Genomic DNA, 57,671 nt, shown 5'->3' with positions numbered 1-57,671 from the left:
GCTCACGGGATCTTGCTTTTCTGTCTTGACGCGCATAACCGTAATAAGGAATAACAATGTTAATCGTTTTTGCAGAAGCGCGTTTTAACGCATCTACCATAATCAGCAGTTCCATAATATGCTCGTTAACGGGGTCACTTGTAGACTGGATGATGTAACAATCACATCCGCGAATACTTTCTTCGATATTAATTTGGACTTCCCCGTCACTAAATCTTGTGACAGAACATTTCCCTAATTGAACTCCAACTATATCTGCGATTTCTTTTGCAAGCTCTGGATTCGAATTCAAAGAAAAAATCTTTAAATTCTTATCTCCGTATTGATTAGACATGGATAAACCTCCGAATTTAGGATTATTTTTTATGAATATTTTTCACATAATCGTCTTTATTTACTTGTCTCGCTCTGGCAATAGCAAGTGCTTTTCCAGGTACATCTTCCGTAACAGTTGAACCTGCCGCCACATAAGCGCCTTCTCCGACTGTGACAGGGGCAACCAAGTTGGAATTGCAGCCGATAAACGCGCCATCTTCAATTTTTGTCAAATACTTATTCTTTCCATCATAATTGACAGTAATTGAACCGCAGCCCAGGTTTACATCAGTGCCTACCTCAGCATCGCCGACATAGCTTAGATGAGATGCCTTGCTTCGGTCTCCGAATTGAGTCTTTTTAATTTCTACAAAATTCCCGATCTTCACTTCATTCCCGATGACAGAATCAGGTCTGATGTGAGCAAAAGGTCCTATGTTTACATCATTCCCCACTTTACTGTGATTGACTACCGATTGTTTAATAACCGTACGGCTGCCAATGGCACTATTCATAATCTCCGTATGAGGGCCAATAATCGTATCTTCTCCGATTTGCACCTCACCTTTAATCACAGTTCCAGGGTAAATCACAGTATCGCTTCCGATAACAGCGTCAGGAGAAATATACGTATTCATCGGGTCAATCAACGTCACGCCATTTTGCATATGCCGTTTATTAATACGCTCTTTCATAAATTGTTCTGCCTGAGAAAGAGCAACTCTATCATTAACTCCGAGCGTTTCTTGGAAATTACCAGTCTGGTAAGCGGCAACAGTTTCGCCTTCATTTTTAAGAATCTCTATGACATCCGGCAAATAATACTCGCCTTGGGCATTATCATTAGACACCTGATCAATAGCCCGAAATAGCGCTTCATTGTCAAAACAATACGTACCGGTATTGATCTCAGTTACAAGACGTTCTTCTTCAGAGGCGTCCTTATGCTCAACGATTTTTTGAACCGCTCCGTTTTCGCTGCGAATAATGCGGCCGTATCCGGTTGGATCTTCTGCAACCGCAGTTAAAATCGTAGCTTTCGCTTCTCTTTGTGTATGTTCTTTCAGCATCTGTTCCATCGTCTCTGCTGTCAAAAGCGGTGTATCCCCGCAAATGACAATCGTGACGCCTTTTTCGTCAGCAAGAAATGGCTGTGCCTGTTTTACAGCATGAGCAGTGCCAAGCTGTTCTGCTTGAAGCGCGTACTCGCTTTTATCACCAAGCTGCTTTTTCACTTCTTCCGCACCATGTCCGACAATCGTGACAAGCTTCGATAAAGATAATTTTAAGGCTTCGTCCACGACGTGCTCTACCATAGGCTTACCGCAAACTGGATGAAGGACTTTATAAAGCTTCGATTTCATTCTCGTTCCTTGTCCAGCCGCTAAAACAACTGCAAACCGCTTATCCATTTATTGGCCTCCAATATCCCTTTTATCCATAGAAAAATATATCCTAAATATCTTCTGATTTCAAGGAGACTTCATGAAGTGCAAGAATTTTCTATTGAGTGCAGCTAAGTTTGAAAAATCAGAATTAAAAAAGGACCGCTGGCAAAAGGCTTATGTCAGCCCTTTCAGCAGTCCTTGCTTTTTGGTTATTTTTTAAGAAGCTCCAGCTTCTTCGAATTCTAATGCTTCAGTGTCACCCAGACGATGATACTCATTTAACACGGCATCTTGAATCTTTCCTCGCGTGCTTGAATTAATAGGATGAGCAATATCGCGGAACTCTCCATCAGGGGTGCGTTTACTCGGCATCGCAACGAAAAGACCATTGTTTCCATCAATCACACGAATATCATGTACAACAAATTCGTGATCCAGCGTGATGGATGCAATCGCTCTCATGCGACCATCGGTATTCACGCGGCGTAATCTTACGTCAGTAACTTCCACAGTAGTTCACCACCTTTTCCCTATATAAAAGCATTAGTGTATCAATTCCACGATTTTTTCTGAAATCCTGCTCGTTTTTAAAATATTTTTTGAAAAAATAGGATATAGTTACACAATTAGGTCATAAAGCTTTCATTTCGGGCATAAGGTAAATAAAAAAGTGATCCCGGGCTCTCCCAGAATCACTTTTCTTATTATTTCACCAGTGCAATAACTTCGATCTCGACTAACGCATCCTTCGGGAGTCTCGCTACTTCAACACAAGACCTCGCCGGTTTGTGAGTGTCAAAGTATTGTCCGTACACTTCGTTTACTTCCGCAAACTGTTCCATATCCGCGATAAATACAGTTGCTTTTACAACTGTTTCAAAAGAAGCACCCGCTTCTTCCAGAACCGCCTTTAAATTGCTGAATACTTGATGAGTCTGCTCCTTAATATCGCCGTTCACCATTTCGCCTGAAGGAGTCAAAGGGATTTGACCTGAGCTGTAAAACATATTGTTGACGATAATCCCTTGTGAATAAGGCCCGATTGCCGCTGGGGCATGTTTTGTGTGGACTGCTTTTGTCATGATTCTGTCTCTCCATTCTTTAAAAGATTGTCTTTAAAAAAACGCAGAAAATTGCCATTCTGAATTTCAATGGACTTCTCTTTCATGTTGATGGTTGAAAGAGTAAGAAGTGACATATATTCGTCAACAAGACGTTCATCTACTCCTTCGGCTTCTACTAAGACGCCGATTCCCGCCACATTTGCGTTAAACTCATCCAACAGGTTAATCATACCATTAATTGTGCCGCCTGCTTTCATAAAGTCATCAATAATGAGTACGTTTGAACCCGTTTTCATGCTTCTTTTCGCAAGTGACATTGTTTGAATGCGGTTTGAGGAGCCTGAAACGTAATTAATGCTGACTGTGGAGCCCTCTGTTACCTTATTGTCTTTACGAACGATCACAACAGGCACATTCAAATAGCTTGCAGCTGCATATGCAAGAGGGATGCCTTTCGTGGCAACGGTCATGACAACATCAATTTCGCGCTCTGCAAACACGGAAGCAAACAGCTTCCCTACCTTGGAGAGTACAGATGGCTTTCCTAAGATATCCGTTAAATATACATAACCGCCCGGAAGGATACGCTCAGGATTTGCCAGCGACTGTCCAAGTGTCTGCACAAACTCTTCAGCTTCAGCCTGCTTCATTTTCGGAATATATTTAACGCCTCCGGCAGCTCCGGGAACAGTAAGCAAAGTACCAATCCCCTGCTGTTCAAAGGTTTGTTTAATAATTGTTAAATCTTCACTGATCGATGATTTTGCAGATTCATACCGCTCAGAGAAAAAGGTTAGCGGTATTAACTCGTGCGGATGGGTTAACAAATAATTTGTTAAGTCCACCAATCTGCCGCTGCGACGAAACTTCATGAACTTACCCCCAAAATCCGAATATTTTAAGATCAATATAACTTAACATACGGATTTAATCAAGAGCGTTCTGTTCGCCGATCATTCTCACCGCATAAACTTGATCGCAGAAGCCTCTTAACCCGTTATAAATTCTCTGCACCTTCGACTCATACTGAACCAGTCCAAACACTGTCGGGCCGCTCCCGCTCATTAACACGGCATCTGCACCAAAGCGTTTCATCTGGTTTTTGATCATTGCAACTTCAGGATGCATATCGAGCGTAACAGATTCAAGCACATTGCCTAAACGGCTGCACATCTTCTGAAAACTCTTTTCTTCTATCGCCTCGATCATTCCTTGTACATCGGGATGCTCTATACCATCCAGTTTCAGCGCTCTGTACACTTCAGCAGTTGAAACACCGATTGTCGGCTTCGCTAAAATGACCCAGCAGTGCGGAGGCGTGCTGATATGTTTAATTTTCTCGCCGCGCCCTGTTGCTAATGCAGTTCCGCCATAGACACAAAATGAAACGTCAGAGCCAATTTCCGCTCCAAGCTCAGCAAGCGTTTCCGCGGACAGATTTAAATTCCACAGTCTGTTCAGCCCTCTGAGCGTCGCCGCCGCATCACTGCTTCCGCCGGCAAGACCGGCAGCCACCGGAATTACCTTCGTAATCATGATGGAAACTCCCTTTTTCACGTTGTATCTGTCCTTGATCAGCTTGGCAGCCTGATAAGCTAAGTTTCTTTGGTCATCAGGCACAAATCGGTTGTGGGAGGAAACCCTCACTTCATCCTCTGCAAGCTCCGTCAATTCGATTCGATCAGCTAAATCAATTGTCGTCATGATCATTTCGACTTCATGATAGCCATCCGGGCGTTTTCGGGTGACGTCAAGTGACAGATTGATCTTAGCTGGCGCTTTTTCTAAAATACGCATAGCTTTCACCTACTTCTCCATCTAAACATAAGTATGAACATTGTATCACATTTGAAGTACAGGATGAACATATCCATATTCAGCCCATTATGTATTTATATCCAAAATAAAAAAACCAGGGAACAGCACGTCCCCCGGGTCACATCCTTATCGGTTATTCTGATTCTGAGCCATTTGCTGTTCGGCGATTTCAATGGCACGCTTCACCATGTTACCGGCATCGCGGGCCCGAATTTCACCCCAGCCGCCATTTTTTACTGTGTCATAAAAACCAAGGTCTTTAGCCAGCTCATATTTAAACTCATCTGACATAACTCCACGACGTCTGCCCAAACGAAACAACCCCTTTTTTAGAAGTGATAGCCATTCGTGCACGTCACGATAATATGTGACTGTTTTATCTTTTGTTAAATCAGATGGAACTTTCGTTAAAATTATTGGAAACCAAAAAAGGGCAAAACAAAAAGCAGTAAACAAAAGGTTCACTGCCCGTTAAAATGCCACTGAGCTTGCGGCGTCATCATTAAATGTCAGCTCAACAGTCTCAGTCAAAATATCAGCATAACTGTATGAAACTCTTTCAAACGAGTTCTCGTCTTGATCTAGTTGTATCACAAAAACAGAAGGGTACGTCTCAGCTAAAATGCCCGAACGCTCAATCGTTTTTCGGCGGCCACCGTTTGCTTTTAACGTCAGCCTTTTACCTAAATTCCCATCAAGCGATCTTTTAATATCGGACAACGTCTTCGCCATTGCATCCACCTCACTACATTTATTGTACAACACGAGCCCATTTTTGTCAAATAAAATTTAAATTATATCAACGTTAATAAGACGTTGTCAATAAAATTATTTTGACAAAATTCTATGATTCCTCAATTATGTTCCGCAAGTTTCGGTAAATTATGTATCATTATGTAAAATAAAAAACCCGCATAGCTCTCCTATGCAGGTTTTCAACTGTTAATTGGACTTATAAGGCATACCAATTCTCAGAACTCCTCTTGTTTCAATACCTCCAAGCCCTTTCTCTCTTGTCAGCGTATTACGGAGCACTTCCCATACATTAATCCGTTCCATAAACGGCGTAAAGCTGATCTTCGCGACGATATATACCGGATCAAGCGCATGAATATTGACTCTTGACGGTGAACTTGCAAAATTCGCACCCGCTCTGATGAGTGATTCAAAATGGGATTGGCAGGCCCCCGCAAAAATAACAAGCTGATCTAAGTGAGGGATCTTTTTTCGGGCTGTTTGAACAGTTTCAACAAAGTGCTTAGAATGTCTGTACGCATTCAAATCATCAATTCCGCCCTTTTGCTTCGAATACGCATCATGCCCTGTGATCACCAGGATATCAGGTCGATATTTGTCGAGCAATTCTTCAATAGAAGCAGACATTTTCTTTTCATGGCAATGGATGCCATAGACCGGCACTCCAATTTTTTTATAGACATTCAGGCATTTTTTCAGATATGCTTCGTCACCATCCAGATGAAGCACTTTGCCCGGCATATGGAAATAATGCTCCTGATGCTGATATTGGCTTGTCGCATAGTACTCCTGCTTTTCTCTGAGCAGCTTATAATCTTGGCGGAGTAATTCGAGCGACTCATTCATTCTGCTCTCATCTTTCTTTTTCCGCATCATCTGCTCATCCTTTTTCACTGCCACCAGATCAGAAAAATCCGAATCAGCAATCAGCCTGACTTCATCTCCATGCAAAATGGCAATTGAATTTCCTTTGCTTGTTTGCTCTATTCTTATAATTCGAAACAAAACATCCATCTGATAGGATTTTCTGGCTACCATATCCCCTATTTGAAATTGCACGTTCCTCACTCCACACATAGACTAAGCCTCATCATGAAAGAAAGAGCCTTGAGAAAGCGCCTTTTTTCGCTGAGTCCAAGTTTTTTCTTATCATTGAATGAAAGGTCCTTCTCTAGCCTATGTAGCGGCAGTCCATGTGGTGCGCAAAACAAAAAGCCCTTTTAGAAAAGGGCTTTATACAATCCGTTAGACAGCGCTGCGAACTCCTCAATAGACAGGGATTCACCTCGGCGCTTACCGTCAATATTTGTTTCTTCGAGCACTTGCTCAATCGTTGATTTTTGCGCTTTTCCTTCAGGCAGATTGTTAACTAAGTTATTGAGCAGCGTTTTACGGCGCTGTGCAAAGCTTGCCTTGATGAGCTGAAAGAAAAAGGATTCGTTTTCCACGTCCACTGCCGGGCCGTCTCGGAGAATCAGACGGATGACTGCGGAATCGACATTAGGCTGAGGAACAAATACGGTTTTCGGAACGATCATCACCGTTTTGGCTTCTGTATAAAACTGCACCGCGATTGAAAGCGAGCCGTATTCCTTAGATGAAGGATCAGCCGCCATGCGCTCAGCCACTTCTTTTTGCAGCATGACCACAATCCCTTTCAGCGGAAGGTGTTCTTCAAGCAGTTTCATGATAATCGGTGTTGTTACGTAATAAGGAAGGTTGGCAACTACCATGATCTCATCACAATCTTGAAATTGTTCTTCAATGACCGATTTGACATCAGCCTTTAACACGTCATGATGAATGACAGTGACATTGTCGTAAGGTGACAGCGTATCCTTCAGAATCGGCAATAATCGCTGGTCAATCTCAAATGCCACGACCTTTTTCGCCCGCTTGGCAAGCTGTTCGGTTAAAGCCCCGATTCCCGGGCCGATTTCAATGACACCTGTTTTCTCAGTCACTTCCGCGTGATCAACAATTCTGTTTAAAATGTTCGTATCAATTAAGAAATTCTGTCCTAAGCTCTTTTTAAAAGAAAAACCGTATTTCTTCAGTATCTCTTTCGTTCTAATCGGTGTCGCAATATCTTTATTCATTCTGTTCCTCCCGCATAACGGTATCGAGCGCACTCATAAAATCACTTTTTTTAATTTGAAACATTTGCAGCCGTTTTTGAAGCTGTTTGCCATTTGTATAGCCGATTTTCAACAGATCACCCAGTCGTTCCCGGCGGCGTTTGGCCGCAGGCCCGCCTATTAGTCCGGCATGAATCAAATCCTCAGCTGAAATGTCACTCGGCTGCGCTTCCATCTCCTCATGCACATTTTCTAAACATGCCCTAATGCTTTCAACCGATGCATGCTCTACACCAATTCCCCGCTTGTTTTTAGGTTTGGCAAGATGTTTTGGCAAAAATGCATGCTTACAGCCGGGTACAGCCTCTGAGATGGTTTTGCGAATCTTCTCTCCCGGAAAGTCCGGATCCGTTAAAATAATGACGCCTCTGGTCTTCTGGGCCAAACGGATTTGGTCAATCACATGATCATCGATGGCTGAACCATTTGTTTCAATTGTGTCTGCATCAACAGCCAATTTGATGCGGGCCGTATCGTCACGCCCCTCGACCACAATGATCTCTTTAATTTTCATTATTTCCTCCAAGACAAAATAAAAACTTTTGTATATTCATGAAACTTTTTCTTATATCGAGCGTCTAATAAGCAGAAAATGCACTTTGTCTATTATAACGAAAAAAACAGAGGGCGCAAAACCCTCTGAATACATAAGTATATATTAATTTAAGATTTTAATTTTGACTGTTTTATTTCCCCATCGGTACGCCGATGATTTCTCTGGGAAAAAGACGTCTATCTTGTTCCCTTTAATCGCTGAACCGGTATCTGCAGCAATGGCATATCCATAGCCTTCCACGTGGACTTTGGAGCCTAGCGGAATGACATTTGGATCCACAGCGATGACTTTGGCATTCGGATTATTTTTTAAATTGACGCCTGTCGCTGTATGTCCTGAACAACCGCTGCAGCTTGCCGTATAAGCCGTAGATGATACAGTCATGACTTTGCCTGTTGATTCATTGCTGCGGGACACAACTGTTTTTGAATCACCTGAAGCACTGACCGTTTCAACTTTTGGACTGCTTTGCTTTGTGCCGACAGCAATCACTTTATCTTTGCTTTGTTCAGCTGTTTCTTCTTTTACAAGCTCTCTGGACACTTCTTTACCGTTTTCTTTAACAACTTCGAAATGTTTTTTTAGCTTGCCTTCTTTTCCTTTTTGGACGACCTTTTCTTTCCCTTTTTCAAGAGAAGCGTCTTCTTGCTTTTTCACATCGAACGCAATCTTCTCTTCAACTACATCGGTGACCTTTTCGATACGAGTAATTGTAATATCAGCCTTTCCTTTCGTCAGCTTTGCATCTAACGCAGGCTTGATTTTATCTTCGTCTTTTATGTTCATCTTTTGCTGTTTTAAAAAGTCAGCGACCGTAGTCGAAGTCGTCCAAATCTTCTTTTGTTTCCCTGCATCATTCACAGTAACCTGAAATGCGGGCTCTATGTTAATCTTCATGTCTTTCGAAATATCTGTATCTATTGCGGGATCAATTTGATCTTGTTCTTTCACATCAACATCTTGTTCGTCCAGTAATGCACCGACCGTTTTTGCTGTTGACCATAACGTCTTTTCTTCCCCGTTTATTGTAAGCTTTACAGGTTTTGCAGCCTCATACACAACGTCCATGTCTGCTGTTATCTTTGTCTGTTTAGCAGGTGTGATCTTGTCTTCGTCTCTTGTCTTTATATCAAGCGTCTCCAAAAGATCACCGACTGTATTTGCATGTGTGCGTATATGTTTCTTTTTGCCATTGATAGAAACTGAGACTGATTGTTTCGTCAGCTCATGAGCCGCGTACGCAGTCCCGCTTCCTGCCAAAAGCAAACAAGCAGCAACCAGAATGACTTTGCTTTTGCTAAGCTTTACGGAAAACAGCTTTTTCATTTTTTGTGTGATGAAAAACGCCTCCTTCTCCTCGGAGAGATTATATAGAGTATCTAAAAGGCTGTCAACCCTCCCTTCTCTTTCTCCCAAAAGCTCAGTGTCCTCTTCATTATCCTGAAATACACTGAGAAACGGAAGAAAGACTTGTCGACAAACCTATCCTATGAGGAGAAGAAAGCATGTAGAACTTTTATAGAAAAACGCTGTAAGGGACAAGCTCTTACAAAACCCGCTAGCGTTTTTTGTCAGTTTATACGGAAAAGTCTTTTCGCATTTTCAGTCGTGATGGAAGCAATCTCTTCAAAGGTCATTTCTTTTAATTCGGCGATTTGTTCTGCCACATATTTCACATAGCTTGGCTCATTTCTTTTCCCGCGGAAAGGGTGCGGTGTGAGAAACGGGCAGTCCGTTTCAATCAGCAGCCGGTCATTGGGAATTTCCTTCACTACTTCCTTCGGTTTCTTCGCATTTTTAAATGTCACCGGTCCCCCAAATGATAAATAAAAATTCATTTTCATGCATTCTCTTGCCACTTCCGCACTTCCTGTAAAGCAGTGCATGATTCCGCCCACAGCTTCTGCGCCTTCCTCTTTCAAAATGGTCACGACATCCTCCGTTGCATCACGGTTATGAATGATAATAGGCAAATTGACCTCTTTCGCTAAGGCGATTTGTTTTCTAAACACCTCTTTTTGAATATCTTTAGGTGATTTATCCCAATGATAATCCAGTCCCATTTCCCCTATCGCTACCACTTTCTCATGAGCAGAAAGCTCTTTAATCCACGCTAAGTCTTCCTCTGTCATGTCAATAGCGTCAACAGGGTGCCAGCCAATGGCTGCATAAATAAAATCATATTCCTCAATCATTTCCATCGCACGGGTAATCGTCGGACGGTCAAAACCAACTACGACAATTCGTTCAACTTTTTCAGCTTTTGCCCGTTCAATAACCTCTTCAAGATCAGTATCATATTGTTCTGCATTTAAATGCGCATGTGTGTCAAACAACATAAGTGAAAAACTCCTTTCTTGTCGAAACACAAAAGGTGTTCGACGAATTGTTACACGTGAAACACCTTTTGTTTTATCATTATTTAATTCTTGTGCCTTTTGGTAACGACTGATCGATAGACACGACCTTTAAAACGCCGTCTGCTTCTCCTGCAAGGATCATACCTTGAGAAAGCTCTCCTCTGAGTTTAACCGGTTTTAGATTTGTTACACAAACGAGTTTTTTTCCAACAAGCTCTTCAGGCGTATAATGCTTCGCAATGCCGGATACCACTTGGCGCTTTTCAAAACCAAGATCAAGCTGCAGCTTCAATAAACGGTCTGCTTTTTTCACTGGTTCTGCCTCAATGACCTCAGCTACGCGAAGCTCTACATCCATGAATTGATCAATTGTAATTTCAGGTAAACGATCGACCTCTTGAGGCTCTTCTTCTTTTGTTTCTTCTTTCGCTGGTGCTGAACCTTGCATTTTCCCTTTGATGTAAGCAATTTCTTCTTCTGCCTCTAAACGAGGGAACAATGGCTCGCCTTTTTGTACTTTTGTATCTTTCAGCTGGCCGAAAGCTGTAATGCTGTCCCAAGCTTTTAAAGATTCATCAGTAATGCCCAGCTGCTCGAACATTTTTTCAGGTGTTTTTGTTAAGAATGGCTGAAGCAGTACCGCTGAAATACGCAATGATTCAGCGAGATGATACATAACTGATCGCAATTCTTCTTCTTTTGCCGGATCTTTCGCAAGCACCCATGGAGCTGTCTCATCAATGTATTTGTTTGTGCGGCTGATGAGCTGCCATAAAGTCGAAAGTGCTACCGAGAACTCCATATTTTCCATTGCTTTCTCATAAGCTTTCACTGTTTCTTCAGCAACAGAAGTTAGCGTATGGTCAAATTCCGTAACAGCACCTTTGTAAGAACCGATTTGTCCGTCAAAATACTTATTAATCATCGCAACAGTACGATTCAATAGATTTCCTAAATCATTTGCTAAATCATAGTTAATCCGCTCAACAAATCCTTCCGGCGTGAATACTCCGTCAGATCCGAACGGCACTTCGCGAAGCAGGTAATAGCGAAGCTCGTCTAAACCATAGCGCTCAATTAATGTAACCGGATCTACAACGTTTCCTTTTGATTTCGACATTTTTCCGTCTTTCATCAAAAGCCAGCCATGCGCGAATACTTGCTTTGGCAGCGGAAGATCCAGCGCCATCAGCATAATTGGCCAGTAAATAGTATGGAATCGTACAATCTCCTTACCGACTAAATGAACATCGGCAGGCCAATATTTTTGATAAAGCTCATCATTTTCTGTATCATAACCGAGTGCCGTTAAATAGTTAAATAGTGCGTCAATCCAAACATATACAACATGCTTTGGATTTTCCGGCACCTTCACGCCCCAATCAAAAGTGGTACGTGATACTGCCAAATCCTCAAGTCCAGGTTTGATAAAGTTATTAATCATTTCGTTTTTGCGTGATTCTGGCTGAATGAATGTCGGGTTTTCTTCATAGTATTTCAGAAGACGATCCGCGTATTTCCCCATGCGGAAGAAATAAGATTCCTCTTTGATCAATTCAACTGGGTGACCGCTGTCAGGGCTTTTTCCGCCGATGACCTCTCCCTTTTCATTCCGCTCAATATCAACGAGCTGAGTTTCCGTGTAGAACGTTTCATCAGGGATGCTGTACCAGCCTTCATACTCATCAAGATAGATGTCCCCGTTATCAAGAAGCTTTTGAAACACTTTTTCAATGACAACTTTATGCCGTTTTTCTGTCGTGCGGATAAAGTCGTCGTTTGAGATTTCAAGCTGCTTCCACAGTTTTTGAATATCTGCCGCTGCGCGATCCACATACTCCTGAGGTGTAATGTTTTCCTGTTCAGCTTTTTGCTGGATCTTTTGTCCATGCTCGTCCGTTCCCGTTAAATAGCGAACATCGAACCCTTTTAATCTTTTGTAACGTGCCATTGCATCTCCCGCGACTGTCGTATATGCATGGCCGATATGTAATTTTCCGCTCGGATAATAAATCGGTGTTGTAATGTAAAATGTATTGTTTTCTTGCGGCATCTTGAAACCTCCTAATCAGAATGTCAAAAAGCTCCCGCCCAAAGGACGAGAGCGGCGATAAGTGCAAATCATATATGAATATTATTTATATTTATCCTTTATCTATGATACCATCTTAGCCTTTAAGATCAAGAATATATACATACGCCCTGAAAAAGAATAATTAAAATTAAAAATCTTTAATGAAAATAAAAAAAGTCTGTTCATGTCGAATTTTGTCGTATATAATCAAATGAAATAAAAAACTTTGGTTCGAAAGTCTTGATTTAAAAGGATTTTTAGCAGGATAATAGCTTTATTAAATATTTATAAAATGCTGTTATTTCGGTAGTTTCTAAGACATTACTGACTATAAGAACTAATTCTTACAATCAATAGTAAACAAAATGATTGACGATTATTGGAAACCTTGTTATGCTATGAAGGTAAGGATTTTGTCGAATAATGACGAAGAAAAATATAATTTAAACAAATAAGTATCTCTTGGGAGGAGAATGTTTATGAAATCTACTGGTATTGTACGTAAAGTTGATGAATTAGGACGTGTAGTTATTCCTATCGAACTGCGTCGTACTCTTGGAATCGCAGAAAAAGATGCTCTTGAAATCTATGTTGATGATGAAAAAATCATCCTTAAAAAATATAAACCAAACATGACTTGCCAAGTAACTGGTGAAGTTTCTGATGATAACCTTAAACTTGCAGGCGGTAAATTGGTTCTTAGTAAAGAAGGCGCTGAGCAAATCATCAGCGAAATCCAAAACCAGCTTCAAAACCTTAAATAATCATTTCTTGTACAAAAAACGTTCTTGTTATGACACAAGAACGTTTTTTTATTGCTTAATATGGTAAGCATCGTACACTTCACGCTTTGGTACATTGCGATCGACTGCTGCTTTTTTAATGGCTTCTTTAGAAGTAGCGCCTTTCGAGATGTAATGCTCGACATGTTCTTTCGCAGTGAGGGTTTCCCACCATTGTTCTTCCTCATCTACCTCTTCATTATTACTTCCTTCTACAACAAGACAAAACTCGCCGCGTATCTGATCCTCGTTTGCCCATCCAATGACCTCGGATATCGTTCCTCGGATAAACTCTTCATATTTCTTAGTGAGTTCACGCGTTACAGCAATTTCCCGATCTCCTAATATCTCTGCCATCGCTGACAAGGTTTCCTTCAATCTGTGAGGCGCTTCATAAAAAATGATCGTTTCCCGCCGTTTTTTAAGGGCTTCAAGCTCCTTCTTCTTTTCTTTTTTCTGTCTGTTGAGAAAACCGTAAAAGAAAAAAGGCTGCGGTACAATACCTGATGCAATAAGAGCTGTTAATGCAGCATTTGCTCCCGGCAACGGAACAACATAACCGCCTATATCCGTAAAATCTTTTACAATTTCGGCTCCGGGATCAGAAATCGTCGGCATACCGGCATCACTGACAAGAGCAATGTTTTTTCCCGATTTTAGCCATTCAATAATTTTGTACCCACTGCTTTCTTTATTGTGTTCGTGATAGCTGACGAGCGGTGTTTCAATTTCATATACATGACAAAGCTTTTTCGTTTGCCTCGTATCTTCCGCAGCAATCGCATCCACTGATTTCAGCGTGTCGATCGCCCGGAATGTCATATCCTCTAGATTTCCGATTGGGGTTGGGACCAAGTAAAGAATCCCCATGTCCGACTTTCCATTAAAGCTCATTTGGCGCCTTAACATATACAGCCTCCTTGGTGTTCCGCTTTTCTTCTATATAAAGCTCTTTTTTCTTTCGAGTTAGTTTTTTGAAATAATATTCCGCCTGCATAGCTTCCCGCTTTGTTGAAAAGCTCTCGGCAAAAATTAATTCAACCGGACGTCTTACTTTTGTGTACTTTGCGCCCTTTCCATCATTGTGCGTTTTCACTCGTTTATGCAGATCGTTGGTATATCCGGCATACCAGCTATTGTCCTTACATTTCACGACGTAGAAGAAATGGTTATTTGTCTCCATATAAAATGGTCCTGATTTCTTTTGTATATTCATTTTGTTCATCATAAACGAATAAGGGAGGAAGAATTTTCAAATCTGGGCGCCCACCTTTGATACCTTCAACCAGAATGGTATTGGCTTCTTTCCCTTGCTTCGGATAGACAAATTGTACACGTTTCGGCTCGATTTGATAAGCCTTCATCAGTTCAAAAATCTCCAGAAGCCTTCCCGGCCGGTGAACAAGAGCTGCTTTTCCCCCTTGCTTGAGCAGCTTGCTGCTGACTGAAATGACATCCTCCAGTGTGCAGTGGATTTCATGTCTTGCAATTCGGAGATGCTCATTCATGTTTTGTTCAGTTTGTTTCGGCGTTTTAAAATACGGCGGATTGCAGGTGACAACATCATATCGATTATGTCCAAGTTTCTCCGGCATGTTTTTCAGATCATCATGTATGATCTGAATCTGATCCTGCAGCTTATTATACTCCACGCTGCGAACAGCCATATCATGCAGCCTTTCTTGAATTTCGACTCCCAGAATGTCTGCTTTTGATCTTGTACTGAGCAGCAGCGGCACAATACCATTGCCGGTGCATAAATCAACGATTTTCCCTTTTTGAATCGGAACGTACGCAAATTTGGACAGAAGCACAGCGTCCAACGAAAAAGCAAACACTGTTGGGCTTTGTATGATTTTCATGTCCTCTGCCAGCAAATAATCTAATCTTTCATCATCATGTAATGAAACCATCTTCTTATCCTTTCAGTACCTTTGAAAAAGGCTCCCGTCTTATGCGGAAGCCTTTTCCCTATTTTTTATTTAAGAATGACAGACAGAAAAGACAATCCTCTTTTCGAACACTTCCATAGTGGACATTGCAGATATGAAATCCTTCTTGATACAGACGTGCCAGATTATCATATCCTTCCCCTATATCAGTTTGCTCTGTCTTCTGTGTTTTTGATTCTTTTTTATCAGCTTTGAACTTTTCAATCTGTTGCGTCGTATCGTCCAGCCGTTTGCGCAAATGCTTGTTTTCAAGCTGTAAATGATGATTTTCCTCAATCATCTCACCGATATGCTGCTTCAAATCCCCCAGCTGCCGGTACAGTGAGCCAATTTGTTCTTCTAAGTTAATGACTGTATCAAATAACTCTTTTTTATCCAAGGTTCCACACCTCGTTAATCTGTGGTTTGTGCGGATACGACGCCCTCTTCCAAGAGCTCTTCCCAAGTATATTCTATCACTTTTTCACGGTTTATCAGTTCCACCTGAAGCACCCGTTCCAGAATATTTAGTCCGACTACCTTCGCGAGACCGTTTGCTGTCGTAATCATTTCTCCTATATCCGGAAGCTGTTCTTTTGCCGTCTCATACTCATCGTTCTCATATTTTAGACAGCACATCAATCGTCCGCAAAGGCCCGAAATCTTCGTAGGATTTAAAGACAAGTTCTGATCCTTGGCCATTTTAATGGAAACGGGTTCAAAATCTCCAAGGAACGTTGAACAGCAAAGCATTCTTCCGCAAGGACCGATTCCTCCGAGCATTTTTGCCTCATCCCTTACTCCGATTTGGCGCAGCTCAATTCTTGTCTTAAAGATAGAAGCCAAATCCTTTACAAGCTCTCTAAAGTCGACTCGGCCGTCAGCAGTGAAGTAAAAAATGACTTTATTGCGATCAAACGTGAATTCAACATCGACCAGCTTCATATCCAAGCCATGCTCAATCACTTTCTTTTGGCAGATATCAAATGCTGATAGTGCTTCCTGTTTATTTTCTTCTACAATGAGAAGATCGCGCTCGTCAGCCACACGTATCACTTTTCGAAGGGGAAGCACCACATCATGCTCATCCACCTGTTTATTTGCAATTACGACCTGGCCGTACTCAACACCTCTGACAGTTTCTACAATTACGCAGCTGTCATGTTCTATATGAAATCCATTCGGATCAAAATAATATATTTTACCCGCTTTCTTAAAGCGGACACCAATTACATTGTACAAGCTTATCCCTCCTGCAACATTAACACCAAGTGCTCCATTAATCCTTGTACATTCACATTGGAATGAAGCCGTTTCTTTGCTTCTAAAACAGCAAGTATCTGATTCGTAACGCTTTGTTGTGTTGATTGTAGCGCATGCTGTTTTATTGATTGGAATAAGTCTTGATAAATCAATTTATCTTCATTTCCTATTTGGATGGACAACACATCACGATATATCAATAAGAGCATATCAAGACCCATTTCTTGATGGGTTTTTTCTTTGAAAAAGGGCATCCATTGATCTTGAATAAAGAAAAAAGCATGTCCTTTCCGCTGGTGTAGGACTTCATACAATTTTATCACTTTCGCTCTAGACTCTGCAAACTCATCATTTCGACTTAATTCGACTGCTTCTGCTACATTATTAGTCATGTTGGCCAGAAGCCTTGCCATATGAGGCGAGACGTCCTGTTCGATCAGTCTGTCTTCAATTGCTTTCGGCTGCAAAGGCTGAAAAGGAAGGGTTTGGCATCTTGAAATGATGGTATCCAATAACCTTTGGGGCTGCTCAGTGATGAGGACCGCCATTGTGTCTTTGTTCGGTTCTTCTAAAAATTTCAGCAGGCTGTTCGCCGCATTTGCTGTCATTTGATCTGCGTGCGAAATAATATACAGCTTTTTATGCGATTCAAGTCCTGTCTTAGAAAACTCTTCTTGGAGCGCTTGAATTTGCGCCTTTTTGATTGATAAGCCATCAGGCTGAACAAGATGGAGATCAGGATGGTTCCCTGACTCTATCCGTTTACAGTTTCGGCAGCTCTCACAAGGCTCCGCGCCATCCTCCAGACAAAAGAAGCTTTTTGCAAGAAGCAGCGCGGCATCAAGCTTGCCTGTTCCTTTTTTCCCCTCAAACAAATAAGCGTGTGATAGTCTGTCCTTCTCAATACTATTATATAAAAGCTTCATCACTCTGGGCTGAAGCTCGTTCATTTCCTTCCAGGATATTGCCATTGTATCACTCTCTATGTGTAAAGGTTAATTAATAAACCTTTTATTTCGCCAATACGCTCCAGCAAATCAATTGCCGGTTTTTCCTGATCCATCATCTCTTCCGTAAGCTGTATCAATTTGTCATCTATTTCTTTCACAAGTCCCAGCGTTCTGCTGTTCCCATAAAGGTCAAAGCTTTTCGATGTTTCATGTGAAAGGCCGCTGTCCACAGCTTCTTTGACAAAACGTTTCACAAGTCCTTTAAATCTCGCTAAGTCTTTAAAATTCCGAGATTTCGTTAGCCTTTTTCCGAATGCTTCTATATCAGATAACAGCCTGGTAAGCTGATCAAGCTTCATTTTGCTGCTTTGGTTTTCCATTGATGTTTTAAACGATGCTGTGATCTCAGATGTTTTCACAGAGGGAATCTGCTTATTATCTATAAATGTACGTATATCTTTATTAATTTTCACAGTTTCAGATCCTTAAAATTGATGAAATTCATCGACTGGAAGGACAAATACTGTCGCTCCGCCAACTTCAACTTCGACTGGATAAGGGACATAAGAATCAGCATTTCCGCCCATTGGAGATACAGGGGCAATCATCTGATCACGTTTCTGCCCGTTTTCTTTAATGAGACTCAACGCTTTATTGACGCGTATATCCTCGACACCGATCATAAACGTTGTATTGCCTGATTTAAGAAATCCTCCTGTCGTCGCAAGCTTTGTAACTCTGAAGTTGTGATCCGTTAAGGTTTTCAAAAGTCTGTTGCTGTCCTGATCTTGTACAACTGCCACTATCAATTTCATCTGTGAAGGCCTCCTTTAGATTGGAAACAACGTGATCTCGTTTACATTATTATATCAACTATTGGGAAACAGGTCACAATTGAATTTTTTTCAACGCTTCATCGATCACCTTTAGAACATCCTGAACGACGAGGTCTTTGGATTGCCCGGCATCAACTGAATGAAATCTTTCCGGAAATCGCTTCATCAGCTCTTGATAACCTTCTTGTACTTTTGTATGAAAGTCCAGTTTTTCTAAATCGAGCCTGTTTTTCTCCCGTGAGCCGTTTGCGTAAATACGCTTCAGTCCTTCTTCCGGATCAATTGAAAAATAAACCGTTACATGGGGCATCATATCTCCAATGGCAAATTCATTAATGGACAGAACCTCATCAATTCCAAGTCCTCTTGCATATCCTTGATACGCAAGAGAACTGTCTATGAATCTGTCGCAAAGAACGATAAACCCCTGTTCTAAAGCAGGTTTTACTTTTTCAACTAAATGCTGGCGTCTTGCAGCCGCATATAAGAGAGCTTCTGTTTTTGGGTCCATTAATGTATTGTTCTCATTCAGAATAACCTCTCGAATTTGTTCTGCAATATCTATTCCGCCTGGCTCTCGAGTTGCCATAACCTGAAGGCCTTCCGCTGTCAGTATGTTTTTGATCTCCTGCAGAACAGTCGTTTTTCCTGCACCTTCAGGACCTTCGAATGTAATAAATAAACCGCTCATGATTTCTCCTCTTCTATATAAACAAGTAGTTGTTTCTCTTTGATTTTCATATTCCCTTGAACATGCGTTTTCATGCTGATCAAGCGGCTGAGTTTTTGCACACTTTCTTTTGTTATTCTTTCTCCCGCCATAATCATCGGGATACCCGGAGGATAAGGGATGATATCTTCTGCATTCAGCCGGCCAGCTGCTTCCTCAAAGCTCACATATTCTTTCTTAAACGAATGTAAGACCTTTTTTGGATAAGGCAAGACAGTAACAGGCTGCACACTCCATTCTGCAGAAACAAACGCCTGATCCGGAGGCGTTTTCTCAATCTCTTCATCGATGCTTCTAATGGTTTCAGCATTTATTCTCCGTTTTCCTCCCAATGGGAGAACGAGCAGTACTTGATTTTCATCAGCAAGCTCAGTGAATATGTTGGCACGCTCTAATATGCTTTGCAGCGTATAGCCAGAATGCCCGCGTTTTGAACGAATTGTGAGCTTCAGCGGGTCCGTGATGATCAGTGGATTAGCAGGGTTAACAGCTTCTGCATTTGTAAGTGAATCAAACGTTTGTTTAAGTGTTTGTATCCGCTGCAGAATGTCAGAAAGCTTTTGTTCTTCTATAATATGCTGTACATAAGCGCGGGCAATATCTAACGAAGCCATTATCGGATAAGACGGGCTGCTGCTTTGTAATCGGTTTAAATACTCTGCCACCCGATCCCTGTTAATCCTGCAGCTGCTGTTAAGATGCAAATAAGAACCCATCGTCATGGCAGGCAACGTTTTGTGGGCCGACTGAACAACAATATCTGCCCCCATTTTTAAAGCTGAGACCGGAAAAGGCTCACCTAAAATAAAATGTGCGCCATGCGCTTCATCGACCAAAACAGGAATCCCGTAATGATGGGCTTCAGTAATGATCTCAGTCAAATCAGCACTATGTCCGTAATATGTCGGATTGGTAAGTACCAAGCCTTTCGCATCTGGATATGCTTCCAGGGCCTCTTTAATTGTTCCAAGCGGAACATGCGTAGGCACATGCATCGCTGAATCAACGTCAGGTGCAAGATAAACCGGCTCAGCACCGGACAAATCAACAGCATGAAATACAGATTTATGACAGTTTCTTTGAACCAGAATTGTATCACCAGGTTCACAAACAGATAAAATCATCGCTAAGTTTCCGACAGTCGTACCATTTACCAGAAAAAAACTTTCCGCCGATCCATATAATTGACTGGCAAGCTCCTGAGCTTCCTTAATCACCCCAGAAGGATGATGGAGATCATCCAGTCCTGCCAGTTCAGTTACATCAATGGTGAGAAGCGGATCGAATATTGACTTAGCGTCATCAAAAAAGACATCTCCATTGTGATGTCCCGGAACATGAAATGAATGAGAATTTCTTCTCGCATGTTGAATTAATGCTTTATATAAAGGTGTGTTCATGAAAACAATCCTTTGAATGTGTCTTCTTACACCTTATTATATCGTGCCTCTGACAGAACTTAAAGCCAGACTTACTGGTAACTATCTTTCCTTTATTGTAAGCAGCTTTTGCTTTAGGTCGCCTTCCATCATCATCAGCTCTTCTTCTGCCTGACGGCGTTTGATTCGTCCTTCTTCTTGTATAGTCAGTGTTTCTTCAAGCGTGCTTATTAAGCTTTCCTGCACCTTTTTTAAGGTATCTATATCAACAAGGCCTCGTTCATTTGCTCGTACAGTTTCAATTGTATTGGTTTTTAAAAGCTCCACATTTTTCAGCAAAAGCTCATTGGTTGTATCAGATACTTTCTGCTGTGCATCCACTGCATTGCGCTGCCTTAAAAGCGTCAGTGCAATGGCAACTTGATTTTTCCATAACGGAATCGCTGTCACAATGGATGACTGAATCTTTTCAGCTAACGCTTGGTTTGTATTTTGAATCAGCCTGATTTGCGGTGCACTTTGGATTGTAATTTGCCTGCTCAGCAGCAAATCATGCACCCTTTTATCTAACCGGTCAGCAAATTGAATTAAATCATTCACCTCTTGAACGGCCATTTGGTTATGATCACTCGATTCAGCCTGTTGCTTCAGTTCAGGAATCGTTTTTGTTTTTAATTCCTCCAGCTTCAGTTCTCCTGCAGCAATATAAACATTCAGCGCGGCAAAATATTCTTTATTTTTTTCATATAACTGCTCTAACAGCTTGTTGTCACTGATTAAAGCATTTTTAGAGTGCTCCAGCTTCAAGCTGATTTTGTCTATCTGCACACTGGTCTTTTGGTATTTAGACAGCACCTCTTGAAGAGAACTTGATACTCTTCCAAACATGCGTGCCAAAAAACCCTTTTTCTTAGATTGGAGATCATCAGGATTTACTTGCTCCAGCTTTTTCATCAGCTCTCCAAGTATTTCGCCAATCTCCCCGACATCCTTCTTTTGAACATGATTAATCATATCATGAGAAAAGTTCAGCAGTTTAGATTGAGCTTGTGAACCGTATAAGACAATACTTTGCATATTTTTATGATCAATCTGTCCAGCAAGCTGAATTGCTTTTTCCTTGTTTTCCTCAGGAAGAACATCAACAAGCCGTACTTGCTCTTTCTCTGCTTTTACAGCCTCCGAACCTGGTATCTCTATGTTACCACCAAAAGGATCTGCCAATAATTCATCTATATGAAGGTCGCTTTGGTCTCGGTTCATCGCTCTTACCCTCTTCCCTTATTTCTTTAATGAATGTTTTGCTGCGTCTAATTCAAACTGCAACTCGTCAATTTCATCACCCATTACTTGAGTTAAATCTTCCTCTAAACGCTTGGTCAATTCAGTAAGAGTGATGCGTGTCTCACTTAACGACATCGACAGTTCTTTGCTTTTTTTTGGGTGAGATGATAGAAAAGCATACTTCTCTGTCAATTCAACAACCGAATCGAGAGTTTGATAAAAAAATCGTTCTGCCTGATAAAATCGCTTTGGCTCTTTTTTGGTGAGGAGATAAATCCTTCTCACAATCCTTAGCATTTCTGCATTTTGCTTAAACATTTGAATGCTTTTAGCCTGAAACAAGGCTTTCCTAAGACGGATCATTTTCTGCCTTGCTTCCTCTAAGTTTTTCTTAATGTAAGCATACTCTCTTCCTGTCAATTCATGCTTTTTAAGAAATAACCGTCTTGCATTCCAGATGCCAGCTATATATACGGCTGCTCCAGAAGCAAGCCCATAAACAATAGATAAAAAAAGCGACTGGTTTAAACCAAAAAAGCTCAATATTCCAATGAAAACAAAAGTCGCACTGCTAGTTAAACTCCACATCAAAAAGTGAAAAAATCTCTGCATGAGATAATCGACTCCTGTGTCTATACTCAGTTTTAATATTATTATCTACTACGTTCAATCCTTAAACAAGTTTCATCTTCTTTTTATTATTAAGAGTACAAAAAAAGACCTTTTCAGGTCTATGAGTATAATGGCGGTGTATGAATGCTCTTTAGTTTTTTTACGTAAAACGCATAGTCAGGATCAGAAGTTGATGTAGAAATTACTTTTCTCTCACAATCTAAGCATATGAATTTCGTATAAAGATGAATGCCTCTATTCTTCTCTTGATCACAAATCACACATGTATGATTAAGTTTACCTGTTTCGTCCATCTTCTCCACCTCCGTACAGTTAGCCTCCCCTTAAAACGGATATTGTATACACTATTTAGACCTTTTTGAAACTTTAAATCAGTATATGGGCTATATAAGCCCTCGGTGTTTGTATTTGTTTGATTTTCTCGATCTTGAGTAAACAAAAAACCCAGCTCAATGAGCTGGGTTTAAGCTTGCTTGGCGGCGTCCTACTCTCACAGGGGGAAACCCCCGACTACCATCGGCGCTGAAGAGCTTAACTTCCGTGTTCGGTATGGGAACGGGTGTGACCTCTTCGCTATCGCCACCAAACAAATTGAGAGTGTTCTCTCAAAACTAGATAACAGGTGTGACATCATTCAAAATGTGGTTAAGTCCTCGATCGATTAGTATCTGTCAGCTCCATGTGTCGCCACACTTCCACCTCAGACCTATCAACCTGATCATCTTTCAGGGATCTTACTTCCTTGCGGAATGGGAAATCTCATCTTGAGGGGGGCTTCATGCTTAGATGCTTTCAGCACTTATCCCGTCCGCACATAGCTACCCAGCGATGCCCTTGGCAGAACAACTGGTACACCAGCGGTGCGTCCATCCCGGTCCTCTCGTACTAAGGACAGCTCCTCTCAAATTTCCTGCGCCCGCGACGGATAGGGACCGAACTGTCTCACGACGTTCTGAACCCAGCTCGCGTACCGCTTTAATGGGCGAACAGCCCAACCCTTGGGACCGACTACAGCCCCAGGATGCGATGAGCCGACATCGAGGTGCCAAACCTCCCCGTCGATGTGGACTCTTGGGGGAGATAAGCCTGTTATCCCCGGGGTAGCTTTTATCCGTTGAGCGATGGCCCTTCCATGCGGAACCACCGGATCACTAAGCCCGACTTTCGTCCCTGCTCGACTTGTAGGTCTCGCAGTCAAGCTCCCTTGTGCCTTTACACTCTGCGAATGATTTCCAACCATTCTGAGGGAACCTTTGGGCGCCTCCGTTACCTTTTAGGAGGCGACCGCCCCAGTCAAACTGCCCACCTGACACTGTCTCCCCGCCCGATAAGGGCGGCGGGTTAGAAGGTCAATACAGCCAGGGTAGTATCCCACCGATGCCTCCACCGAAGCTGGCGCTCCGGTTTCCAAGGCTCCTACCTATCCTGTACAAGCTGTACCAACATTCAATATCAGGCTGCAGTAAAGCTCCACGGGGTCTTTCCGTCCTGTCGCGGGTAACCTGCATCTTCACAGGTACTATAATTTCACCGAGTCTCTCGTTGAGACAGTGCCCAGATCGTTGCGCCTTTCGTGCGGGTCGGAACTTACCCGACAAGGAATTTCGCTACCTTAGGACCGTTATAGTTACGGCCGCCGTTTACTGGGGCTTCAATTCGCACCTTCGCTTACGCTAAGCGCTCCTCTTAACCTTCCAGCACCGGGCAGGCGTCAGCCCCTATACTTCGCCTTACGGCTTCGCAGAGACCTGTGTTTTTGCTAAACAGTCGCCTGGGCCTATTCACTGCGGCTCTCTCGGGCTTGCACCCTAACAGAGCACCCCTTCTCCCGAAGTTACGGGGTCATTTTGCCGAGTTCCTTAACGAGAGTTCTCTCGATCACCTTAGGATTCTCTCCTCGCCTACCTGTGTCGGTTTGCGGTACGGGCACCTCTCACCTCGCTAGAGGCTTTTCTTGGCAGTGTGGAATCAGGAACTTCGCTACTATATTTCGCTCGCCATCACAGCTCAGCCTTATGGGAAACGGATTTGCCTATTTCCCAGCCTAACTGCTTGGACGCGGATATCCAATACCGCGCTTACCCTATCCTCCTGCGTCCCCCCATTGCTCAAATGGTGAGGAGGTGGTACAGGAATATCAACCTGTTGTCCATCGCCTACGCCTTTCGGCCTCGGCTTAGGTCCCGACTAACCCTGAGCGGACGAGCCTTCCTCAGGAAACCTTAGGCATTCGGTGGAGGGGATTCTCACCCCTCTTTCGCTACTCATACCGGCATTCTCACTTCTAAGCGCTCCACCAGTCCTTCCGGTCTGGCTTCACAGCCCTTAGAACGCTCTCCTACCACTGTTCGAAGAACAGTCCGCAGCTTCGGTGATACGTTTAGCCCCGGTACATTTTCGGCGCAGAGTCACTCGACCAGTGAGCTATTACGCACTCTTTAAATGGTGGCTGCTTCTAAGCCAACATCCTGGTTGTCTAAGCAACTCCACATCCTTTTCCACTTAACGTATACTTTGGGACCTTAGCTGGCGGTCTGGGCTGTTTCCCTTTCGACTACGGATCTTATCACTCGCAGTCTGACTCCCAAGGATAAGTCATTGGCATTCGGAGTTTGACTGAATTCGGTAACCCGGTAGGGGCCCCTAGTCCAATCAGTGCTCTACCTCCAAGACTCTTACCTTGAGGCTAGCCCTAAAGCTATTTCGGAGAGAACCAGCTATCTCCAGGTTCGATTGGCATTTCACCCCTACCCACACCTCATCCCCGCACTTTTCAACGTGCGTGGGTTCGGGCCTCCATTCAGTGTTACCTGAACTTCACCCTGGACATGGGTAGATCACCTGGTTTCGGGTCTACGACCACGTACTCATGCGCCCTATTCAGACTCGCTTTCGCTGCGGCTCCGCATCTTCTGCTTAACCTTGCACGGGATCGTAACTCGCCGGTTCATTCTACAAAAGGCACGCCATCACCCGTTAACGGGCTCTGACTACTTGTAGGCACACGGTTTCAGGATCTCTTTCACTCCCCTTCCGGGGTGCTTTTCACCTTTCCCTCACGGTACTGGTTCACTATCGGTCACTAGGGAGTATTTAGCCTTGGGAGATGGTCCTCCCGGATTCCGACGGAATTTCACGTGTTCCGCCGTACTCAGGATCCACTCAGGAGAGAACGAAGTTTTGACTACAGGGCTGTTACCTCCTATGGCGGGCCTTTCCAGACCTCTTCATCTACCTCGTTCTTTTGTAACTCCGTATAGAGTGTCCTACAACCCCAAGAGGCAAGCCTCTTGGTTTGGGCTAATCCCGTTTCGCTCGCCGCTACTCAGGGAATCGCATTTGCTTTCTCTTCCTCCGGGTACTTAGATGTTTCAGTTCCCCGGGTCTGCCTTCTCATATCCTATGAATTCAGATATGGATACCACTCCATTACGAGTGGTGGGTTTCCCCATTCGGAAATCTCCGGATCAAAGCTTGCTTACAGCTCCCCGAAGCATATCGGTGTTCGTCCCGTCCTTCATCGGCTCCTAGTGCCAAGGCATCCACCGTGCGCCCTTTCTAACTTAACCGTTAAAAAGAATCACTATGTGATATCTTGTATTACTAATTGAATGTGATGTCTACTGTTATCTAGTTTTCAAAGAACACGTTGGTGGAGCCTAGCGGGATCGAACCGCTGACCTCCTGCGTGCAAAGCAGGCGCTCTCCCAGCTGAGCTAAGGCCCCGTTATATAAGATGGTGGGCCTGAGTGGACTCGAACCACCGACCTCACGCTTATCAGGCGTGCGCTCTAACCAGCTGAGCTACAGGCCCATCTTAACTTATTCAAGGAACAAAGTTCCTTCAAAACTAAACAAGACAGGGAACGTTCTGTTTATAAGACCCAAGGTCTTATATTCCGTATAATATCCTTAGAAAGGAGGTGATCCAGCCGCACCTTCCGATACGGCTACCTTGTTACGACTTCACCCCAATCATCTGTCCCACCTTCGGCGGCTGGCTCCTAAAAGGTTACCTCACCGACTTCGGGTGTTACAAACTCTCGTGGTGTGACGGGCGGTGTGTACAAGGCCCGGGAACGTATTCACCGCGGCATGCTGATCCGCGATTACTAGCGATTCCAGCTTCACGCAGTCGAGTTGCAGACTGCGATCCGAACTGAGAACAGATTTGTGGGATTGGCTTAACCTCGCGGTTTCGCTGCCCTTTGTTCTGTCCATTGTAGCACGTGTGTAGCCCAGGTCATAAGGGGCATGATGATTTGACGTCATCCCCACCTTCCTCCGGTTTGTCACCGGCAGTCACCTTAGAGTGCCCAACTGAATGCTGGCAACTAAGATCAAGGGTTGCGCTCGTTGCGGGACTTAACCCAACATCTCACGACACGAGCTGACGACAACCATGCACCACCTGTCACTCTGCCCCCGAAGGGGACGTCCTATCTCTAGGATTGTCAGAGGATGTCAAGACCTGGTAAGGTTCTTCGCGTTGCTTCGAATTAAACCACATGCTCCACCGCTTGTGCGGGCCCCCGTCAATTCCTTTGAGTTTCAGTCTTGCGACCGTACTCCCCAGGCGGAGTGCTTAATGCGTTAGCTGCAGCACTAAGGGGCGGAAACCCCCTAACACTTAGCACTCATCGTTTACGGCGTGGACTACCAGGGTATCTAATCCTGTTCGCTCCCCACGCTTTCGCTCCTCAGCGTCAGTTACAGACCAGAGAGTCGCCTTCGCCACTGGTGTTCCTCCACATCTCTACGCATTTCACCGCTACACGTGGAATTCCACTCTCCTCTTCTGCACTCAAGTTCCCCAGTTTCCAATGACCCTCCCCGGTTGAGCCGGGGGCTTTCACATCAGACTTAAGAAACCGCCTGCGAGCCCTTTACGCCCAATAATTCCGGACAACGCTTGCCACCTACGTATTACCGCGGCTGCTGGCACGTAGTTAGCCGTGGCTTTCTGGTTAGGTACCGTCAAGGTACCGCCCTATTCGAACGGTACTTGTTCTTCCCTAACAACAGAGCTTTACGATCCGAAAACCTTCATCACTCACGCGGCGTTGCTCCGTCAGACTTTCGTCCATTGCGGAAGATTCCCTACTGCTGCCTCCCGTAGGAGTCTGGGCCGTGTCTCAGTCCCAGTGTGGCCGATCACCCTCTCAGGTCGGCTACGCATCGTTGCCTTGGTGAGCCATTACCTCACCAACTAGCTAATGCGCCGCGGGTCCATCTGTAAGTGGTAGCCGAAGCCACCTTTTATGTTTGAACCATGCGGTTCAAACAACCATCCGGTATTAGCCCCGGTTTCCCGGAGTTATCCCAGTCTTACAGGCAGGTTACCCACGTGTTACTCACCCGTCCGCCGCTAACATCAGGGAGCAAGCTCCCATCTGTCCGCTCGACTTGCATGTATTAGGCACGCCGCCAGCGTTCGTCCTGAGCCAGGATCAAACTCTCCGATAAAGTAGTTTGACTGACTACGCACATCGCTGTGCGATTTTTAAAAACTGAATTAACAGGTACGTTTTGTCTTGTTTAGTTTTCAAAGAACTTTGTTTACCGCTCGTTTAAGCAACTTTATTATCATAACATTTACCGTCGCTACTGTCAACAACTTTTTAACATTTTCTTTTCGAAAAAGCTGTTCGTCATCAGCGACGTATACTAGAATAACACCTTCGGTTGTCTAAGTCAATACATAATATCAATTAAATGATAAATTGCTTAATAACGACTAACGCAGCTATTCCGGGTATCCCTAAAATTCCGCTGATAGCTGTTGTAACCAGATTAATCGGCACATGAATGCCAAGACTGCCGCCAAACATATTTACACAAACCAGCAGCAAAGCACCTGCCACAAATTTAACAGCTGTGATGCCAATCCACTTTAAAGGCTTCGCAGCTGAACCTGATAAAAAAAGAAGAATAACCAGTCCTAAAATAATCCCAATAATAAAAATAGGCTCCATGAATCTTCTCATCTCCTTCGCTTGTTCTAGTACAAGCTTATGAGAAGATCCAGGAGTTTAGACCACTTACTTCCACCGGCTGATTTTTAAATTTCGCTGCTTCGCTTCCCTTAAGTAAAAAAAATACTTCGCTTCAGCTACTTTCAGTTCGTATAACACTTCAGCAGACGGTTCTAAGCTTTTTTCGACCAGCTTTTTTTGCCTGTTCCACTCTTCCTTTTGCTTAAAAAGCTGCTCGGTTAGTTTTTCATCAAACTCTCTTCTTAATGTTTTCTTGCGAAGAAAACCCATGGATCGCTTTTTCCTCCTTACAATTCACGTCTTCCTTCAAGTGCTTTAGAAAGAGTGACCTCGTCAGCATATTCCAAGTCACCGCCGACGGGCAGTCCGTGGGCAATACGGGAGAGCTTAATACCAGACGGCTTGAGGAGCCTTGATATATACATCGCCGTTGCTTCCCCTTCTATATTAGGGTTTGTCGCGAGGATCACTTCTGTCACTTGATCATCCTGTAATCGTTTTAACAATTCTGGTATTTTAATATCCTCCGGTCCAATGCCGTCCATTGGAGAAATAGCGCCGTGAAGAACGTGATACTGTCCGTTGTATTCCTTCATTTTCTCCATAGCGATAACATCCTTAGGGTCTTGCACAACACAGATAACAGACTTATCCCTGCGCGTATCTTCACATATATAGCAAGGGTCCTGATCTGTAATATGCCCGCAAACTGAACAATATGTCAGATTGCGTTTCGCATTTACTAATGCTTTCGCAAAATCTAATACTACATCTTCTTTCATACCTAGAACAAAAAAAGCCAGACGAACCGCTGTTTTCGGTCCGATCCCTGGCAATTTCATAAAGCTGTCAATCAGCTTTGATATTGGTTCAGGATATTGCATGTTCTTTTATCCCCCTAGAATAAACCTGGCATGTTCATTCCCTTTGTAAATTGACCCATTGTTTCGTTTGTGATTTCGTCAACTTTTTTCAAAGCTTCATTCGTTGCAGCAAGCACTAAATCTTGAAGCATATCAATATCTTCAGGATCAACGACTTCTTCTTTGATGATAACATCCAGGATTTCTTTTTGGCCGTTTGCTTTTACTGTTACCATACCGCCGCCTGCAGTTCCTTCAACAACCTTTTCTGCAAGCTCTTCTTGAGCCTTCGCCATGTCCTTTTGCATTTTTTGCATTTGTTTCATCATTTTTTGCATATTACCCATTCCGCCACGCATAGCATTCACTCTCTTTCATTTTGTTAGTCTTTTATTTCAATTAAATCCGCTCCAACAAGCTTTTTCGCTTCGGCAATAAGCGGGTCTTCTTCAGCCGGTTCATTTGATCCTTCATTTTCCTGCTGATGATCTTCTAAAAATTCTTCTCTTATTTTACCCCATTGTGCTTCTGGAACGCCAATCAAATCCATTCTTTTTCCGAGCATCGATTCTAAAATCTGCTCAAGATTAGTCCGGACTCCGTTGTTATCCTCAGCGACCATTTTACAATGAATTTCATATTTGAATTTCAGAACAAATGCCGCCGATCCGGCAGCCACAGGTTCACTGTCATTCAGCAAAGCGGCATGTGATACTTTGTTTTGCTGTTTGAGATGAGCAAGAAGCTTGCCCCAACTGTTTCTGAGCAGATCAAGATCCGGTCTTGTGGCTTCCTTCAAAATCTCATGAATTCTGCCTACTGGCGCTTTGTAATTGGATTTCCCGCCCTTTGGCACACGCGGCGCTTCTTTTTTCGGGCTTTCCGCAGCTGCTTTTATGCCCGTTGTCTTGAGCCGCTCTACTTCCTGTTCGAGCTGCTGGATTTTTTTCATCAGCATATCCACTTCCGGGAGATCAGCAGCAGATTGATGTGAGGTTTGGCAAATCTTCACAACGGCCACTTCGAAAAAGATACGCGGATGATTTGTCCATTTCATTTCCTGATGGCTCTTGTTCAGAATATCAATCATTTCATATAGGGCCTGAGCCGGAATTTGTTCACTTAGTTCCCGGAACGTTTCATCGACTTTTACTTTCTCAAGAACTCCCTCTAAGCCAGGGGCTGTTTTGTACAGCAGCATGTCCCTGAAATAGAAAATCATATCTTCTATCAGCTTAGCTGGATCTTTTCCTTGCTGAAGCAATTCATTTAATGTTTCCAGTGCGTCAGAAACGTTTTTATCATGCAGGGATTGTGCAAGCTTCCCGATATATAATTGAGAAACAGCACCCGTAATTAAAAGCGCATCTTCGACTTTCAGGATATCGCCGCTGAATGATATGGCCTGATCAAGAAGGCTTAGGGCATCCCTCATCCCTCCGTCTGCAGCACTCGCGATGATATCCAGCGATCCTTCCTCCACTTGCAGCTGTTCAGCATCAACAATTTTATTCATGCGGCCTACAATCGCCTGGGAGGTAATTCGTTTAAAGTCAAAACGCTGACATCTAGAGATAATGGTTAAAGGAATTTTGTGTGGTTCAGTTGTTGCTAATATGAAAATACAATGCTCAGGCGGCTCTTCTAATGTTTTTAGTAATGCATTAAAAGCGCCGATAGAAAGCATATGCACCTCATCTATGATATATACCTTATATGTGACGGCCGATGGGGCAAACTTCACTTTATCGCGAATGTCACGAATCTCATCAACACCGTTATTAGAAGCGGCGTCAATTTCTATGACATCGGATATTGACCCGTTTGTTATCCCTTTACAGGCCGCACATTCGTTGCATGGCTCATCAACAGGAGCATGTTCACAGTTGACAGCCTTAGCAAATATTTTGGCTGCACTGGTTTTTCCGGTTCCTCTAGGCCCGGAAAACAGATAAGCGTGAGAAAACTTTTTTTGCAAAAGGGCATTTTGCAGCGTTTTTGTAATGTGTTCTTGTCCGACCACATCTTCAAAGCGCTGAGGCCTGAATACTCGATATAAAGCTTGGTAACTCACGGGTTTGCCCTCCTCCGTTATTCATCATTCCCATTATACATGAACCTTGTTTCGATTCCAAAAGCTCTTTTTACATAACAAAAAACTCACCTAATATTAGGTGAGTCTGAAAATTTGATGATTGATTTACCGTGCACCTTCTGTCGATTCGCTACCCTAAGCGTTACTTAAGCAGTTAGCTCGGCCCAGGCAACCCTGCGGCACATGAGAGGTTTCACTTAATGCTGCTTCCTTCCGGACCTGACATGGTTCATGAATTCCCATTGCGCAGGACCCAAACGTCAACACCACTTACTTAAGGCAGGCCTTAAAGTAAACGAACCTCGAGAAGGGATTCGGCCCTGCTAGAGCGGATTGCAGGTACAGGGCACCGCTACCTCCCCGCTTAGCACGGCAAAATAAATATCAAATTTTATGTTGCATCTATTACGATGCACACTTAAGTATATCTGTTTCCCCTAAAAATTGCAACCGTACTATTCAGACAAGTTTTTCCTGGCAGCTTTCTTCTTTTTTCTTAGTTCTCTGAAAAACGCACTGAGCATTCCGCCGCATTCTTCCTCAAGTACACCGCTCACCACTTCAGCCTGATGATTAAAGCGTTCCTCCTGGAGAAGGTTCATTAGCGTGCCTGAACAGCCGCCTTTCGGATCAAATGCGCCAAAAACCACTTTTTCCACTCGAGAAAGTACGACTGCACCAGCACACATTGGACAAGGCTCAAGCGTCACATAAAGAGTCGCACCTTCCAGCCGCCATGTTCCCAGTGCCTTACACGCTTCATCCATTACAAGCATTTCTGCATGGGCAATAGATCGCTGTTCAGTCTCTCTTAAATTATGTGCACGCGCTATAATTTCATCATTAACGACAAGCACCGCACCTATTGGCACTTCACCTTTCTCTTCAGCCTTTTTCGCTTCTTTAATTGCTTCTTTCATATAAAGTTCATCTTGTGTCATAAGGATAAGCTCTCTTTTCAAAGTTTTTTCATTGCCTAAAAAGGCTACATATTAACTATAACTGAAACGGAAAGGAGACTGTCGATTGTCCAAAGCAGATACAGCCCTTCTCATTGTAGACATGATCAATAATTTTGAATTCGATATGGGAGAAACCCTCGCTAAAAAAACAGAAAAAATCGTTCCTCATATTTTATCATTAAAGGAGCACGCGAGACAAAATGAATGGCCGATTATTTACATCAATGATCATTATGGACTTTGGCAAGCTGACATTAAAAACATTCAGCAAGAATGCACAAATGAAAGAAGCAAGGATATCATCACAAAGATAGCTCCGGAAGATGCTGATTATTTTTTAATCAAACCAAAACATTCCGCTTTCTACGAAACTGCACTTCACACCCTTCTTACTGAGTTGCAGGTGAGACATATTATCTTAACAGGTATAGCCGGCAATATATGTGTGCTGTTTACCGCTAATGACGCTTATATGAGGGAATACAGCATCACGATTCCTAAGGACTGTATCGCGTCAAACAGTGACGAAGATAACGAATTCGCCTTAACTATGATGGAGAATGTTCTTTTCGCAGAAATTACGACGGAAGAACAAATTACAGAAAAATAAACATGATCAGCGCTTTTCTTTCATACATTGATAGCGATATGAAAGGAGGCGTTTTTCATTCAAATTTATGTGGTAAAACAAGGCGACACTCTTTCTGCTATCGCTTCACAATACAGAACAACCGCAAATGACATCACTGAAACGAATGAAATACCGAATCCCGACAGCCTTGTTGTCGGACAAACCATTGTCATTCCAATAGCCGGCCAGTTCTATGATGTGAAGCGAGGTGATACCCTGACATCTATCGCCCGGCAGTTCAATACAACGGCAGCCGAGCTCGCAAGGGTTAACCGCATCCAGTTAAATACCGTGCTTCAGATTGGTTTCCGTTTATACATCCCACCAGCTCCTAAACGAGACATCGAATCAAATGCTTATTTGGAGCCCCGAGGAAATCAAGTCAGCGAAAATCTCCAGCAGGCGGCCAGAGAAGCGTCGCCCTACTTAACGTACCTTGGCGCATTCAGCTTCCAGGCACAGCGGAACGGAACCTTAGTCGCACCGCCTTTAACGAATTTAAGGAGCATTACAGAAAGTCAAAATACAACATTGATGATGATTATAACGAACCTAGAAAACCAGGCATTTAGCGATGAACTTGGCCGGATCCTTTTGAACGACGAAACTGTAAAAAGACGGCTTCTAAATGAAATAGTCGAGAATGCCAGAAGATATGGCTTCCGTGACATTCATTTCGACTTTGAATATTTGCGGCCCCAGGATAGAGAGGCCTATAATCAATTCCTCCGCGAAGCAAGGGATCTTTTCCATCGAGAGGGCTTAGAAATTTCTACGGCTCTTGCTCCTAAAACAAGTGCAACACAGCAGGGCAGATGGTATGAAGCTCATGATTACAGGGCACATGGCGAAATTGTCGACTTTGTTGTTCTCATGACATATGAATGGGGCTATAGCGGCGGGCCGGCTCAAGCGGTTTCTCCAATTGGCCCTGTCCGTGATGTCATAGAATATGCTTTGACTGAAATGCCTGCGAATAAAATCGTCATGGGCCAGAATTTATATGGGTATGACTGGACGCTGCCATATACAGCGGGGGGAACTCCGGCAAGAGCAGTAAGCCCTCAGCAAGCCATTGTCATAGCTGATCAGAACAATGCTTCCATTCAGTATGACCAAACCGCTCAAGCTCCTTTCTTCCGCTATACTGATGCAGAAAACAGAAGGCACGAGGTATGGTTCGAGGATGCCCGCTCGATTCAAGCAAAATTCAATCTGATTAAAGAGCTGAATTTAAGAGGCATCAGCTATTGGAAGCTGGGTCTTTCCTTTCCACAAAACTGGCTGCTGCTGTCTGATCAATTTAATGTTGTCAAAAAGACGTTTCGATAATTTGGAAACGTCTTTTTTTCATGGGGGCACCCAAGGGTTGTGATACAATATGAAGGTCGGTAACTGACGCACGTTTTTCAGATATAAGGAGGATTCCGATGAATACAGCCCCTTTTATTGCAATAGAAGGTCCTATCGGGGCAGGAAAAACAACTCTCGCAACGATGCTCTCACAAGAATTCGGATTCCCTATGATCAATGAGATTGTAGAGGATAACCCGTACCTTGATAAGTTTTATGACAATATAGAGGAATGGAGCTTCCAGCTCGAGATGTTTTTTCTTTGTCACAGATACAAACAGCTTGAAGACACCAGTGATCACTTTTTAAAAAAGGGACAGCCTGTAATAGCTGATTATCATATTTATAAAAATGTGATTTTTGCGGAACGCACCTTGTCTCCACATCAGCTGGAAAAATACAAAAAGATATATCACCTGCTAACGGATGATCTGCCAAAGCCGAATTTCATCATTTACATAAAGGCCAGTCTGCCTACATTGCTACACCGCATTGAAAAACGCGGGCGCCCCTTTGAGAAAAAAATTGAATCTAGCTATTTGGAGCAGCTGATTTCAGATTATGAAGTCGCCATCAAGCAGCTGCAGGAAGCAGACCCTGAACTTACAGTGTTAACCGTAGATGGTGATTCAAAGGATTTCGTTTTGAATAAGAGCGACTTTGAACGCATTGCCGCCCATGTAAAGGAGCTTATCGTATGAAGGAACATCATATCCCTAAGAATTCAATTATTACAGTAGCAGGAACAGTAGGTGTCGGAAAATCGACTTTAACGAAAACTTTAGCTAAACGGCTTGGATTTAAAACATCTTTGGAGGAAGTCGATCATAATCCATACTTGGAAAAGTTCTATCATGATTTTGAACGTTGGAGCTTTCACCTTCAAATTTACTTCTTAGCTGAACGCTTCAAAGAACAGAAAACAATTTTTGAAGCCGGCGGAGGTTTTGTACAGGATCGTTCGATTTATGAAGATACAGGAATTTTCGCAAAAATGCATGCTGATAAAGGGACAATGTCAAAGGTTGATTATAAGACTTACACAAGCCTTTTCGAAGCAATGGTAATGACACCGTATTTCCCACACCCAGATGTGTTGATCTATTTAGAAGGAGATCTGGAGAACATTTTAAACCGGATTGAACAACGCGGCCGTGAGATGGAGCTTCAGACAAGCCGGTCTTATTGGGAAGAAATGCATACACGCTACGAGAACTGGATAAGCGGTTTTAATGCCTGCCCTGTTTTAAAACTTCGCATTGAAGATTATGATCTTCTGAACGACGAAAACTCGATTGAAAATATTGTAGATCAAATTGCTTCAGTTATTCATGATAATCAAAAAAAGTGAATCTCAGTCGAGATTCACTTTTTCTTTAAAATAAAAAATCCGCCGCACCGAATGCAACGGACAAAACAATCTCCAATATATGCTTGTGTTTCATTAGAATTAAAATCAATATGGCGGAGGAAGAGGGATTCGAACCCCCGCGGGCTTTGACACCCCTGTCGGTTTTCAAGACCGATCCCTTCAGCCGGACTTGGGTATTCCTCCGTATCGACAAGACTTACTATATCACGTATGTTCTCGTGTGGTCAAGCATTTTTAAAAACTTTTTTTGTTTTTATGAAAATGCCGTGTTTACATAAGCAAAAAGGCGCACCTTGTCAGGCACGCCTTTCCATAATTTACGGTTTCATTACTTCTCTATTCCCCATATAAGGACGAAGCACTTTCGGAATCACAACGCTTCCGTCTTCCTGCTGATAATTTTCTAAGATAGCGGCAACTGTTCTTCCAACCGCCAGTCCTGAACCGTTCAGTGTGTGTACATGCTCAGGCTTGCCTTTCGCTTCACGTCTGAAACGAATATTCGCACGTCTCGCCTGGAACGCTTCGAAGTTGCTGCAAGAAGAGATTTCTCGATATGTGTCTTGGCTTGGGATCCAAACTTCGATATCGTATTTTTTCGCAGCCGTAAAGCCTAAGTCACCCGTACACATGCTCATGACACGGTATGGAAGCTCAAGCAGCTGAAGAACCCGTTCTGCTTGGTTTGTAAGCTTCTCTAATTCTTCATAAGAATCTTCAGGCTTCACAAACTTTACAAGCTCAACTTTATTAAATTGGTGCTGACGAATTAATCCGCGTGTGTCACGTCCTGCTGAACCAGCTTCAGAACGGAAGCAAGCACTGAATGCCGCATAGTTGATCGGCAGGCTGTCACCTGAAAGGATTTCATCGCGATGCATGTTTGTAATCGGCACTTCCGCCGTTGGAATTAAGAAATAATCTTCTTCTCTGATTTTAAATGCATCCTCTTCAAATTTAGGAAGCTGTCCTGTTCCCGTCATGCTTGCGCGGTTTACCATATATGGCGGGATCACTTCAGTGTAGTTATACTCATCCACATGCAGATCAAGCATAAAGTTATAAAGCGCACGCTCCAGACGAGCACCTAAGCCTTTATAGAACACGAAACGGCTTCCTGTTACTTTGGCAGCACGTTCAAAATCCAGAATACCCAGCTCATCCGCAATATCCCAGTGCGGCTTCGGTTCATAAGCAAATGAAGGCTTTTCACCCCATTTACGCACTTCTACGTTGTCGTCTTCTGTTTCACCGACAGGTACAGACTCATGCGGAATATTCGGGATTGAGAGAAGGATTGTATCAAGCTCAGCTTCCACTGTTCGCAATTCTTCATCAAGCTTTTTAATTTCCTCGCCGACTTCACGCATTTCTTTAATAATGTGATCCGCGTCTTTTTTCTCACGCTTCAGCACAGCGACCTGCTGAGAAACTTCATTTCGTTTTCCTTTTAACTCTTCAACCTTGCCGATGAGCTCTCTTCGTCTATCATCCAGCGCCTCAAACTTATCAAAATCAGTTAAGTCTTCGCCTTTGTGTACAAGCTTTGCTTTAATTTCTTGAAAATTTGCTCTCAGCATTTTCGTATCAAGCATGCGAAACACTCCTTTTTTTATTGATTTGTCGAAAATAAAAAGAGCCCTCATCCCCATAAAGGGACGAGAGCTCTCGCGTTGCCACCCTGATTGAAAACAAATCAAAGACTCGTTTTCCACTTTCAAACATAACGGTTATCCCGTAAATGCCTACTTGTTTCAGCATTTCGCTCAAGGATGGATTCAGACAGCATCTTTCACCGATTCGCACCAACCATCGGCTCTCTTAGAAAGAGAGGCTCCCTACTAGTTCCTATCAACGCTTTTCGATCTTTATTTGTGCTTATAATGTACTATAAGTTTCCACAGCTTTCAACTGTTTTATACAAGTGCCTTTTGCTTATATTCCTCAACCATTTCAACAAACAGCTGTGTCACTCGGTGATCTTCTGTCAGCTCCGGATGGAATGAGCAGCCAAGGAATTGCCCCTGTTTCGCGGCTACAATACGACCATTATGCTCCGATAGAACTTCAACATTTTCACCAGCTTCTAAAATATGCGGAGCACGGATGAATACCCCTGTAAAAGGCTCGTCCAAGCCTTTAATTGTTAAATCAGCTTCAAAGCTGTCAACCTGCCGGCCAAATGAATTACGTTCTACAACCACATTCAGAAGACCTAAATGAGGATTATCTGAACCGGCAATTTCTTTTGCTAATATAATTAATCCGGCACATGTTCCAAACATCGGTTTGCCCTGAGCAGCGAATTCACGAAGCGGCTCCATGAATTGATACGTATCGATCAAACGGCGCATCGTCGTGCTCTCACCGCCCGGCAAGATCAACCCGTCAACTTCGTTCAGCTGCTCCGGACGTTTTACGACAAGACCAGCCGCGCCGCATGCTTCAATCGCATGGATGTGCTCTCTAACTGCTCCTTGAAGTCCTAGTACACCTATTGTTAACATGTCAGCAGCGCTCCTATGTTCTTACCAGCCGCGTTCTTGCATACGCTGTTCTGGAAGTAAGTTTGAGATTTCAATCCCTTTCATTGCAGTACCAAGCTCTTTTGACAACTCAGCGATCAATTTGTAATCAGTAAAGTGAGTTGTTGCTTCCACAATTGCTTTCGCAAATTTAGCAGGGTTGTCTGATTTGAAAATACCAGAACCAACAAATACTCCGTCAGCACCGAGCTGCATCATGAGAGCAGCATCAGCTGGAGTTGCTACGCCGCCAGCGGCAAAGTTAACGACAGGAAGCTTGCCGTCTTTTTTAATTTGAAGAAGAAGCTCGTAAGGAGCACCTAGGTTTTTCGCTTCTGTCATTAGTTCATCCTCACTCAGCGCAACTACTTTGCGCACTTGAGCGTTAACTTTGCGCATATGGCGAACAGCCTCAACAATATTACCTGTTCCAGGCTCACCTTTTGTGCGAAGCATAGAAGCACCTTCCGCAATACGGCGTGTTGCTTCACCAAGATCACGGCAGCCACATACAAAAGGAACTGTGTATTCATTTTTATTTAAATGAAATTCTTCGTCAGCCGGCGTCAGAACTTCACTTTCATCAATATAGTCAACACCCATAGCTTCAAGCACACGCGCTTCAACAATATGTCCGATACGCGCTTTTGCCATTACCGGGATAGATACTGCATTCATTACTTCTTCCACGATTGTAGGGTCAGCCATACGGGCAACTCCTCCAGCCGCGCGAATATCTGCTGGCACACGTTCTAGCGCCATTACAGCGACAGCTCCAGCTTCTTCAGCGATTTTCGCTTGTTCCGCATTGATGACGTCCATGATGACGCCGCCTTTTTGCATTTCTGCCATTCCGCGTTTTACACGTTCAGTACCTGTTTGAGCCATTTCTTGGTCCCCCTAATCAAGGTATAGTTATATGATTTCTAATCCTTATTGTATCCTAGAAATCCAATAATTCATATGGATATATACTATTTTATTCGGTTTTTAGCGCTTTGAAAATCATTTTTTATTAAAAATTGGGTTTTTTCAGTATATTACGCGAAAGAGCCCTAACATCCATCAGAGCTCTTTCAATTAATTAAAACCAGCCGGTTACCGTATCAACAATGCTTCCCCAAATTCCGGCAAAAAATCCGCCGATACTGCGCATTGTCAAAACAAACCAGTTTGCTTTTTCTACATTTTCTTTTGTAACAAGGTCTACGCCAGCCAGATCGCTGTTAAGGAATCCGTAATCCTTTTCATCACCTGTGTATTCCGCAGTCAGCTTCCCAACCTTGGTTCCTTTTTTCACAGGAGCAGTTAAGTTGTCTTTATTCAGTGTGACCTTCGCTTTGTAATTCTTTTCTTCACCATTTTTGACAGGAAGAGAGAACGCCTTGTTTGTCACAATGCCTACTTCTTTCTCTTTACCCTTATCAACTGAAATTATTTTATGGCCTTTTACTTGATCGCCTTCAGCATAAATTTCTTTCATGGAGAAATTGTCGAAAGCATAATCAAACATTTTCTTCGTTTCATCGAAACGGCCTGTATGAAGGTTGCCCTTTGCGTTTAAAACAACAGTGATGACACGCATACCGTTGCGTTCAGCTGTTCCTGTAAAGCATGAACCCGCAGAGTCAGTAGAACCTGTTTTCAGTCCGTCTACAGTCGCTTTTTTATACTCGCTGACAAGCCCCTTCAGCATAAAATTCCAGTTCGGCATGTCCATTTCATCATCGGTGCCTTCTCGGAATTTCGTTTTGGCGATACTGGAAGTCTCCAGTATCTCAGGGTAGTCAGTAATCAAGTGATCCGCAAGAATTGCCATATCCTTTGCAGAAACTTCACTTTCTTCATTTACGCTTGTCCCCTCAGGCTGATGCCCGTGAAGATCTTTGTTTTCAAGACCTGTTGCGTTAACAAATTTGTAATCTGTTAAGCCTAGTTCTTTTGCTTTTGCATTCATTTTTTCAACAAACTTAGTTTCAGAACCGGCAACGATTTCTGCAATCGCAATAGCAGCAGCATTTGCAGAATAAATTGCTGTAGCTTGATATAATTCTTTTACTGTGTATTTCCCGTCTTTCCGAAGAGGAACGTTTGATAAGCTGTTATCTTGGGAAATTTCATACACATAGTCATCAGGCGTATAGGTTTGGTCCCATTTCACTTTACCTTGATCAATTGCTTCTAATAACAGATACTCTGTCATCATTTTTGTCATACTCGCAATTGGCAGTCTCTTATCTGCATTTTTACTGTAAAGAATTTTACCTGAAGAAGCTTCGATCATAATAGCAGCAGATGCATTGATATCAATTGGATCGCTGGCTGCTTTTGCTTTTGACATTGGAGCCAGACACGTGACAGCTAGAGTTAACACAACCAATGACATCAGTAGCTGTTTACATTTCTTGATGTTCAATCGTACGACCTCCGTATTTCATTTTCTTCATCTATAATTAAGCCGTTAAGGACATTTTCAATGCACAACAGTATAAATTTTATCATAATCAGTATAAAAAAAATAGACAGAGTCAGAGACCCTGTCAAATGTTTTTAATTTGTAACAATTTATTATGAAATTGTATAGTTAGGTGATTCTTTTGTAATCTGTACGTCATGCGGATGGCTTTCGCGAAGTCCTGCGCCTGTCATGCGAATGAACTGAGCTTCTTCTCTTAACGCACGCAGATCTTTGGACCCGCAATACCCCATACCAGAACGAAGGCCTCCGACTAGCTGATAAACGGTTTCTTCAACTGGTCCTTTGTAAGGTGTGCGTCCTTCAATTCCTTCAGGAACAAATTTTTTGTTTTCTTCTTGGAAGTAACGGTCTTTACTTCCTTTTTCCATTGCAGCAACTGATCCCATGCCGCGGTATACCTTAAATCTTCTGCCTTGGTAGATTTCAGTTTCACCAGGGCTTTCTGATGTGCCTGCAAGCAAGCTTCCGAGCATAACAGCATGTCCGCCGGCTGCCAATGCTTTAGTGATATCGCCAGAGAATTTAATCCCACCGTCGGCGATGATTGTTTTGCCGTGTTTTCTTGCTTCAGTCGCACAATCATAGATTGCTGTAATTTGCGGAACACCGACGCCGGCTACAACACGTGTAGTACAAATTGAACCAGGCCCTATTCCAACTTTGACAACGTCTGCTCCAGCTTCGATAAGCGCTCTTGTCGCTTCAGCTGTTGCCACGTTTCCAGCAATAATGTTTAATTCGGGGTACGTTTCACGGATTTTTGTGACTGTGTTTAAAACGCCTTGAGAGTGTCCGTGAGCTGTATCAATAACAATCACATCAACATTGGCTTCAACAAGCTTTTTGACGCGAGTCATTGTATCGCCAGTTACACCAACTGCCGCGCCAACGATCAGGCGGCCGTGAATGTCTTTAGATGAGTTCGGGAACTCAATGACTTTTTCAATGTCTTTAATTGTGATAAGACCTTTTAATTTATTCTGGTCGTCTACGAGAGGAAGCTTTTCAATTTTATGTTTCTGCAAAATCTTTTCAGCTTCATCCAGAGTAGTTCCTACAGATGCAGTAACTAGCTCTTCTTTCGTCATGACGTCGCTGATTTTCATTGAGTAGTCAGAAATAAAACGAAGGTCACGGTTTGTAATAATTCCAACAAGCTTCTGGTCTTCTTCGTTATTTACAATCGGAACACCGGAAATTCTGTATTTCCCCATCAAATGCTCCGCATCAAATACTTGGTGATCAGGAGTTAAAAAGAAGGGATTTGTGATAACGCCGCGCTCAGAACGCTTTACTTTATCAACTTGTTCAGCCTGCTGTTCAATGGACATATTTTTGTGAATGATGCCCAAGCCGCCCTGTCTTGCCATTGCAATTGCCATTGCTGATTCTGTTACTGTGTCCATACCTGCGCTGATGACAGGAATATTTAGCTTTAACGTTTTTGTAAGTTCTACAGATAAATCCACATCACGCGGAAGTACCTCAGACTTTGCTGGCACAAGCAGCACATCGTCGAACGTTAAGCCTTCTTTTGAAAATTTACTTTCCCACATTAGTAAATCCCCCTCTTTTCGGCAAAATATTATATGTAGATTATCAACTAGCCAAGAGCATGTCAAGGAAGCGGGAAAGAGTTGAAATATTTAGATAACGGAAAGGATTAAGAAATATACATGACATATCATGAGTGGAAAGACTTAGCGCTATTTTACTCCGTTGAATCAACCCAGAAATTTCTAGAAAAGGTTTATATCTTAAACGGTATTGACGATGCGAAAAAAAACTCTTTTAAAAACAGTGAACGGTTTATTTATTTCTTAAAGCATGCCGAATCGTTTTATAAACAAGCCGCATATTCTCCCTTAGAAATCAAACCGATTCTTTTATTTTATGGAATGGCACAGCTTATCAAAGCATGCTTAATTACACGTGATCCTCATTATCCAAGCCATACATCAGTACTGGCACATGGTGTAACAACAAGAAAACGAAAGAAACAAAACTATTGTTTTAGCGATGATGAAGTGAAAATACAACGGAATGGCCTATGCGTACATTTTATGAAACATTTATTCGGACAATCGGATATAGTAGATGAACGGTATACCATGAAAAAATTATTAATGGCCATTCCAGAACTTAGCGACATTTTCTACTTTCAGCAGAAAGAACGATTTATGACAAAAGTTGAGAAGGATAAGAACGAAATTTTTGTACCGGAGGAAGTAGTAATCAATTACAAAATGTCTGATTCAAGGTTTGCTGAATACATGTCCCATCATTATCAATGGTCTTTTACAAAAAAAAATGAACACGGGCTGCTGTTCGAAGTTTCGCCACAAGACAAGGAGCCATGGACATCGACCAGCTTATTGTTTGACATGGAAAAGAACCAATATTATATCCCTTCTCAAAGGGAGCAATTTCTGAGGCTTCCCGAAATGACAATTCATTATTTGATTTTGTACAACGTTGGGATGATTGCAAGGTATGAAACAGAATGGTGGTATGAGTTATTAACACAGCATATAAGTGATGACTACGTGTTAATTCAGCAGTTTTTATTAGTAACAGAAAAGAAACTCCCTAAATACGCTTCACAGTTTCTTCTTCATTTTTAACAAACAAAAAACCCAGCTCAATGAGCTGGGTTTAAGCTTGCTTGGCGGCGTCCTACTCTCACAGGGGGAAACCCCCGACTACCATCGGCGCTGAAGAGCTTAACTTCCGTGTTCGGTATGGGAACGGGTGTGACCTCTTCGCTATCGCCACCAAACAAATGCCTTCAGGATGAAGGTACTGGGCGTTTCTCACAGGATGTGAGAGCCCTTAGCGGAGTTTCCTTACCTTCCGCCTTTAGAGAGGTGTTCTCTCAAAACTAGATAACAGGTGTGACATCATTCAAAATGTGGTTAAGTCCTCGATCGATTAGTATCTGTCAGCTCCATGTGTCGCCACACTTCCACCTCAGACCTATCAACCTGATCATCTTTCAGGGATCTTACTTCCTTGCGGAATGGGAAATCTCATCTTGAGGGGGGCTTCATGCTTAGATGCTTTCAGCACTTATCCCGTCCGCACATAGCTACCCAGCGATGCCCTTGGCAGAACAACTGGTACACCAGCGGTGCGTCCATCCCGGTCCTCTCGTACTAAGGACAGCTCCTCTCAAATTTCCTGCGCCCGCGACGGATAGGGACCGAACTGTCTCACGACGTTCTGAACCCAGCTCGCGTACCGCTTTAATGGGCGAACAGCCCAACCCTTGGGACCGACTACAGCCCCAGGATGCGATGAGCCGACATCGAGGTGCCAAACCTCCCCGTCGATGTGGACTCTTGGGGGAGATAAGCCTGTTATCCCCGGGGTAGCTTTTATCCGTTGAGCGATGGCCCTTCCATGCGGAACCACCGGATCACTAAGCCCGACTTTCGTCCCTGCTCGACTTGTAGGTCTCGCAGTCAAGCTCCCTTGTGCCTTTACACTCTGCGAATGATTTCCAACCATTCTGAGGGAACCTTTGGGCGCCTCCGTTACCTTTTAGGAGGCGACCGCCCCAGTCAAACTGCCCACCTGACACTGTCTCCCCGCCCGATAAGGGCGGCGGGTTAGAAGGTCAATACAGCCAGGGTAGTATCCCACCGATGCCTCCACCGAAGCTGGCGCTCCGGTTTCCAAGGCTCCTACCTATCCTGTACAAGCTGTACCAACATTCAATATCAGGCTGCAGTAAAGCTCCACGGGGTCTTTCCGTCCTGTCGCGGGTAACCTGCATCTTCACAGGTACTATAATTTCACCGAGTCTCTCGTTGAGACAGTGCCCAGATCGTTGCGCCTTTCGTGCGGGTCGGAACTTACCCGACAAGGAATTTCGCTACCTTAGGACCGTTATAGTTACGGCCGCCGTTTACTGGGGCTTCAATTCGCACCTTCGCTTACGCTAAGCGCTCCTCTTAACCTTCCAGCACCGGGCAGGCGTCAGCCCCTATACTTCGCCTTACGGCTTCGCAGAGACCTGTGTTTTTGCTAAACAGTCGCCTGGGCCTATTCACTGCGGCTCTCTCGGGCTTGCACCCTAACAGAGCACCCCTTCTCCCGAAGTTACGGGGTCATTTTGCCGAGTTCCTTAACGAGAGTTCTCTCGATCACCTTAGGATTCTCTCCTCGCCTACCTGTGTCGGTTTGCGGTACGGGCACCTCTCACCTCGCTAGAGGCTTTTCTTGGCAGTGTGGAATCAGGAACTTCGCTACTATATTTCGCTCGCCATCACAGCTCAGCCTTATGGGAAACGGATTTGCCTATTTCCCAGCCTAACTGCTTGGACGCGGATATCCAATACCGCGCTTACCCTATCCTCCTGCGTCCCCCCATTGCTCAAATGGTGAGGAGGTGGTACAGGAATATCAACCTGTTGTCCATCGCCTACGCCTTTCGGCCTCGGCTTAGGTCCCGACTAACCCTGAGCGGACGAGCCTTCCTCAGGAAACCTTAGGCATTCGGTGGAGGGGATTCTCACCCCTCTTTCGCTACTCATACCGGCATTCTCACTTCTAAGCGCTCCACCAGTCCTTCCGGTCTGGCTTCACAGCCCTTAGAACGCTCTCCTACCACTGTTCGAAGAACAGTCCGCAGCTTCGGTGATACGTTTAGCCCCGGTACATTTTCGGCGCAGAGTCACTCGACCAGTGAGCTATTACGCACTCTTTAAATGGTGGCTGCTTCTAAGCCAACATCCTGGTTGTCTAAGCAACTCCACATCCTTTTCCACTTAACGTATACTTTGGGACCTTAGCTGGCGGTCTGGGCTGTTTCCCTTTCGACTACGGATCTTATCACTCGCAGTCTGACTCCCAAGGATAAGTCATTGGCATTCGGAGTTTGACTGAATTCGGTAACCCGGTAGGGGCCCCTAGTCCAATCAGTGCTCTACCTCCAAGACTCTTACCTTGAGGCTAGCCCTAAAGCTATTTCGGAGAGAACCAGCTATCTCCAGGTTCGATTGGCATTTCACCCCTACCCACACCTCATCCCCGCACTTTTCAACGTGCGTGGGTTCGGGCCTCCATTCAGTGTTACCTGAACTTCACCCTGGACATGGGTAGATCACCTGGTTTCGGGTCTACGACCACGTACTCATGCGCCCTATTCAGACTCGCTTTCGCTGCGGCTCCGCATCTTCTGCTTAACCTTGCACGGGATCGTAACTCGCCGGTTCATTCTACAAAAGGCACGCCATCACCCGTTAACGGGCTCTGACTACTTGTAGGCACACGGTTTCAGGATCTCTTTCACTCCCCTTCCGGGGTGCTTTTCACCTTTCCCTCACGGTACTGGTTCACTATCGGTCACTAGGGAGTATTTAGCCTTGGGAGATGGTCCTCCCGGATTCCGACGGAATTTCACGTGTTCCGCCGTACTCAGGATCCACTCAGGAGAGAACGAAGTTTTGACTACAGGGCTGTTACCTCCTATGGCGGGCCTTTCCAGACCTCTTCATCTACCTCGTTCTTTTGTAACTCCGTACAGAGTGTCCTACAACCCCAAGAGGCAAGCCTCTTGGTTTGGGCTAATCCCGTTTCGCTCGCCGCTACTCAGGGAATCGCATTTGCTTTCTCTTCCTCCGGGTACTTAGATGTTTCAGTTCCCCGGGTCTGCCTTCTCATATCCTATGAATTCAGATATGGATACCACTCCATTACGAGTGGTGGGTTTCCCCATTCGGAAATCTCCGGATCAAAGCTTGCTTACAGCTCCCCGAAGCATATCGGTGTTCGTCCCGTCCTTCATCGGCTCCTAGTGCCAAGGCATCCACCGTGCGCCCTTTCTAACTTAACCGTTAAAAAGAATCACTATGTGATATCTTGTATTACTAATTGAATGTGATGTCTACTGTTATCTAGTTTTCAAAGAACACGTTGGTGGAGCCTAGCGGGATCGAACCGCTGACCTCCTGCGTGCAAAGCAGGCGCTCTCCCAGCTGAGCTAAGGCCCCTTTATATAAGATGGTGGGCCTGAGTGGACTCGAACCACCGACCTCACGCTTATCAGGCGTGCGCTCTAACCAGCTGAGCTACAGGCCCATCTTAACTTATTCAAGGAACAAAGTTCCTTCAAAACTAAACAAGACAGGGAACGTTCTGTTTATAAGACCCAAGGTCTTATATTCCGTATAATATCCTTAGAAAGGAGGTGATCCAGCCGCACCTTCCGATACGGCTACCTTGTTACGACTTCACCCCAATCATCTGTCCCACCTTCGGCGGCTGGCTCCTAAAAGGTTACCTCACCGACTTCGGGTGTTACAAACTCTCGTGGTGTGACGGGCGGTGTGTACAAGGCCCGGGAACGTATTCACCGCGGCATGCTGATCCGCGATTACTAGCGATTCCAGCTTCACGCAGTCGAGTTGCAGACTGCGATCCGAACTGAGAACAGATTTGTGGGATTGGCTTAACCTCGCGGTTTCGCTGCCCTTTGTTCTGTCCATTGTAGCACGTGTGTAGCCCAGGTCATAAGGGGCATGATGATTTGACGTCATCCCCACCTTCCTCCGGTTTGTCACCGGCAGTCACCTTAGAGTGCCCAACTGAATGCTGGCAACTAAGATCAAGGGTTGCGCTCGTTGCGGGACTTAACCCAACATCTCACGACACGAGCTGACGACAACCATGCACCACCTGTCACTCTGCCCCCGAAGGGGACGTCCTATCTCTAGGATTGTCAGAGGATGTCAAGACCTGGTAAGGTTCTTCGCGTTGCTTCGAATTAAACCACATGCTCCACCGCTTGTGCGGGCCCCCGTCAATTCCTTTGAGTTTCAGTCTTGCGACCGTACTCCCCAGGCGGAGTGCTTAATGCGTTAGCTGCAGCACTAAGGGGCGGAAACCCCCTAACACTTAGCACTCATCGTTTACGGCGTGGACTACCAGGGTATCTAATCCTGTTCGCTCCCCACGCTTTCGCTCCTCAGCGTCAGTTACAGACCAGAGAGTCGCCTTCGCCACTGGTGTTCCTCCACATCTCTACGCATTTCACCGCTACACGTGGAATTCCACTCTCCTCTTCTGCACTCAAGTTCCCCAGTTTCCAATGACCCTCCCCGGTTGAGCCGGGGGCTTTCACATCAGACTTAAGAAACCGCCTGCGAGCCCTTTACGCCCAATAATTCCGGACAACGCTTGCCACCTACGTATTACCGCGGCTGCTGGCACGTAGTTAGCCGTGGCTTTCTGGTTAGGTACCGTCAAGGTACCGCCCTATTCGAACGGTACTTGTTCTTCCCTAACAACAGAGCTTTACGATCCGAAAACCTTCATCACTCACGCGGCGTTGCTCCGTCAGACTTTCGTCCATTGCGGAAGATTCCCTACTGCTGCCTCCCGTAGGAGTCTGGGCCGTGTCTCAGTCCCAGTGTGGCCGATCACCCTCTCAGGTCGGCTACGCATCGTTGCCTTGGTGAGCCATTACCTCACCAACTAGCTAATGCGCCGCGGGTCCATCTGTAAGTGGTAGCCGAAGCCACCTTTTATGTTTGAACCATGCGGTTCAAACAACCATCCGGTATTAGCCCCGGTTTCCCGGAGTTATCCCAGTCTTACAGGCAGGTTACCCACGTGTTACTCACCCGTCCGCCGCTAACATCAGGGAGCAAGCTCCCATCTGTCCGCTCGACTTGCATGTATTAGGCACGCCGCCAGCGTTCGTCCTGAGCCAGGATCAAACTCTCCGATAAATGGATCACAGGTTAAGTTCACCGCATCCTGCGGTGACACCTGTGTGACCTGCGTCGTGCAGGCCCTAGTTTGACTGACTACGCACATCGCTGTGCGATTTATAAAAATGAATTAACAGGTACGTTTTGTCTTGTTTAGTTTTCAAAGAACTTTGTGTGCTCCTCTCGAAGCGACTACTTAATAGTAACATTTTCAGTTAACTAGGTCAATACTTTTTTAAAAAAGTTTTTACTAGTCATAATGGTCATACTTGTGTCTTTAAAAAGACAACAGAAATGATTATACCATAATTTTTATGACTGTAAAGGGTTATGACACAAAAAAGCGCAGCTATTTCAGCTGCGCTTTTTCTCACACTTCTTCTTGTTCTTCTTCATTCTCATCTTCTTCGTTTTTCTCTACTAAAGCTACTGTAGCAACATGCTCTTCTTCTGCCATTCTGATGAGACGCACACCTTGAGTGACACGTCCGGTGATGGAGATATCATTGATGTCCATTCTGATGAGTACGCCGCTAGCTGTAATAATCATTAGATCCTCTTCACCTTTAGTAGCTTTCACTGCTACTAGTTGGCCGTTGTTCTCGGTGATTTTCGCTGTTTTGAGTCCTTTTCCGCCCCGGCTTTGGGTTCTGTACTCTTCAGCCGGAGTTCGTTTTCCGTACCCTTTTTCAGTTACGATAAGGACGTGTGATTCTTCCTCTAATATCTCCATGCCGACAACAACGTCGTCATCCGTCAGAGTGATGCCTTTTACGCCCGCCGCAGTTCTTCCCATCTCCCGGACATCTGTTTCAGGGAAACGGATCAGTAAACCGTTTTTCGTTCCAATGATGATTTGTTTTGTGCCGTCAGTCAGACGTACACCCATCAGTTCATCATCTTCACGAAGACTCAGAGCGATTAAACCATTGTTGCGGATATTAGCGAATTGAGATAGCGATGTTCGTTTTGAAACCCCATGCTTTGTAGTGAAGAAAAGGTAAAGCTCCGCATTGAATTCCGTGACTGGAATAATCGCGTTGATCCACTCACCCTTTTCTACCTCCAGCAGGTTAATAATCGGGATTCCTTTTGCCGTTCTGCCGTATTCAGGGATTTCATACCCTTTTGCACGATACACTTTCCCCTTGTTCGAGAAGAAGAGAATCGTGTCATGAGTTGACGTAGAGATCAAATGCTCAACGAAATCATCTTCGTTTGTTCCCATACCTTGTACACCTTTTCCGCCTCGTTTTTGACTGCGGTAAGTTGATGCAGGAAGACGTTTGACGTATCCGTTGTGCGTCAGAGTAACTACGATATTTTCTCTCTCGATGAGATCTTCATCTTCAATTGTCTCCAGTCCAGAAGTGACGATCTCAGTGCGTCTTTCATCGTTAAAACGCTCTTTGATTTCCGTGAGTTCTTCACGAATGATCTCAAGCACTTTATATTCATTTGCCAAGATGTCTTTTAGCTCTGCAATTAATTTAACAAGAGATTGGTATTCTTCTTCTATCTTTTCACGTTCCAGTCCCGTTAAACGCTGGAGCCTCATATCAAGGATCGCTTGTGCTTGCTTCTCTGTCAGTGAGAATTGTTCAATTAAACCTGTTCTCGCAATTTCAGCCGTTTGAGAATTACGGATAAGGGAGATAACTGCATCGAGATGATCCAGTGCAACTCTCAATCCTTCCAGGATATGAGCTCTCGCTTCCGCTTTACGCAATTCATAAGCAGTACGGCGTCTAATGACAACTTTTTGATGGTCGAGGTAATGCTCCAGGCATTGCTTAAGAGTTAAAACTTTCGGCTGGCCATCAACAAGTGCAAGCAGGTTGATGCCAAAAGATGTTTGTAGAGCAGTTTGTTTGTACAGATTGTTTAAGATGACATTTGCATTGGCGTCGCGTCTGATTTCAATGACAATTCTCATACCTGTACGATCTGACTCATCACGCAGATCTGTGATACCCTCTATCTTTTTGTCCCTTACGAGATCGGCAATTTTCTCAATTAATTTCGCCTTATTTACTTGGTAAGGTAACTCTGTAACGATAATTCTTTCTTTACCCGAAGATGTTTGTTCGATCTCAGCTTTTGCCCGGATCGTGATAGAGCCTCGGCCTGATTCGTATGCTTTCCGGATACCGCTGCGTCCCAAGATTTGACCCGCGGTCGGGAAATCAGGCCCTGGAATGACTTCCATAAGCTCTGGAATTGTAATGTCCGGATTCTCACTGACAGCAAGTACACCGTCAATGATTTCTCCCAGCTGGTGCGGAGGAATGTTTGTTGCCATACCTACCGCAATGCCGGCAGCACCGTTCACGAGCAGATTCGGGAACCTTGAAGGCATAACGACAGGTTCTCTTTCTGACCCGTCATAGTTATCCTGGTAATCGATTGTGTCTTTTGTGATGTCACGAAGAATCTCCATTGAGATTTTAGACATTCTTGCTTCTGTATAACGCATGGCCGCCGCTGAGTCTCCGTCAACAGAACCGAAGTTTCCGTGACCGTCAACGAGCATATAACGGTAGTTGAAATCCTGAGCCATTCTGACCATGGATTCATATACCGCTGAATCACCGTGCGGGTGGTATTTCCCGATAACTTCTCCAACGATACGCGCGGATTTTTTATAAGGCTTGTCACTTGTCATGCCTAAATCATTCATTGCATACAAAATCCGTCTATGAACCGGTTTTAAACCGTCTCGAACATCTGGAAGAGCACGGGACACGATAACGCTCATTGCATAATCCAAGAAGGACGTACGCATTTCCTGACTGATATTTATTTCACGAACTTGTGGTGTGTTTTGTTCACTCATTAAAAAACCTCCCTGAAGTATCACATGAAATATGTGGGAGTAGATTGTCCATTATGACCTTCAATACGATTTCACTATTCTCCATTATATCAATAAACTTATGATTATACACATTAAATTGCTAGAATATATAGGTACTGCAAGCATTGCTGCATCTGATCTTGTTCAGAAAAAAGCCTTATTTCTTATTGGAAATAAGGCTTTTTATGATTAGATGTCAAGATTTTTAACGTATCTCGCATTCGCTTCTATGAAGTTTCGGCGCGGTTCTACCTTGTCGCCCATAAGCATTTCAAAAGTCTCGTCCGCATCCATTGCATCTTCAAGAGTTACCTGAAGAAGTGTTCTGGAGCTAGGATCCATGGTTGTCTCCCATAGCTGGGTGGCATTCATTTCACCAAGACCTTTGTAACGCTGCAGTCCAGGCTTAGGCGTTTGAGGAAGAGTTTTTAACAGCTCTTCAAGCTCCTTGTCATTGTACGCATATTCAACGCGTTTCCCCTGTTGAACCTTGTAGAGCGGCGGCTGCGCAATGTACACGTAGCCATTTTCGATAATTTGGCGCATATATCTGTAAAAGAACGTTAACAGAAGTGTTCTGATGTGCGCGCCGTCAACATCGGCATCTGTCATAATGACAACTTTGTGGTAACGGGCTTTCTCAAGGTTGAAGTCTTCCCCGATGCCTGTGCCGAGCGCTGTGATCATAGAGCGAACTTCGTTGTTAGAAAGAATTTTATCCAGTCTGGCCTTTTCAACGTTTAGGATTTTACCTCTAAGCGGCAAAATGGCTTGGAAATGTCTGTCGCGTCCTTGTTTAGCAGATCCTCCGGCAGAGTCACCCTCTACGATATATAACTCGGAAATGCTCGGATCTTTTGAAGAGCAGTCCGCTAACTTACCGGGCAAGTTTGAAATTTCCAAAGCACTCTTACGGCGTGTTAGTTCACGCGCTTTTTTCGCAGCCATTCTTGCTCTTGCCGCCATTAAGCCTTTATCGACAATTTTTTTGGCTGCATCTGGATTTTCCAGCATAAATGTTTCCATCGCCGTAGAAAATAACGTATCGGTGATCGTCCGTGCTTCTGAGTTGCCCAGCTTTGTTTTCGTTTGGCCCTCAAACTGCGGATCAGGGTGTTTGATTGAAATAATCGCTGTCAGCCCTTCCCTTACGTCATCTCCGCTTAGGTTTGGATCATTTTCTTTAATAAGCCCTTTTTTTCTGGCGTAATCGTTGATAACACGAGTCAGGCCCGTTTTGAAGCCAGCTTCATGGGTACCGCCTTCGTACGTGTTAATGTTGTTTGTAAACGAGTAAATGTTGCTTGTGTAGCTGTCATTGTATTGCAAAGCCACTTCAACCGTAATGCCGTCCTTTTCGCCTTCAATGTAAATCGGCTCTTCATGGACAACCTCTTTAGAGCGGTTTAAATACTCTACATAACTTTTAATTCCGCCTTCGTAATGGTATTCATTTTTGCGTTCTTGTCCTTCACGTTTATCCTCAATCGTGATGTTTACGCCCTTTGTTAAAAAGGCTAATTCACGCACGCGGTTGGCAAGCAGATCATAATCATACTCGGTTGTTTCTGAGAAAATTTCAGGGTCCGGGACAAAATGTGTCGTCGTTCCTGTATGATCCGTTTCGCCAATGATTTCAAGGTCTGTAACCGGAACTCCGCGTTTATAGGTTTGGCGGTGAATTTTACCGTCACGGTGAACCGTCACATCAAGCTCTGTTGATAGTGCGTTTACGACAGACGCACCTACACCGTGTAATCCTCCGGATACTTTATAGCCGCTTCCGTCAAATTTTCCTCCGGCATGAAGTACCGTCATAATGACTTCTACCGCAGGACGGCCCATTTTTTCATGAATACCGACTGGAATACCGCGGCCATTATCTACAACCGTGATACTGTTGTCTTTTTCGATTTGGATATTGATATCCGTACAATAACCGGCGAGGGCTTCGTCAATACTATTGTCGACAATTTCCCATACCAGGTGGTGAAGGCCTTTGCTGTTTGTCGAACCGATATACATCCCCGGTCTTTTACGAACAGCTTCCAATCCTTCTAGTACCTGTATCTGATTTTCATCATAACTGTTTTGCTGCTGTTCCATAGCCACGTCATTCACCTACACTTTTCTAAACGATATATTCGTGATAAAAAATTTCTAAGAATCTATTTCAAACATAAATTGCGCACGTTTTTTTAATGTGCTGGAAGATAAGGGAGAGTAATATATATTCTGAACCGTGACTACGATAGATTTGGGCGTGCCGTTTACGGAAGGCACCACCTTGTGTTTCTGTTTTTTCAGAAATTCTTCAACAATAGGCGACATGTTGGCTTTAAAGTCAAAAATGCCGACAATATCTCGTGTTGAAACCACAAAGTCATCACCTAAATGAATATACAATTGCTCACCTCATTTCTTCACTTCACTAACGCACCATTTTGCACACGGAACATTCCTGCTTGACGTAAGGTTTCGTGATCAATGCCATCAACGCTTGTCGTTGTGACAAACGTTTGTACACGGCCTTGGATCGTATGAAGCAAGTGTGACTGGCGATAATCATCCAGTTCACTCAGTACATCATCCAATAGTAAAATGGGATATTCTCCGATTTCTTCATGGATCAGGTCAATCTCCGCCAGCTTAAGGGACAACGCCGTCGTTCGCTGCTGTCCTTGAGAACCATACGTCTGCACATCGCGTCCGTTCACATAGAAAAGAACATCATCGCGATGAGGCCCTGACAGCGTCACACCACGCTCAATTTCTTTTTCTCTTAATTTAGAAAACGCTTCTTGATAGCTATCTCCTATTTTCGACAAATCTAGGGGATCTGATACATCAAGAGCTGTATGGTATTTCAGGGTCAGTTCTTCAAGCCCTCTTGAGATGCCTGCATGGATGGGCTGCGCCCATTTCTCGAGCTGTGCTGTAAACTGCAGGCGTTTTACGACGACTTTTGCTGCAACTTCTACAAGCTGATCGGTCAGAACATCGAGCATCGTCCGGTCAGTTTGTTTTCTTGTTTGCAGCTGTTTCAAAAAATGATTCCGCTGGGAAAGGATTTTCTGGTAAAGAGAAAGATCATGAAGATAGACGGGAGAAACCTGTCCGATTTCCATGTCAAGAAACCGCCTTCTCACTTGAGGGCTTCCTTTTACAAGATTTAAATCTTCCGGCGCGAACATAATGGTGTTGAGGGCCCCGACATACTGGCTGAGCTTTTGCTGTTCAATATGATTGACCTTGCCCTTTTTACCCTTTTTGGAGATGACGAGCTGCATCGGGATCGCCCCGTTTTGCTTCATCACTCTTCCCTCTATTTTAGCATAGTCTTTGTCCCACCGTATAAGTTCTTTGTCATTTGATGTCCGGTGCGATTTCGCCATGGACAAGACATAGATCGCCTCCATGAGGTTTGTCTTCCCCTGGGCGTTTTCTCCGATGATCACATTTACTTTATTTTCAAATTGAAGTTCAGCATGGTCGTAGTTGCGGTAAGATGTCAGTTCTAAGTTCTGGATATACAATCAGTGTCACCCGCTTTAATTGACGACTTGAAATGAACCAAATCCTTCAATCTCTACCACATCTCCAACATACAGCTTTCTGCCTCGGCGGTTGTCCGGCTCATCGTTCACAAGCACTTCATGCTCGCTTAAAAACCACTTCGCCATACCGCCAGACTGAATCACATCGGCTAATTTTAAGAATTGTCCGAGTGTAATCATCTCTGTATCAATTGAAATCGGATTTGCCATTATATCGACCTCTTTCAAATATCACTAATATCTAATTGTACTAAAAAAAAACGAATTAGGGAAAGGGAAAACTTGTCGGAGCAGATACCGAATAGAAAAGCTGCCGACGGGTCGGCAGCAGTGTATCGGATTAATAGGTTCTGACAGGAAGGATAAGCTGTACAATCGTTTCATCATTCGGCGTGCGAATTAAGAAAGGTCTCATTGCGCCTGTAAAGCTTACGCGTATTTCTGCTCCTTCAAGCACCTTTAGTGCATCCAGCATATATTTTGGACTAAAAGAGATATTTAATTCCTCACCTTCAATTTGATCCGCAGCAATTGCTTCCACAACTTTACCGATTTCCGGGGAGTTGGAAGAAATTTCAATGGATTCAGCCGGTTTTGCGGACAGTTTTACAACGTTGTTGCGTCCCTCTCTAGCTAAAAGAGATGCACGATCAATGGCCTGAAGGAATTCTTTTGTGTTCACAATAATTTCTGTTTTGCTGTCTTGCGGAATCAGGCTGGTTGTGTCTGGATAATTCCCGTCCAGAAGCCGTGAGAAGAATAAGACGTTTTTCGCTTTAAACAGAACTTGGGTTTCTGTGATGACGATATCTACAAGTTCTTGGTTGTCATCTAAAATCTTGCTGAGTTCAGTTAAACTTTTTCCCGGAATCACGACGTTATAAGATCTGTCTTCTGGAATATCAAGTTTCGCCTTTCTTAATGCAAGACGGTGGCTATCCGTTGCAGTGCATAATAATTCACTTTGCTCCACTTTCCAGTTTACACCTGTCAAGATAGGGCGTGTTTCTGAGGTGGACACTGCAAATACTGTTTGTCTGATTAGATTTTTTAACAAATCAGTTGGGATCTGAATCGCATGATGCTCTTCAATCTGCGGCAAGTGCGGATACTCATCAGCATCCAGTCCGTTTAGATTAAATTCAGCTTTACCAGAACGGATAATCGTCAAATACTGATTTTGGACTTCGATTTCTACAGTTGCCATCGGCAATTTTTTTACAATTTCACTAAAAAAGCGAGCCTGTAAAACGATGCTTCCGGGCTGTTCAATAGTGACAATTTCTTTATCTCCTTCTTCTTTTGGAATGAAGGATTCAATAGAAATATCTGAGTCACTCCCTGTAAAGGATACTCCATCATCTGATGCAACAATTTTAATACCAGTCAGAATGGGAATCGTGGTTCTGGATGAAACTGCTTTTAATACATCTTGGACACTTTCTACAAGACGATCTTTTTGAATCGTGAATTTCATTTTTATCCTCCTAACGGATAATGTATTAATATATATATTTATAAAAAATAGTAGAAGTAATAGTAGGGCCTGTGGATTTGTGGATAAGTTGTGAAAAAGACAGGAAACACAGCCTATCCACATGTGGACAGACTGTGTATGACTTCCGAAAAGTTATTCACACTTTCCCCGATTGATCCCCGGTCCTGCTATTTAAGCTGTTCTTTAATTTCTTTTACATGCTGCTGAAGCTGTTCATCATCTGCCAGCAGTTTTGAAATTTTTTCATGCGCATGAATAACGGTCGTATGATCACGTCCTCCAAACTCTTCACCGATTTTAGGAAGAGAGGAATCAGTCATTTCCCTTGATAAGTACATGGCGATTTGACGCGGAAAAGCTACTGACTTTGTCCGTTTTTTTGCTTTGAAATCCTCGAGTTTAATATTAAATTGCTGGCCTACTACCCTCTGAATTTCCTTTATCGTAATGACTTTCGGTTTTGAGGAAGGAATAATATCTTTCAACGCCTCAGCGGCCAGATCAGCATTAATATCTTTATTAATTAAAGATGAATAAGCGACAACTCTGATTAATGCTCCTTCGAGTTCCCGAATATTGCTGTCGATTTGATTCGCGATGTAAAGCATAACCTCGTTCGGAATATCGAGGCCTTCTGCTTTGGCTTTTTTTCTTAAAATCGCAATTCTCGTTTCTAGATCAGGCGGTGTGATATCTGTAATAAGTCCCCATTCAAAACGTGAGCGCAATCTGTCCTCAAGTGTCGGAATTTCCTTTGGCGGTCGGTCACTTGAAATGACGATTTGTTTGCTTTCTTCGTGCAATGTGTTAAATGTATGGAAAAATTCTTCCTGGGTTTGTTCTTTCCCCGCTAAAAATTGAATATCATCTATCAAAAGCACATCAACATTTCGATAGCGATTGCGGAAGTCGACGGCTTTATTATCTCGGATAGAGTTGATGAATTCGTTTGTAAATTTCTCAGAAGACAGATAAACCACTTTGGCAGAAGGATTATGATCTATTACATAATGGCCGATCGCATGCATTAAGTGCGTTTTCCCTAAGCCGACGCCCCCATAGATAAATAAAGGATTGTAAGCTTTCGCGGGTGCTTCCGCTACTGCGAGGGAAGCAGCGTGTGCAAATCGGTTTCCAGATCCGATGACAAAAGTATCAAAAGTATATTTTGGATTGAGCATATTTTGAGGAAAATCAGATGTATCTTCTTTGACCGCTTTTTTGACTTGCGGTTTCGGCATAAAGTCCTCAACATCTTGATTTTGAGGAATGACAAACTTAATGCTCAATTCTTCCCCGGTTAATTCATATATAGTATCTGCAATCAGATGCAAGTATCTGGACTCCAGCCAGTCTCTGGCAAATTCATTGGGAGCCGTGATTGTTAATGTATCGCCTTGCAGTGAGTGGGCTTTGGTTGACTTCATCCAAGTCTCAAAACTCGGTTTGCTCAACTTTTTTTCGATTTGAGCAAGGGCTTGGTTCCACAGGTCTAATATATTTTCCAT

General features: G+C 43.7%; 51 protein-coding genes, 5 tRNA genes, 6 rRNA genes, 1 other RNA gene and 1 other annotated feature (1 of these 64 running past the window's edge). Of the genes, 6 read left to right on the top strand and 57 right to left on the bottom strand.

All coding sequences use genetic code 11. From position 1 onward, the window contains the following. The 14 genes from MKY50_RS00315 to metG all read right to left on the bottom strand — a co-directional run. Window positions 1-334, bottom strand: the 5' end (the start) of a protein-coding gene (locus tag MKY50_RS00315; RefSeq protein WP_003218353.1) for a ribose-phosphate diphosphokinase. It extends 620 nt beyond the left edge of the window; 334 of the gene's 954 nt are visible here — the first part of the coding sequence; its start codon is at window positions 332-334; its stop codon lies beyond the left edge, outside the window. 22 nt (window positions 335-356) lie between these two features. Then, window positions 357-1,727 (bottom strand): bifunctional UDP-N-acetylglucosamine diphosphorylase/glucosamine-1-phosphate N-acetyltransferase GlmU, encoded by a 1,371-nt coding sequence (gene glmU / locus MKY50_RS00310; RefSeq protein ID WP_015382564.1) that lies wholly within the window; start codon window positions 1,725-1,727, stop codon window positions 357-359. Between the two features lie 192 nt (window positions 1,728-1,919). Then, entirely contained in the window at window positions 1,920-2,213 is a 294-nt protein-coding gene (spoVG, locus tag MKY50_RS00305) for a septation regulator SpoVG (protein WP_003218346.1), read from the bottom strand. 194 nt (window positions 2,214-2,407) lie between these two features. Next, window positions 2,408-2,785 carry a 2-iminobutanoate/2-iminopropanoate deaminase gene (gene ridA / locus MKY50_RS00300; protein ID WP_003226738.1) on the bottom strand — a complete coding sequence of 126 codons (378 nt, stop codon included), beginning with the start codon at window positions 2,783-2,785 and terminating at the stop codon, window positions 2,408-2,410. Further along, window positions 2,782-3,639 carry a pur operon repressor gene (gene purR, locus MKY50_RS00295; RefSeq protein WP_003218342.1) on the bottom strand — a complete coding sequence of 286 codons (858 nt, stop codon included), beginning with the start codon at window positions 3,637-3,639 and terminating at the stop codon, window positions 2,782-2,784. Before purR ends, ridA begins: the two co-directional genes overlap by 4 nt. Window positions 3,640-3,694: 55 nt before the next feature. Then, a complete protein-coding gene (ispE, locus tag MKY50_RS00290) occupies window positions 3,695-4,564 on the bottom strand; it encodes a 4-(cytidine 5'-diphospho)-2-C-methyl-D-erythritol kinase (RefSeq protein ID WP_003226742.1) in 870 nt (289 codons plus the stop codon). A gap of 147 nt (window positions 4,565-4,711) precedes the next feature. After that, window positions 4,712-4,897 carry a small, acid-soluble spore protein, alpha/beta type gene (locus MKY50_RS00285; RefSeq protein WP_003218333.1) on the bottom strand — a complete coding sequence of 62 codons (186 nt, stop codon included), beginning with the start codon at window positions 4,895-4,897 and terminating at the stop codon, window positions 4,712-4,714. Window positions 4,898-5,056: 159 nt separating this feature from the next. Continuing rightward, window positions 5,057-5,317, bottom strand: coding sequence for a biofilm formation stimulator Veg (gene veg / locus MKY50_RS00280; RefSeq protein WP_003218330.1), 261 nt, complete (start codon window positions 5,315-5,317; stop codon window positions 5,057-5,059). A gap of 210 nt (window positions 5,318-5,527) precedes the next feature. Further along, the gene (prtG, locus tag MKY50_RS00275; RefSeq protein ID WP_015382563.1) at window positions 5,528-6,400 is read right to left on the bottom strand and encodes a sporulation-specific protease PrtG; all 873 of its coding nucleotides are present in this window, start codon (window positions 6,398-6,400) and stop codon (window positions 5,528-5,530) included. A 161-nt stretch (window positions 6,401-6,561) separates the two neighbouring features. Then, on the bottom strand, window positions 6,562-7,440 hold the full coding sequence (rsmA, locus tag MKY50_RS00270; protein WP_015253009.1) for a 16S rRNA (adenine(1518)-N(6)/adenine(1519)-N(6))-dimethyltransferase RsmA: 879 nt from the start codon (window positions 7,438-7,440) through the stop codon (window positions 6,562-6,564). Beyond that, the gene (gene rnmV, locus MKY50_RS00265) at window positions 7,433-7,993 is read right to left on the bottom strand and encodes a ribonuclease M5 (protein WP_015253010.1); all 561 of its coding nucleotides are present in this window, start codon (window positions 7,991-7,993) and stop codon (window positions 7,433-7,435) included. Before rnmV ends, rsmA begins: the two co-directional genes overlap by 8 nt. 144 nt (window positions 7,994-8,137) lie before the next feature. After that, on the bottom strand, window positions 8,138-9,451 hold the full coding sequence (locus MKY50_RS00260) for a ubiquitin-like domain-containing protein (RefSeq protein WP_015715099.1): 1,314 nt from the start codon (window positions 9,449-9,451) through the stop codon (window positions 8,138-8,140). 155 nt (window positions 9,452-9,606) lie between these two features. Further along, window positions 9,607-10,374: a TatD family hydrolase gene (locus MKY50_RS00255; RefSeq protein WP_014475570.1), complete on the bottom strand. Its 768-nt coding sequence runs from the start codon at window positions 10,372-10,374 to the stop codon at window positions 9,607-9,609. A gap of 79 nt (window positions 10,375-10,453) precedes the next feature. After that, window positions 10,454-12,448: a methionine--tRNA ligase gene (gene metG, locus MKY50_RS00250; RefSeq protein WP_003226758.1), complete on the bottom strand. Its 1,995-nt coding sequence runs from the start codon at window positions 12,446-12,448 to the stop codon at window positions 10,454-10,456. 494 nt (window positions 12,449-12,942) lie between these two features. Between metG and abrB the strand changes: the two genes are divergently transcribed. Beyond that, window positions 12,943-13,233, top strand: a complete 291-nt coding sequence (abrB, locus tag MKY50_RS00245; protein WP_003226760.1) for a transition state genes transcriptional regulator AbrB — start codon at window positions 12,943-12,945, stop codon at window positions 13,231-13,233. Between the two features lie 48 nt (window positions 13,234-13,281). On the opposite strand, the gene rsmI is transcribed toward abrB, so the two are convergent. The 25 genes from rsmI to tadA all read right to left on the bottom strand — a co-directional run bounded on the left by rsmI (window position 13,282) and on the right by tadA (window position 32,152). Next, window positions 13,282-14,160 carry a 16S rRNA (cytidine(1402)-2'-O)-methyltransferase gene (gene rsmI, locus MKY50_RS00240; RefSeq protein WP_341115988.1) on the bottom strand — a complete coding sequence of 293 codons (879 nt, stop codon included), beginning with the start codon at window positions 14,158-14,160 and terminating at the stop codon, window positions 13,282-13,284. After that, window positions 14,135-14,434, bottom strand: a complete 300-nt coding sequence (locus tag MKY50_RS00235) for a GIY-YIG nuclease family protein (RefSeq protein ID WP_014475567.1) — start codon at window positions 14,432-14,434, stop codon at window positions 14,135-14,137. The genes rsmI and MKY50_RS00235 overlap by 26 nt, the downstream gene beginning before the upstream one ends. Continuing rightward, complete coding sequence (locus MKY50_RS00230) at window positions 14,421-15,164, bottom strand: tRNA1(Val) (adenine(37)-N6)-methyltransferase (protein ID WP_021479732.1); 744 nt, start codon at window positions 15,162-15,164, stop codon at window positions 14,421-14,423. Before MKY50_RS00230 ends, MKY50_RS00235 begins: the two co-directional genes overlap by 14 nt. Before the next feature lie 58 nt (window positions 15,165-15,222). Beyond that, on the bottom strand, window positions 15,223-15,582 hold the full coding sequence (yabA, locus tag MKY50_RS00225; RefSeq protein WP_003218308.1) for a replication initiation-control protein YabA: 360 nt from the start codon (window positions 15,580-15,582) through the stop codon (window positions 15,223-15,225). A 14-nt stretch (window positions 15,583-15,596) separates the two neighbouring features. Next, window positions 15,597-16,424, bottom strand: a complete 828-nt coding sequence (gene ricT / locus MKY50_RS00220) for a competence/sporulation regulator complex protein RicT (protein WP_341115985.1) — start codon at window positions 16,422-16,424, stop codon at window positions 15,597-15,599. Between the two features lie 2 nt (window positions 16,425-16,426). Beyond that, window positions 16,427-17,416 carry a DNA polymerase III subunit delta' gene (gene holB, locus MKY50_RS00215; protein WP_003226770.1) on the bottom strand — a complete coding sequence of 330 codons (990 nt, stop codon included), beginning with the start codon at window positions 17,414-17,416 and terminating at the stop codon, window positions 16,427-16,429. Window positions 17,417-17,427: 11 nt separating this feature from the next. Further along, window positions 17,428-17,868, bottom strand: coding sequence for a YaaR family protein (locus MKY50_RS00210; RefSeq protein ID WP_009966249.1), 441 nt, complete (start codon window positions 17,866-17,868; stop codon window positions 17,428-17,430). 12 nt (window positions 17,869-17,880) lie between these two features. Then, window positions 17,881-18,210, bottom strand: coding sequence for a cyclic di-AMP receptor DarA (darA, locus tag MKY50_RS00205; protein ID WP_003242755.1), 330 nt, complete (start codon window positions 18,208-18,210; stop codon window positions 17,881-17,883). Window positions 18,211-18,283: 73 nt separating this feature from the next. Next, window positions 18,284-18,922: a dTMP kinase gene (gene tmk, locus MKY50_RS00200; protein WP_015253015.1), complete on the bottom strand. Its 639-nt coding sequence runs from the start codon at window positions 18,920-18,922 to the stop codon at window positions 18,284-18,286. Beyond that, window positions 18,919-20,361 carry an aminotransferase class I/II-fold pyridoxal phosphate-dependent enzyme gene (locus MKY50_RS00195; protein WP_116316705.1) on the bottom strand — a complete coding sequence of 481 codons (1,443 nt, stop codon included), beginning with the start codon at window positions 20,359-20,361 and terminating at the stop codon, window positions 18,919-18,921. Before MKY50_RS00195 ends, tmk begins: the two co-directional genes overlap by 4 nt. 81 nt (window positions 20,362-20,442) lie before the next feature. Then, window positions 20,443-21,603 carry a toxic anion resistance protein gene (locus MKY50_RS00190; RefSeq protein ID WP_341115982.1) on the bottom strand — a complete coding sequence of 387 codons (1,161 nt, stop codon included), beginning with the start codon at window positions 21,601-21,603 and terminating at the stop codon, window positions 20,443-20,445. A gap of 18 nt (window positions 21,604-21,621) precedes the next feature. Then, complete coding sequence (locus MKY50_RS00185) at window positions 21,622-22,236, bottom strand: 5-bromo-4-chloroindolyl phosphate hydrolysis family protein (RefSeq protein ID WP_069963934.1); 615 nt, start codon at window positions 22,234-22,236, stop codon at window positions 21,622-21,624. Between the two features lie 119 nt (window positions 22,237-22,355). Beyond that, window positions 22,356-22,550, bottom strand: a complete 195-nt coding sequence (gene csfB / locus MKY50_RS00180) for an anti-sigma-G factor (protein WP_015482686.1) — start codon at window positions 22,548-22,550, stop codon at window positions 22,356-22,358. Window positions 22,551-22,728: 178 nt separating this feature from the next. Then, window positions 22,729-22,844 (bottom strand): 5S ribosomal RNA (gene rrf / locus MKY50_RS00175). Window positions 22,845-22,898: 54 nt separating this feature from the next. Beyond that, window positions 22,899-25,826 (bottom strand): 23S ribosomal RNA (locus MKY50_RS00170). An 81-nt stretch (window positions 25,827-25,907) separates the two neighbouring features. Beyond that, window positions 25,908-25,983 (bottom strand) — tRNA-Ala (locus MKY50_RS00165). 11 nt (window positions 25,984-25,994) lie between these two features. Beyond that, window positions 25,995-26,071: transfer RNA gene (locus MKY50_RS00160), tRNA-Ile, on the bottom strand. Between the two features lie 102 nt (window positions 26,072-26,173). Next, window positions 26,174-27,723 (bottom strand): 16S ribosomal RNA (locus MKY50_RS00155). The 16S, 23S and 5S rRNA genes sit together here with 2 tRNA genes alongside, the layout of an rRNA operon. Window positions 27,724-27,968: 245 nt before the next feature. Next, window positions 27,969-28,232, bottom strand: a complete 264-nt coding sequence (bofA, locus tag MKY50_RS00150; RefSeq protein WP_003225421.1) for a sigma-K factor-processing regulator BofA — start codon at window positions 28,230-28,232, stop codon at window positions 27,969-27,971. A gap of 66 nt (window positions 28,233-28,298) precedes the next feature. Continuing rightward, window positions 28,299-28,523, bottom strand: a complete 225-nt coding sequence (locus MKY50_RS00145) for a YaaL family protein (protein ID WP_003242387.1) — start codon at window positions 28,521-28,523, stop codon at window positions 28,299-28,301. A gap of 17 nt (window positions 28,524-28,540) precedes the next feature. After that, complete coding sequence (gene recR / locus MKY50_RS00140) at window positions 28,541-29,137, bottom strand: recombination protein RecR (protein ID WP_003225425.1); 597 nt, start codon at window positions 29,135-29,137, stop codon at window positions 28,541-28,543. A 14-nt stretch (window positions 29,138-29,151) separates the two neighbouring features. Then, on the bottom strand, window positions 29,152-29,475 hold the full coding sequence (locus MKY50_RS00135; RefSeq protein WP_003225427.1) for a YbaB/EbfC family nucleoid-associated protein: 324 nt from the start codon (window positions 29,473-29,475) through the stop codon (window positions 29,152-29,154). A gap of 23 nt (window positions 29,476-29,498) precedes the next feature. After that, a complete protein-coding gene (gene dnaX, locus MKY50_RS00130) occupies window positions 29,499-31,190 on the bottom strand; it encodes a DNA polymerase III subunit gamma/tau (protein WP_029317164.1) in 1,692 nt (563 codons plus the stop codon). Between the two features lie 129 nt (window positions 31,191-31,319). Further along, window positions 31,320-31,584, bottom strand: an RNA gene (gene ffs / locus MKY50_RS00125) — signal recognition particle sRNA large type. An 82-nt stretch (window positions 31,585-31,666) separates the two neighbouring features. Further along, window positions 31,667-32,152 carry a tRNA adenosine(34) deaminase TadA gene (gene tadA, locus MKY50_RS00120; RefSeq protein ID WP_015715088.1) on the bottom strand — a complete coding sequence of 162 codons (486 nt, stop codon included), beginning with the start codon at window positions 32,150-32,152 and terminating at the stop codon, window positions 31,667-31,669. A gap of 85 nt (window positions 32,153-32,237) precedes the next feature. Here tadA and MKY50_RS00115 point away from each other — a divergent pair, with 85 nt between their 5' ends. The 4 genes from MKY50_RS00115 to dck all read left to right on the top strand — a co-directional run bounded on the left by MKY50_RS00115 (window position 32,238) and on the right by dck (window position 35,508). Further along, a complete protein-coding gene (locus MKY50_RS00115; protein ID WP_003226786.1) occupies window positions 32,238-32,783 on the top strand; it encodes an isochorismatase family cysteine hydrolase in 546 nt (181 codons plus the stop codon). Window positions 32,784-32,852: 69 nt separating this feature from the next. Then, window positions 32,853-34,136, top strand: a complete 1,284-nt coding sequence (locus MKY50_RS00110) for a glycoside hydrolase family 18 protein (RefSeq protein WP_341115979.1) — start codon at window positions 32,853-32,855, stop codon at window positions 34,134-34,136. Between the two features lie 98 nt (window positions 34,137-34,234). Next, entirely contained in the window at window positions 34,235-34,858 is a 624-nt protein-coding gene (gene dgk, locus MKY50_RS00105; protein WP_341115977.1) for a deoxyguanosine kinase, read from the top strand. Further along, window positions 34,855-35,508 (top strand): deoxyadenosine/deoxycytidine kinase, encoded by a 654-nt coding sequence (gene dck / locus MKY50_RS00100; RefSeq protein WP_003226792.1) that lies wholly within the window; start codon window positions 34,855-34,857, stop codon window positions 35,506-35,508. Before dgk ends, dck begins: the two co-directional genes overlap by 4 nt. A gap of 111 nt (window positions 35,509-35,619) precedes the next feature. Here the strand turns inward: dck and MKY50_RS00095 are convergent. From MKY50_RS00095 to guaB, 6 genes are all read right to left on the bottom strand, one after another. Then, window positions 35,620-35,712, bottom strand: a tRNA-Ser gene (locus tag MKY50_RS00095). Between the two features lie 134 nt (window positions 35,713-35,846). Further along, window positions 35,847-37,124 (bottom strand): serine--tRNA ligase, encoded by a 1,278-nt coding sequence (gene serS / locus MKY50_RS00090; protein ID WP_003247131.1) that lies wholly within the window; start codon window positions 37,122-37,124, stop codon window positions 35,847-35,849. Between the two features lie 56 nt (window positions 37,125-37,180). Continuing rightward, window positions 37,181-37,393 (bottom strand) — a binding site (T-box leader). Window positions 37,394-37,445: 52 nt separating this feature from the next. After that, window positions 37,446-38,036, bottom strand: a complete 591-nt coding sequence (gene pdxT / locus MKY50_RS00085) for a pyridoxal 5'-phosphate synthase glutaminase subunit PdxT (protein ID WP_003226797.1) — start codon at window positions 38,034-38,036, stop codon at window positions 37,446-37,448. A 21-nt stretch (window positions 38,037-38,057) separates the two neighbouring features. Continuing rightward, complete coding sequence (gene pdxS / locus MKY50_RS00080; protein WP_341115975.1) at window positions 38,058-38,942, bottom strand: pyridoxal 5'-phosphate synthase lyase subunit PdxS; 885 nt, start codon at window positions 38,940-38,942, stop codon at window positions 38,058-38,060. A gap of 196 nt (window positions 38,943-39,138) precedes the next feature. Next, window positions 39,139-40,470: a D-alanyl-D-alanine carboxypeptidase gene (dacA, locus tag MKY50_RS00075; protein WP_341115973.1), complete on the bottom strand. Its 1,332-nt coding sequence runs from the start codon at window positions 40,468-40,470 to the stop codon at window positions 39,139-39,141. A gap of 152 nt (window positions 40,471-40,622) precedes the next feature. After that, window positions 40,623-42,089, bottom strand: a complete 1,467-nt coding sequence (gene guaB / locus MKY50_RS00070; RefSeq protein WP_003226803.1) for an IMP dehydrogenase — start codon at window positions 42,087-42,089, stop codon at window positions 40,623-40,625. 120 nt (window positions 42,090-42,209) lie between these two features. Between guaB and MKY50_RS00065 the strand changes: the two genes are divergently transcribed. After that, window positions 42,210-43,157 (top strand): YaaC family protein, encoded by a 948-nt coding sequence (locus MKY50_RS00065; protein ID WP_251188552.1) that lies wholly within the window; start codon window positions 42,210-42,212, stop codon window positions 43,155-43,157. A gap of 39 nt (window positions 43,158-43,196) precedes the next feature. Here MKY50_RS00065 and rrf (MKY50_RS00060) read toward each other — a convergent pair. The 12 genes from rrf (MKY50_RS00060) to dnaA form a co-directional block, all read right to left on the bottom strand. Next, window positions 43,197-43,312: ribosomal RNA gene (rrf, locus tag MKY50_RS00060) — 5S ribosomal RNA — on the bottom strand. A gap of 132 nt (window positions 43,313-43,444) precedes the next feature. Beyond that, window positions 43,445-46,372 (bottom strand): 23S ribosomal RNA (locus tag MKY50_RS00055). Between the two features lie 81 nt (window positions 46,373-46,453). Further along, window positions 46,454-46,529, bottom strand: a tRNA-Ala gene (locus MKY50_RS00050). 11 nt (window positions 46,530-46,540) lie between these two features. Then, window positions 46,541-46,617, bottom strand: a tRNA-Ile gene (locus MKY50_RS00045). 102 nt (window positions 46,618-46,719) lie between these two features. Next, window positions 46,720-48,269 (bottom strand): 16S ribosomal RNA (locus MKY50_RS00040). A 352-nt stretch (window positions 48,270-48,621) separates the two neighbouring features. After that, the gene (gene gyrA / locus MKY50_RS00035) at window positions 48,622-51,087 is read right to left on the bottom strand and encodes a DNA topoisomerase (ATP-hydrolyzing) subunit A (protein WP_003244540.1); all 2,466 of its coding nucleotides are present in this window, start codon (window positions 51,085-51,087) and stop codon (window positions 48,622-48,624) included. Window positions 51,088-51,297: 210 nt separating this feature from the next. Beyond that, entirely contained in the window at window positions 51,298-53,214 is a 1,917-nt protein-coding gene (gene gyrB, locus MKY50_RS00030) for a DNA topoisomerase (ATP-hydrolyzing) subunit B (RefSeq protein ID WP_003226808.1), read from the bottom strand. 54 nt (window positions 53,215-53,268) lie between these two features. Continuing rightward, the gene (remB, locus tag MKY50_RS00025) at window positions 53,269-53,514 is read right to left on the bottom strand and encodes an extracellular matrix regulator RemB (RefSeq protein WP_003219266.1); all 246 of its coding nucleotides are present in this window, start codon (window positions 53,512-53,514) and stop codon (window positions 53,269-53,271) included. Between the two features lie 17 nt (window positions 53,515-53,531). After that, window positions 53,532-54,644 (bottom strand): DNA replication/repair protein RecF, encoded by a 1,113-nt coding sequence (gene recF, locus MKY50_RS00020; protein ID WP_003243515.1) that lies wholly within the window; start codon window positions 54,642-54,644, stop codon window positions 53,532-53,534. Window positions 54,645-54,659: 15 nt separating this feature from the next. Then, window positions 54,660-54,875: a ribosome maturation protein RlbA gene (gene rlbA, locus MKY50_RS00015; protein ID WP_003226810.1), complete on the bottom strand. Its 216-nt coding sequence runs from the start codon at window positions 54,873-54,875 to the stop codon at window positions 54,660-54,662. Between the two features lie 130 nt (window positions 54,876-55,005). Continuing rightward, entirely contained in the window at window positions 55,006-56,142 is a 1,137-nt protein-coding gene (gene dnaN, locus MKY50_RS00010; RefSeq protein WP_003226811.1) for a DNA polymerase III subunit beta, read from the bottom strand. 188 nt (window positions 56,143-56,330) lie between these two features. Continuing rightward, window positions 56,331-57,671 (bottom strand): chromosomal replication initiator protein DnaA, encoded by a 1,341-nt coding sequence (gene dnaA / locus MKY50_RS00005; protein ID WP_003242674.1) that lies wholly within the window; start codon window positions 57,669-57,671, stop codon window positions 56,331-56,333.

The sequence above is a fragment of the Bacillus sp. FSL R7-0685 genome, from assembly GCF_038002425.1.
In the GTDB taxonomy this organism is placed as follows: Bacteria; Bacillota; Bacilli; order Bacillales; family Bacillaceae; genus Bacillus; species Bacillus subtilis.
The sequence above is the reverse complement of the archived record's forward strand: the minus strand, read 5'-3'. Positions and strand labels throughout refer to the sequence as shown.

Excerpts from the sequence above, each read along its gene's own strand:
- ispE (WP_003226742.1), bottom strand. The coding sequence starts at position 4,564 with ATGCGTATTTTAGAAAAAGCGCCAGCTAAGATCAATCTGTCACTTGAC.
- dnaA (WP_003242674.1), bottom strand. The coding sequence starts at position 57,671 with ATGGAAAATATATTAGACCTGTGGAACCAAGCCCTTGCTCAAATCGAA.
- dgk (WP_341115977.1), top strand. The coding sequence starts at position 34,235 with ATGAATACAGCCCCTTTTATTGCAATAGAAGGTCCTATCGGGGCAGGA.
- abrB (WP_003226760.1), top strand. The coding sequence starts at position 12,943 with ATGTTTATGAAATCTACTGGTATTGTACGTAAAGTTGATGAATTAGGA.
- dnaN (WP_003226811.1), bottom strand. The coding sequence starts at position 56,142 with ATGAAATTCACGATTCAAAAAGATCGTCTTGTAGAAAGTGTCCAAGAT.
- darA (WP_003242755.1), bottom strand. The coding sequence starts at position 18,210 with ATGAAATTGATAGTGGCAGTTGTACAAGATCAGGACAGCAACAGACTT.
- gyrB (WP_003226808.1), bottom strand. The coding sequence starts at position 53,214 with ATGGAACAGCAGCAAAACAGTTATGATGAAAATCAGATACAGGTACTA.
- MKY50_RS00195 (WP_116316705.1), bottom strand. The coding sequence starts at position 20,361 with ATGAACACACCTTTATATAAAGCATTAATTCAACATGCGAGAAGAAAT.
- dck (WP_003226792.1), top strand. The coding sequence starts at position 34,855 with ATGAAGGAACATCATATCCCTAAGAATTCAATTATTACAGTAGCAGGA.
- MKY50_RS00230 (WP_021479732.1), bottom strand. The coding sequence starts at position 15,164 with ATGGTTTCATTACATGATGATGAAAGATTAGATTATTTGCTGGCAGAG.
- rsmI (WP_341115988.1), bottom strand. The coding sequence starts at position 14,160 with ATGTTAAGGCGCCAAATGAGCTTTAATGGAAAGTCGGACATGGGGATT.
- pdxS (WP_341115975.1), bottom strand. The coding sequence starts at position 38,942 with ATGGCTCAAACAGGTACTGAACGTGTAAAACGCGGAATGGCAGAAATG.
- MKY50_RS00135 (WP_003225427.1), bottom strand. The coding sequence starts at position 29,475 with ATGCGTGGCGGAATGGGTAATATGCAAAAAATGATGAAACAAATGCAA.
- MKY50_RS00235 (WP_014475567.1), bottom strand. The coding sequence starts at position 14,434 with ATGGAGACAAATAACCATTTCTTCTACGTCGTGAAATGTAAGGACAAT.
- rnmV (WP_015253010.1), bottom strand. The coding sequence starts at position 7,993 with ATGAAAATTAAAGAGATCATTGTGGTCGAGGGGCGTGACGATACGGCC.
- guaB (WP_003226803.1), bottom strand. The coding sequence starts at position 42,089 with ATGTGGGAAAGTAAATTTTCAAAAGAAGGCTTAACGTTCGACGATGTG.
- veg (WP_003218330.1), bottom strand. The coding sequence starts at position 5,317 with ATGGCGAAGACGTTGTCCGATATTAAAAGATCGCTTGATGGGAATTTA.
- rlbA (WP_003226810.1), bottom strand. The coding sequence starts at position 54,875 with ATGGCAAATCCGATTTCAATTGATACAGAGATGATTACACTCGGACAA.
- tmk (WP_015253015.1), bottom strand. The coding sequence starts at position 18,922 with ATGAGCGGTTTATTTATTACATTCGAAGGTCCTGAAGGTGCAGGAAAA.
- pdxT (WP_003226797.1), bottom strand. The coding sequence starts at position 38,036 with ATGTTAACAATAGGTGTACTAGGACTTCAAGGAGCAGTTAGAGAGCAC.
- purR (WP_003218342.1), bottom strand. The coding sequence starts at position 3,639 with ATGAAGTTTCGTCGCAGCGGCAGATTGGTGGACTTAACAAATTATTTG.
- tadA (WP_015715088.1), bottom strand. The coding sequence starts at position 32,152 with ATGACACAAGATGAACTTTATATGAAAGAAGCAATTAAAGAAGCGAAA.
- ridA (WP_003226738.1), bottom strand. The coding sequence starts at position 2,785 with ATGACAAAAGCAGTCCACACAAAACATGCCCCAGCGGCAATCGGGCCT.
- rsmA (WP_015253009.1), bottom strand. The coding sequence starts at position 7,440 with ATGAATAAAGATATTGCGACACCGATTAGAACGAAAGAGATACTGAAG.
- csfB (WP_015482686.1), bottom strand. The coding sequence starts at position 22,550 with ATGGACGAAACAGGTAAACTTAATCATACATGTGTGATTTGTGATCAA.
- glmU (WP_015382564.1), bottom strand. The coding sequence starts at position 1,727 with ATGGATAAGCGGTTTGCAGTTGTTTTAGCGGCTGGACAAGGAACGAGA.
- gyrA (WP_003244540.1), bottom strand. The coding sequence starts at position 51,087 with ATGAGTGAACAAAACACACCACAAGTTCGTGAAATAAATATCAGTCAG.
- bofA (WP_003225421.1), bottom strand. The coding sequence starts at position 28,232 with ATGGAGCCTATTTTTATTATTGGGATTATTTTAGGACTGGTTATTCTT.
- MKY50_RS00190 (WP_341115982.1), bottom strand. The coding sequence starts at position 21,603 with ATGAACCGAGACCAAAGCGACCTTCATATAGATGAATTATTGGCAGAT.
- serS (WP_003247131.1), bottom strand. The coding sequence starts at position 37,124 with ATGCTTGATACGAAAATGCTGAGAGCAAATTTTCAAGAAATTAAAGCA.
- metG (WP_003226758.1), bottom strand. The coding sequence starts at position 12,448 with ATGCCGCAAGAAAACAATACATTTTACATTACAACACCGATTTATTAT.
- MKY50_RS00065 (WP_251188552.1), top strand. The coding sequence starts at position 42,210 with ATGACATATCATGAGTGGAAAGACTTAGCGCTATTTTACTCCGTTGAA.
- MKY50_RS00185 (WP_069963934.1), bottom strand. The coding sequence starts at position 22,236 with ATGCAGAGATTTTTTCACTTTTTGATGTGGAGTTTAACTAGCAGTGCG.
- MKY50_RS00255 (WP_014475570.1), bottom strand. The coding sequence starts at position 10,374 with ATGTTGTTTGACACACATGCGCATTTAAATGCAGAACAATATGATACT.
- holB (WP_003226770.1), bottom strand. The coding sequence starts at position 17,416 with ATGGCAATATCCTGGAAGGAAATGAACGAGCTTCAGCCCAGAGTGATG.
- MKY50_RS00145 (WP_003242387.1), bottom strand. The coding sequence starts at position 28,523 with ATGGGTTTTCTTCGCAAGAAAACATTAAGAAGAGAGTTTGATGAAAAA.
- recR (WP_003225425.1), bottom strand. The coding sequence starts at position 29,137 with ATGCAATATCCTGAACCAATATCAAAGCTGATTGACAGCTTTATGAAA.